The sequence below is a fragment of the Spirillospora sp. NPDC049024 genome, from assembly GCF_040649235.1.
Taxonomy (GTDB): Bacteria; Actinomycetota; Actinomycetes; order Streptosporangiales; family Streptosporangiaceae; genus Spirillospora.
Map to the genome: position 1 here is coordinate 117106 of NZ_JBEZFD010000003.1, position 55596 is coordinate 172701.

The 55596-nt window shown below is 71.7% G+C and carries 57 protein-coding genes and 1 pseudogene (2 of these 58 cut by a window edge); 29 read left to right on the plus strand and 29 right to left on the minus strand.

Going from position 1 to position 55596, the window contains the following annotated elements:
- Positions 1-1226 carry the 3' portion of a serine/threonine-protein kinase gene (locus tag AB0C21_RS06100; protein WP_500202949.1) on the plus strand. The gene continues 943 nt to the left of window position 1, outside the view, so 1226 of the gene's 2169 nt are visible here — the last part of the coding sequence; the start codon falls outside the window, past its left edge; its stop codon occupies positions 1224-1226.
- A gap of 188 nt (positions 1227-1414) precedes the next feature.
- On the plus strand, positions 1415-1849 hold the full coding sequence (locus AB0C21_RS06105; protein WP_500203313.1) for a HAMP domain-containing protein: 435 nt from the start codon (positions 1415-1417) through the stop codon (positions 1847-1849).
- On the opposite strand, the pseudogene AB0C21_RS06110 reads toward AB0C21_RS06105, so the two are convergent.
- The 5 genes and pseudogenes from AB0C21_RS06110 to AB0C21_RS06130 all read right to left on the minus strand — a co-directional run.
- Positions 1828-2025 (minus strand): annotated as a pseudogene (locus AB0C21_RS06110) (winged helix-turn-helix domain-containing protein); the annotation flags it as partial. The gene AB0C21_RS06105 and the pseudogene AB0C21_RS06110 sit on opposite strands and share 22 nt — an antisense overlap.
- 223 nt (positions 2026-2248) lie before the next feature.
- Positions 2249-3874, minus strand: a complete 1626-nt coding sequence (locus tag AB0C21_RS06115; RefSeq protein ID WP_500202950.1) for a T6SS phospholipase effector Tle1-like catalytic domain-containing protein — start codon at positions 3872-3874, stop codon at positions 2249-2251.
- 20 nt (positions 3875-3894) lie between these two features.
- A complete protein-coding gene (locus AB0C21_RS06120) occupies positions 3895-5604 on the minus strand; it encodes a thiamine pyrophosphate-binding protein (RefSeq protein ID WP_500202951.1) in 1710 nt (569 codons plus the stop codon).
- A gap of 54 nt (positions 5605-5658) precedes the next feature.
- Positions 5659-7056, minus strand: coding sequence for a hypothetical protein (locus AB0C21_RS06125; RefSeq protein ID WP_500202952.1), 1398 nt, complete (start codon positions 7054-7056; stop codon positions 5659-5661).
- Positions 7057-7069: 13 nt separating this feature from the next.
- Positions 7070-10000 (minus strand): peroxidase family protein, encoded by a 2931-nt coding sequence (locus AB0C21_RS06130; RefSeq protein ID WP_500202953.1) that lies wholly within the window; start codon positions 9998-10000, stop codon positions 7070-7072.
- A gap of 281 nt (positions 10001-10281) precedes the next feature.
- On the opposite strand from AB0C21_RS06130, the gene AB0C21_RS06135 reads away from it, so the two are divergent.
- Complete coding sequence (locus AB0C21_RS06135) at positions 10282-10914, plus strand: hypothetical protein (RefSeq protein ID WP_500202954.1); 633 nt, start codon at positions 10282-10284, stop codon at positions 10912-10914.
- A 40-nt stretch (positions 10915-10954) separates the two neighbouring features.
- Here the strand turns inward: AB0C21_RS06135 and AB0C21_RS06140 are convergent, their stop codons facing one another.
- A complete protein-coding gene (locus AB0C21_RS06140; RefSeq protein ID WP_500202955.1) occupies positions 10955-12100 on the minus strand; it encodes an FAD-dependent monooxygenase in 1146 nt (381 codons plus the stop codon).
- Between the two features lie 72 nt (positions 12101-12172).
- Between AB0C21_RS06140 and AB0C21_RS06145 the strand changes: the two genes are divergently transcribed.
- The 5 genes from AB0C21_RS06145 to AB0C21_RS06165 all read left to right on the plus strand — a co-directional run bounded on the left by AB0C21_RS06145 (position 12173) and on the right by AB0C21_RS06165 (position 17230).
- A complete protein-coding gene (locus AB0C21_RS06145; RefSeq protein WP_500202957.1) occupies positions 12173-12817 on the plus strand; it encodes a TetR/AcrR family transcriptional regulator in 645 nt (214 codons plus the stop codon).
- A gap of 168 nt (positions 12818-12985) precedes the next feature.
- Positions 12986-13933 carry an NAD-dependent epimerase/dehydratase family protein gene (locus AB0C21_RS06150; protein ID WP_500202958.1) on the plus strand — a complete coding sequence of 316 codons (948 nt, stop codon included), beginning with the start codon at positions 12986-12988 and terminating at the stop codon, positions 13931-13933.
- A gap of 23 nt (positions 13934-13956) precedes the next feature.
- Positions 13957-15192: an alpha/beta hydrolase family protein gene (locus tag AB0C21_RS06155; RefSeq protein WP_500202959.1), complete on the plus strand. Its 1236-nt coding sequence runs from the start codon at positions 13957-13959 to the stop codon at positions 15190-15192.
- Positions 15193-15266: 74 nt separating this feature from the next.
- The gene (locus AB0C21_RS06160) at positions 15267-16157 is read left to right on the plus strand and encodes an RNA polymerase sigma-70 factor (RefSeq protein ID WP_500202960.1); all 891 of its coding nucleotides are present in this window, start codon (positions 15267-15269) and stop codon (positions 16155-16157) included.
- 80 nt (positions 16158-16237) lie between these two features.
- Entirely contained in the window at positions 16238-17230 is a 993-nt protein-coding gene (locus tag AB0C21_RS06165; protein WP_500202961.1) for an aldo/keto reductase, read from the plus strand.
- Between the two features lie 14 nt (positions 17231-17244).
- Here AB0C21_RS06165 and AB0C21_RS06170 read toward each other — a convergent pair whose 3' ends face one another.
- The 3 genes from AB0C21_RS06170 to AB0C21_RS06180 form a co-directional block, all read right to left on the minus strand.
- Positions 17245-17895: an NADPH-dependent F420 reductase gene (locus AB0C21_RS06170; RefSeq protein ID WP_500202962.1), complete on the minus strand. Its 651-nt coding sequence runs from the start codon at positions 17893-17895 to the stop codon at positions 17245-17247.
- 70 nt (positions 17896-17965) lie between these two features.
- On the minus strand, positions 17966-18319 hold the full coding sequence (locus AB0C21_RS06175; RefSeq protein ID WP_500202963.1) for a winged helix-turn-helix transcriptional regulator: 354 nt from the start codon (positions 18317-18319) through the stop codon (positions 17966-17968).
- Positions 18306-18905 carry a TetR/AcrR family transcriptional regulator gene (locus AB0C21_RS06180; RefSeq protein WP_500202964.1) on the minus strand — a complete coding sequence of 200 codons (600 nt, stop codon included), beginning with the start codon at positions 18903-18905 and terminating at the stop codon, positions 18306-18308. The genes AB0C21_RS06175 and AB0C21_RS06180 overlap by 14 nt, the downstream gene beginning before the upstream one ends.
- A 99-nt stretch (positions 18906-19004) precedes the next feature.
- Between AB0C21_RS06180 and AB0C21_RS06185 the strand changes: the two genes are divergently transcribed.
- The 4 genes from AB0C21_RS06185 to AB0C21_RS06200 all read left to right on the plus strand — a co-directional run bounded on the left by AB0C21_RS06185 (position 19005) and on the right by AB0C21_RS06200 (position 22453).
- Positions 19005-19631: a DUF2867 domain-containing protein gene (locus AB0C21_RS06185; protein ID WP_500202965.1), complete on the plus strand. Its 627-nt coding sequence runs from the start codon at positions 19005-19007 to the stop codon at positions 19629-19631.
- Positions 19632-19642: 11 nt separating this feature from the next.
- Positions 19643-20353 carry an alpha/beta hydrolase family protein gene (locus AB0C21_RS06190; protein WP_500202966.1) on the plus strand — a complete coding sequence of 237 codons (711 nt, stop codon included), beginning with the start codon at positions 19643-19645 and terminating at the stop codon, positions 20351-20353.
- Positions 20354-20469: 116 nt separating this feature from the next.
- Positions 20470-21699: a hypothetical protein gene (locus AB0C21_RS06195; protein WP_500202967.1), complete on the plus strand. Its 1230-nt coding sequence runs from the start codon at positions 20470-20472 to the stop codon at positions 21697-21699.
- Between the two features lie 28 nt (positions 21700-21727).
- A complete protein-coding gene (locus AB0C21_RS06200; RefSeq protein ID WP_500202968.1) occupies positions 21728-22453 on the plus strand; it encodes an alpha-ketoglutarate-dependent dioxygenase AlkB in 726 nt (241 codons plus the stop codon).
- A 115-nt stretch (positions 22454-22568) separates the two neighbouring features.
- On the opposite strand, the gene AB0C21_RS06205 is transcribed toward AB0C21_RS06200, so the two are convergent.
- Positions 22569-23372: an alpha/beta fold hydrolase gene (locus AB0C21_RS06205; RefSeq protein ID WP_500202969.1), complete on the minus strand. Its 804-nt coding sequence runs from the start codon at positions 23370-23372 to the stop codon at positions 22569-22571.
- A 159-nt stretch (positions 23373-23531) separates the two neighbouring features.
- Between AB0C21_RS06205 and AB0C21_RS06210 the strand changes: the two genes are divergently transcribed.
- From AB0C21_RS06210 to AB0C21_RS06235, 6 genes are all read left to right on the plus strand, one after another.
- Complete coding sequence (locus tag AB0C21_RS06210; protein ID WP_500202970.1) at positions 23532-24452, plus strand: AraC family transcriptional regulator; 921 nt, start codon at positions 23532-23534, stop codon at positions 24450-24452.
- 139 nt (positions 24453-24591) lie between these two features.
- Positions 24592-25230, plus strand: a complete 639-nt coding sequence (locus tag AB0C21_RS06215; RefSeq protein ID WP_500202971.1) for a DUF4232 domain-containing protein — start codon at positions 24592-24594, stop codon at positions 25228-25230.
- A 168-nt stretch (positions 25231-25398) separates the two neighbouring features.
- A complete protein-coding gene (locus tag AB0C21_RS06220) occupies positions 25399-25971 on the plus strand; it encodes a sigma-70 family RNA polymerase sigma factor (RefSeq protein WP_500202972.1) in 573 nt (190 codons plus the stop codon).
- A complete protein-coding gene (locus tag AB0C21_RS06225; RefSeq protein ID WP_500202973.1) occupies positions 25968-26579 on the plus strand; it encodes a hypothetical protein in 612 nt (203 codons plus the stop codon). Before AB0C21_RS06220 ends, AB0C21_RS06225 begins: the two co-directional genes overlap by 4 nt.
- Before the next feature lie 134 nt (positions 26580-26713).
- Positions 26714-28291: a beta-propeller fold lactonase family protein gene (locus tag AB0C21_RS06230; RefSeq protein WP_500202974.1), complete on the plus strand. Its 1578-nt coding sequence runs from the start codon at positions 26714-26716 to the stop codon at positions 28289-28291.
- Positions 28292-28308: 17 nt separating this feature from the next.
- Positions 28309-29049: a DUF1775 domain-containing protein gene (locus AB0C21_RS06235; protein WP_500202975.1), complete on the plus strand. Its 741-nt coding sequence runs from the start codon at positions 28309-28311 to the stop codon at positions 29047-29049.
- Between the two features lie 192 nt (positions 29050-29241).
- Here AB0C21_RS06235 and AB0C21_RS06240 read toward each other — a convergent pair whose 3' ends face one another.
- The gene (locus AB0C21_RS06240; protein WP_500202976.1) at positions 29242-29673 is read right to left on the minus strand and encodes a hypothetical protein; all 432 of its coding nucleotides are present in this window, start codon (positions 29671-29673) and stop codon (positions 29242-29244) included.
- A gap of 52 nt (positions 29674-29725) precedes the next feature.
- A complete protein-coding gene (locus AB0C21_RS06245; RefSeq protein ID WP_500202977.1) occupies positions 29726-30526 on the minus strand; it encodes a hypothetical protein in 801 nt (266 codons plus the stop codon).
- Positions 30527-30723: 197 nt separating this feature from the next.
- Here AB0C21_RS06245 and AB0C21_RS06250 point away from each other — a divergent pair, with 197 nt between their 5' ends.
- The 4 genes from AB0C21_RS06250 to AB0C21_RS06265 all read left to right on the plus strand — a co-directional run bounded on the left by AB0C21_RS06250 (position 30724) and on the right by AB0C21_RS06265 (position 33412).
- Positions 30724-31134: a hypothetical protein gene (locus tag AB0C21_RS06250; RefSeq protein ID WP_500202978.1), complete on the plus strand. Its 411-nt coding sequence runs from the start codon at positions 30724-30726 to the stop codon at positions 31132-31134.
- Positions 31135-31183: 49 nt separating this feature from the next.
- The gene (locus tag AB0C21_RS06255; RefSeq protein WP_500202979.1) at positions 31184-31696 is read left to right on the plus strand and encodes a hypothetical protein; all 513 of its coding nucleotides are present in this window, start codon (positions 31184-31186) and stop codon (positions 31694-31696) included.
- Positions 31697-31859: 163 nt separating this feature from the next.
- Positions 31860-32528, plus strand: a complete 669-nt coding sequence (locus tag AB0C21_RS06260) for a DsbA family protein (RefSeq protein ID WP_500202980.1) — start codon at positions 31860-31862, stop codon at positions 32526-32528.
- Positions 32525-33412, plus strand: coding sequence for a cytochrome c biogenesis CcdA family protein (locus tag AB0C21_RS06265; RefSeq protein WP_500202981.1), 888 nt, complete (start codon positions 32525-32527; stop codon positions 33410-33412). Before AB0C21_RS06260 ends, AB0C21_RS06265 begins: the two co-directional genes overlap by 4 nt.
- Positions 33413-33508: 96 nt before the next feature.
- On the opposite strand, the gene AB0C21_RS06270 is transcribed toward AB0C21_RS06265, so the two are convergent.
- A complete protein-coding gene (locus AB0C21_RS06270) occupies positions 33509-34015 on the minus strand; it encodes a hypothetical protein (protein WP_500202982.1) in 507 nt (168 codons plus the stop codon).
- A gap of 223 nt (positions 34016-34238) precedes the next feature.
- Between AB0C21_RS06270 and AB0C21_RS06275 the strand changes: the two genes are divergently transcribed.
- The 3 genes from AB0C21_RS06275 (at position 34239) to AB0C21_RS06285 (ending at position 37253) form a co-directional block, all read left to right on the plus strand.
- Positions 34239-35624, plus strand: a complete 1386-nt coding sequence (locus AB0C21_RS06275; protein WP_500203314.1) for an MBL fold metallo-hydrolase — start codon at positions 34239-34241, stop codon at positions 35622-35624.
- Positions 35625-35706: 82 nt separating this feature from the next.
- On the plus strand, positions 35707-36912 hold the full coding sequence (locus tag AB0C21_RS06280; RefSeq protein ID WP_500202983.1) for an NAD(P)/FAD-dependent oxidoreductase: 1206 nt from the start codon (positions 35707-35709) through the stop codon (positions 36910-36912).
- Positions 36913-37016: 104 nt separating this feature from the next.
- Positions 37017-37253 (plus strand): hypothetical protein, encoded by a 237-nt coding sequence (locus AB0C21_RS06285; protein WP_500202984.1) that lies wholly within the window; start codon positions 37017-37019, stop codon positions 37251-37253.
- 13 nt (positions 37254-37266) lie between these two features.
- On the opposite strand, the gene AB0C21_RS06290 is transcribed toward AB0C21_RS06285, so the two are convergent.
- The gene (locus AB0C21_RS06290) at positions 37267-38142 is read right to left on the minus strand and encodes an SAM-dependent methyltransferase (protein WP_500202985.1); all 876 of its coding nucleotides are present in this window, start codon (positions 38140-38142) and stop codon (positions 37267-37269) included.
- Positions 38143-38409: 267 nt separating this feature from the next.
- On the opposite strand from AB0C21_RS06290, the gene AB0C21_RS06295 reads away from it, so the two are divergent.
- Positions 38410-38781: a CBS domain-containing protein gene (locus tag AB0C21_RS06295; protein ID WP_500202986.1), complete on the plus strand. Its 372-nt coding sequence runs from the start codon at positions 38410-38412 to the stop codon at positions 38779-38781.
- Between the two features lie 24 nt (positions 38782-38805).
- Here AB0C21_RS06295 and AB0C21_RS06300 read toward each other — a convergent pair whose 3' ends face one another.
- The 4 genes from AB0C21_RS06300 to AB0C21_RS06315 form a co-directional block, all read right to left on the minus strand.
- Positions 38806-39465, minus strand: coding sequence for a hypothetical protein (locus AB0C21_RS06300; protein WP_500202987.1), 660 nt, complete (start codon positions 39463-39465; stop codon positions 38806-38808).
- Between the two features lie 11 nt (positions 39466-39476).
- Positions 39477-40166 carry a hypothetical protein gene (locus tag AB0C21_RS06305; protein WP_500202988.1) on the minus strand — a complete coding sequence of 230 codons (690 nt, stop codon included), beginning with the start codon at positions 40164-40166 and terminating at the stop codon, positions 39477-39479.
- A gap of 149 nt (positions 40167-40315) precedes the next feature.
- Complete coding sequence (locus AB0C21_RS06310; protein WP_500202989.1) at positions 40316-41677, minus strand: M20/M25/M40 family metallo-hydrolase; 1362 nt, start codon at positions 41675-41677, stop codon at positions 40316-40318.
- Between the two features lie 357 nt (positions 41678-42034).
- Complete coding sequence (locus tag AB0C21_RS06315) at positions 42035-42475, minus strand: MarR family winged helix-turn-helix transcriptional regulator (RefSeq protein WP_500202990.1); 441 nt, start codon at positions 42473-42475, stop codon at positions 42035-42037.
- A gap of 59 nt (positions 42476-42534) precedes the next feature.
- On the opposite strand from AB0C21_RS06315, the gene AB0C21_RS06320 reads away from it, so the two are divergent.
- Positions 42535-42900 (plus strand): hypothetical protein, encoded by a 366-nt coding sequence (locus AB0C21_RS06320; RefSeq protein WP_500202991.1) that lies wholly within the window; start codon positions 42535-42537, stop codon positions 42898-42900.
- 167 nt (positions 42901-43067) lie between these two features.
- The gene (locus AB0C21_RS06325; protein WP_500202992.1) at positions 43068-44135 is read left to right on the plus strand and encodes a glycerophosphodiester phosphodiesterase family protein; all 1068 of its coding nucleotides are present in this window, start codon (positions 43068-43070) and stop codon (positions 44133-44135) included.
- 94 nt (positions 44136-44229) lie between these two features.
- Here the strand turns inward: AB0C21_RS06325 and AB0C21_RS06330 are convergent, their stop codons facing one another.
- The 10 genes from AB0C21_RS06330 to AB0C21_RS06375 form a co-directional block, all read right to left on the minus strand.
- A complete protein-coding gene (locus AB0C21_RS06330) occupies positions 44230-45633 on the minus strand; it encodes an NAD-dependent succinate-semialdehyde dehydrogenase (RefSeq protein WP_500202993.1) in 1404 nt (467 codons plus the stop codon).
- 8 nt (positions 45634-45641) lie between these two features.
- Positions 45642-46778: an iron-containing alcohol dehydrogenase family protein gene (locus AB0C21_RS06335; RefSeq protein WP_500202994.1), complete on the minus strand. Its 1137-nt coding sequence runs from the start codon at positions 46776-46778 to the stop codon at positions 45642-45644.
- A gap of 2 nt (positions 46779-46780) precedes the next feature.
- On the minus strand, positions 46781-47689 hold the full coding sequence (locus AB0C21_RS06340) for an NAD(P)-dependent oxidoreductase (protein ID WP_500202995.1): 909 nt from the start codon (positions 47687-47689) through the stop codon (positions 46781-46783).
- Complete coding sequence (locus tag AB0C21_RS06345) at positions 47686-49209, minus strand: aldehyde dehydrogenase family protein (protein ID WP_500202996.1); 1524 nt, start codon at positions 49207-49209, stop codon at positions 47686-47688. The genes AB0C21_RS06340 and AB0C21_RS06345 overlap by 4 nt, the downstream gene beginning before the upstream one ends.
- Positions 49210-49221: 12 nt before the next feature.
- Complete coding sequence (locus tag AB0C21_RS06350; protein ID WP_500202997.1) at positions 49222-50331, minus strand: mandelate racemase/muconate lactonizing enzyme family protein; 1110 nt, start codon at positions 50329-50331, stop codon at positions 49222-49224.
- Positions 50328-50918 (minus strand): formaldehyde-activating enzyme, encoded by a 591-nt coding sequence (fae, locus tag AB0C21_RS06355; protein ID WP_500202998.1) that lies wholly within the window; start codon positions 50916-50918, stop codon positions 50328-50330. Before fae ends, AB0C21_RS06350 begins: the two co-directional genes overlap by 4 nt.
- 5 nt (positions 50919-50923) lie before the next feature.
- Positions 50924-51871, minus strand: coding sequence for a glycine betaine ABC transporter substrate-binding protein (locus tag AB0C21_RS06360; protein WP_500202999.1), 948 nt, complete (start codon positions 51869-51871; stop codon positions 50924-50926).
- A 103-nt stretch (positions 51872-51974) separates the two neighbouring features.
- Positions 51975-52760: an ABC transporter permease gene (locus AB0C21_RS06365; protein ID WP_500203000.1), complete on the minus strand. Its 786-nt coding sequence runs from the start codon at positions 52758-52760 to the stop codon at positions 51975-51977.
- Positions 52750-53772 carry an ABC transporter ATP-binding protein gene (locus AB0C21_RS06370; protein WP_500203001.1) on the minus strand — a complete coding sequence of 341 codons (1023 nt, stop codon included), beginning with the start codon at positions 53770-53772 and terminating at the stop codon, positions 52750-52752. Before AB0C21_RS06370 ends, AB0C21_RS06365 begins: the two co-directional genes overlap by 11 nt.
- Positions 53765-54412, minus strand: a complete 648-nt coding sequence (locus tag AB0C21_RS06375) for an ABC transporter permease (RefSeq protein ID WP_500203002.1) — start codon at positions 54410-54412, stop codon at positions 53765-53767. The genes AB0C21_RS06370 and AB0C21_RS06375 overlap by 8 nt, the downstream gene beginning before the upstream one ends.
- A 135-nt stretch (positions 54413-54547) precedes the next feature.
- Here AB0C21_RS06375 and AB0C21_RS06380 point away from each other — a divergent pair, with 135 nt between their 5' ends.
- Positions 54548-55369: an IclR family transcriptional regulator gene (locus AB0C21_RS06380; RefSeq protein ID WP_235036857.1), complete on the plus strand. Its 822-nt coding sequence runs from the start codon at positions 54548-54550 to the stop codon at positions 55367-55369.
- 27 nt (positions 55370-55396) lie between these two features.
- Here the strand turns inward: AB0C21_RS06380 and AB0C21_RS06385 are convergent, their stop codons facing one another.
- On the minus strand, positions 55397-55596 hold the 3' end of the coding sequence (locus AB0C21_RS06385) for a SpoIIE family protein phosphatase (RefSeq protein ID WP_500203003.1). 1903 nt of this gene lie beyond the right edge of the window; 200 of the gene's 2103 nt are visible here — the last part of the coding sequence; its start codon lies beyond the right edge, outside the window; its stop codon occupies positions 55397-55399.

The window sequence follows — 55596 nt, forward strand, 5'->3', positions numbered from 1 at the left end:
GCGGCGCCGCCGCCGCGGGGCTCGCCGTCATCGGCGGCGGGACGGCCGCGGCGCTGGTCACGGCGAACGGCGGGGCCGGGCGGAGGCCCGGCCCGCCGAAGCCGCTCTGGCGGACGACGATCGGCGACCTCAGCGACCGGCGCTTCGCCGTCGAGGTCCTCTCCCGGACGGTCGTCCCCCACGACGAGGGACCGGTGTACCGCTGGCACTCGCTCGACACCGGGCGGCAGCTGTGGTCCAGCAGGTTCTCCGTCGCCGTCACCGGACCGAACATGATCTACGGGGTCCCGGACGAGGAGGACCGGCTGATCGCCATGGACGAGTCCCACCGGGTCAGGTGGAGCAGCGACGTGGCCGCCGGCGACGACTACCCCGATCTGCGGGGGCCGGACGACGGGAAACTCGTCATCACCGGCCGGGGCGAGACCGTCTTCGGCGTGGACGCCGCCACCGGCAGCCGGCTCTGGGCCTACGAGTGGCCCTCCGAGACCTCCCTCAGCTTCCTCTACGGCATCACGAACCACACCCTCGTCGCGATCGGCATCCCCCATGGGGCGGACAGCCTGCTCGTCGGGCTCGACACCGCGACGGGGGCGCTCCGCTGGGCCGATCCTGAGGGCGGCCTGACCTTCGTCCCCGAGGGCGGCGGGAACCTGATCTTCCGCAACCCGTCGGGCGTCAGGCTCGAGGCACTGGCCGCCGACACGGGCCGCAGTCTCTGGGCCGTCGAGCTTCCCAAGGCCGCGGCGACACCCCATGACGAGGCCCAGCTCTCACAGAACTTCACCGTGGCCGGCGGGACGGTCTACACCGGCAGCCCGACCTTGTACGCCCTGGACGCGTCCACCGGCCGGGAGCGGTGGACCTACACACCGGCCTCGCCCGGCGGGCAGGAACGAAGCCTCCTGGTCAGCGGGAAGTACGCCTACATCCTCGACAACCCGCGGCTCATCGCGCTCGACGCCCGCACGGGCCGCCGGGTCTGGTCCGTCAACACACCCGCGGCCCGCACCGCCCGGCTGGTCGCCGCCGGCGGCATGATCTGCACCGGGGTGGCGGGCGCCACGGGCGCGGGACTCTACGGCTGGGACGCCGAGACGGGGGAGCTCGTCTGGAACCACCCCGTTTCCACCTCCTCCCCGACGAGGCAATGGGCGCTCGCCACCCGCGACCGCACCCTCGTGGCAGCCCAGGACAAGACCCTCCTCGCCTTCCGCCTCCCCTGAGAGGGCCGCGGACGACGGTGAAGCCGATCGCCCAGGTCCGGCTGGAGAGCATCGCGGCGGCGAGCGCGAAGGGCCGAGCGCCGTACAGCGAAGGCATCCGGTTTGTGGCGGTCTTGAGGAATGCCATGCCGACGAAACAGGCACCGGTCGACAGGAACGCGACGATCGTCGCCCAGTGCCCCAGTTCCATGCTGCGTGTCCCCTCGCCATTGAGGTTCCGGGAGCGGGCACCGGGCCGGGGACCCGGTAACGGAGCCCCTGCCCTTGATCACGCCGCGGCGGCGGCGAGCTGGTACGTGAGCCGCCTGCTCACCCGGCCGCTGGCGCGCCTGGCAACCGCGGCGCGGGCGCTCGCCGCGGGCGACCGCTCGGCCCGCGCCGGTGCGAGCGCGCCCGGTGAGCTGGGTGAACTGGTCACGGCCTTCGACCGCATGGCCGACGAGCTGAACCGGGCCGAGCTCGGCAGGCGGCGGCTCGCCGCCGACGTCGCCCACGAGCTGCGCACACCCCTGGCGGGCGCCGTGGCGCGCGATGCGGTCGCCGCGCACGGCGGCACGGTCACCGCCTCGTCACCGGACGCGGGCGGCGCGACCTTCACCATCCGCCTGCCCGTGCGCCGGTGAGCCGCCCACACACGGTTGACCAGCTCGTACCGCGAGTGCGCCCGTCCCGGGACGGCCGCGAGCGCGGTGAGCAGGCTCCACTCGGTCGGAGTGAGGTCGAGCGCCGCGCCGTCCAGGGCGGCCTCGTGCCGCTCCTCGTCCAGCAGCAGCCGCCCGTCGCCGTAGCTCGCCGCCATCGGCGCGGCGGTGCCCCGGGCCGCGCGGTTCAGCACCGCCTGGACCCGCAGCACCACCTCGGTCGAGGTGAACGGCTTGGTCACGTAGTCGTCAACGCCCGACTCCAGGCCCCGGATGCGGGCTCGCTCCGGACGGGACGTTCGCCTCCTGCGGGCCCGGCGCCCGCACAGCGAGCACAATGATGCCGGTCACTAGCGTGCTCCGGCCGTTTCCCGGCCATGGCTATGGCGCACGCTCCGGCGCGAGCCCGGCGAGACTCACGGCGCGTTCGCCGCGGCCCGCGAGGACCATGGCCACCGTGAGACGCACACTCCCCCGGTTGTTGCCGCTGGACCCCCAGGCGTCGTTGGCGAACGTGTAGAGGTAGCCGCCCTTGCGCACCCGGCACCGCGTCCCCGCACCGATCGGTATGCGTTCATGGTCGGTGATCTCGCCCTTGACGCTCACCGCGTCGTTGGCGACGACTCCCACGAGCGACATCCACGGAAGGCTCACCTCGCGGCGTGCCCCGATCGAGTGGGCCGCCCGGTTCCCGGTCGCCGCACGGAAGAGCCGCTCGACCCCGCCGAGGAGGGTTCTCGCGAGGCGGAGGCGCTCGGTCAGCGGGTTGAAGCGGCGCAATCCGCCGGTGCCGGCGGGACTCGACACGATGCCGCCGTCCAGCCACGTGCCCTCGGCGGTGAAGTCGTATTCACCGGCCTCCAGATAGAGCCCGGTCTCGTTCCACGGCTCGCCGGCGAACACCTCGACGGTCTCCGGGCGCCCTGGGGTGAGAACTCTGGTGGGCCGGTAGGGACCCGTCGTGATGTGCGGCGTCCGCTGCCGGTCGTACACCGACCGGTGGACGTCCGGGTCACGCGTGCTCGGGTCGATCTTGGGAACCGCGCGCGGCCGCGGCTGAAGCGCGATCTCGAGCAGCGGCCGGAGTCTGAGGTCGGCCAAGGGCTGGGCGACCGCGATCATGCCGCGGTCGTCGTCGTGCAGAAGGTCGAGGGGATCGGGCCGGATCTGGTCCAGCATCGTCCTGCGGAAGCCGAGCGGGAGCTCACCGCCGCGGACCTCGTCGATCATCCACTGGAGCGCGCCGTCGCTCAGGCCCGTGCGAGGGTGGCCGCCGCCCACGTCCTTGTGGCTGCCCGGGAACCACACCTGCTTGACGTCCTGCCCGCTGGGGAACGGCTCGGCCCACAGTGTCGGGACGTAGGGGCCGCGGCGCTCGTCCATCGCCACCGCGTGCCGCGCGTGCCTGATGTACGGGTTGAGCTTCAGGTCGTGAAAGTCATGACCTCGGGACGGGTCGAGCAGGTTGAGCCAGCCGAGGTAGTCGGGGACGCCGAGCGAGCCGACGGTGTCCCACACTCCGACGAAGTGCACCGGGATCCGTTCCCGGTCGTCCGGGTCGTACTGGAAGGCCAGGCCGTGCCGCCATCGCCGGCCGGTACCGCGCCTCCGGTAGCCGTGATCGTAGATGTGCCGGATCCTCCCGCGGACCGCCGCCTCGTCCAGCGCGGTGGGGTCGATCAGCCCGCAGGCCGAGATCATGCCGGCGAGGCTGCGGGCCGTGTACGCGCCGCGGCTGAAGCCGAACAGCCAGATGCGGTCGTCCGGGCGGTATTCGCCGACCAGCCAGCGGTACGCCTCCAGCACGTTGTCCGACAGCCCCAGCCCGAACGCGCCTCCCAGCAGCCTGTTCCGCAACGTGCCCACACCCGGCTGATAGCAGGACAACTGCCGGTGGCCATCCTCGTCCGTGCGGTCGAGGGCGTTGTACAGCCGTCGCACGTTGGTGACGGAGTCCATCTCCGGCGTGTTCCATGTGCCGTCGCAGCACACGATGAGATGACGCATGCCGTCCTCCGTAAATGGCATCATCGGTCGCGGAAGCGTTTCTCGAAGAGCTCGACCATTCCGGCGATCACGCCGTCGGGCGAAGGGCTGTAATGCGGAACGGCCCACCGGGTGATGGCGGCGTCGATGACCGTGGGGCGGCCCGAGGCCAGCGCCGCGCTGAACGCGTCCTCGAACTCCTCCAGCGTCTCCACGCGGTAGCCGTCTGCGCCGCATGCCCGGGCGTACGCGGCGAAGTCCGGATTCTCGAATTCGACGAGCCCGGACTCGCCGTAGGTGGCGATCTGGAAGATCTTGATCAGCTTGAACTCCCGGTCGTCGAAGATGATCCAGATCACGGGGACGTCCTGTTCGACCGCGGTCATCAGCTCGAAGCCGGACAGCGAGTAGCAGCCGTCGCCGCAGCCGACGACGACGGTCCGGTCCGGCTGCGCCAGTTTCGCCCCGATGGCCCCGTTGACGTGCCCGGCCATCGGTCCGAACGAGCCGGCCTTGCGGAAGTTCTGGCCGTCCTCGAGCTCCACGTAGTAGCCGAGCCAGGCCAGGTGCGCGCCGGCGTCGGCGAGCAGGATCGCGCGCGGTGGCAGCATCCGGCCGATCGCCTGCGCGAGCTCCCCGGGATGGATCTTCCCGGTCAGGTGGACGATGTGCCGCGCCTCCCAGTCCCTGCCGTCGACTTCGGCGGCCGGCACCTCGCCCACCTTCTCCTCCAGGGCGTCGGTCAGGGCCGCCACCGCCGGCCGGGCGTCGGACAGGAGTTCGTGGTCGGGCCTGAACGCCTTGCGGAACTCGACGTCACTGATGTTCACGTGGATGAGCGTCTTGCCGTCGAACAGGTCCGGGCGGTAGTTGAACGTGGCGTGCTGGTTGAGGGAGTTGCCGATGCACAGCACGACGTCGGCCTCCCGGAACGCCTTCCAGGCGCTCGCGTGGCCGCTGTCGGCGAAGACGCCCACCGAGAGCGGGTGCCCCTCGGACACGATGCCCTTGCCGTCGAGCGTGGTCAGCAGCGGGATCTGGAACCGCTCGATGAGCCGCCTGACCTCCTGCCCCGCCCCGCTCCGCACGGCGCCGAACCCCACCAGCGCCACGATGCGCCTGCGGTCCGCGATCGCGTCCGCCAGGACGGTTGCGATCTCCTCCACGCGGGACGGGTCGGGAAGGACGGGCGCGACGTCGAGCCGGACGGGCCGGGTCTTCTCGACCTCCACCCCCCGTTCGGTCAGATCCTCGGGCACGTGGATGTGCACCGGACCCGGCCGCCCGGCGAACGCGGTGTTCACCGCTTCCTCGACCACGTCGCAGGTATCGGCGGCATCGGTGAGCAGGAACGACTTCTTGGTGGTGGCCGCGAACATGGCCTGCGAGTCCGGCGTCCCGTTCAGGCCGGAGGTCTCGTTGAGCGACCCCCATCCCTGCCAGTGCCGGGAGGCGTATCCCGAGACGGCGAGGACGGGGTAGGAGTCGGACAGCGCCACGGCCAGGCCGGAGAACAGGTTGAAGGCCCCGGGCCCGGCGGTGGCGAAGCAGAAGCCCAGCCTGCCGGTGTACATCGCGTACCCGCACGCCATGAAGGACGCGGCCTGCTCGTGCCGTGCGATGACCGGCCTGATCCGCTCCGAGTGCTTCAGCGCCAGCATGAGACCGGCGGCGTTCTCCCCGGCACCGCCGAAAGCGGCGCCGACGCCGATGTCCTCCAGGCATTCGACGATGGCCTCGTAGACCCGCATCGTCCCCGTCCCCCTTCCGTCAGCCGGCCGCGACCGCGGGCCGCCCGCGCCGGTTCACGCGGGCCGCCCGTCACCTGGCGTGCCGTGCCACCGCTCGGAATGCCGGGCGTGCGCGTCGGTCGTTCCGTTCCTGAAGAAGCGTTCGTAGTATTCGGCCTCGATATGGTGCGTCTGCAGCCATACGCCGGGCACGTAAACGGCATCAGCATGTGCGGGGAACCGCCCGTGCGTGTCGTATATGTACGTACAGACGTCGCGCGCGCAATCGATCACCCGCTGGTCGTACGCGCTCGCCTCGGCCAGGTACCGCTGCCCGTAGTCGCCCTTGTAGATGCGAGCGAAGAGGTCCTTGTCGGCGTAGACGCCGTCCGGTCCGAACTTCGCCGCGACGACGGCGTCGACCGCCTTCCGCATGGACGGGTAGTTGGGCGGGCAGGCGGCCTTGATGAGGTGCTCCCCGCCGACCCGCAGCCCGACCGGATGGGAGCGCGCCGAGGCGTATTTCGGCAGAGGTATGTGCCAGCGCAGGACGTCGGCCGGACGGAAGCGCGGCGTGACGAAGTCGAATCCCAGCATTCGGCCGTAGGCGCGGGAGAACTTCGGATCGCCCAGCGCGATGAGCGGGTGGAGCGTGGCGTGGATCCAGGCGCCGAGGCCCATCGCGTCCGAGACCAGCATCATGTTCTGCAGGAGCAGGTCGGCCTCGATCTGGGTGCGCATCGGCCCCAGAGCACCGAGCGTCAGTTTGATGTCGGGGTTCAGGAAACCGTTCCGCACCCATTTCCGCACGCCCGCCGGGCGGTAGAAATTGCGGTCGTCGAGGATGAGGGGCCTGGCCCCGTCCGGCTGGGTGAGCAGATACATCAGCGCGTTGATGTACTGGTGGGAGAGGTCGACGACCGGCAGGAAGACCGTGGTTCCCGGAATGTTGGACAGGAAGCGGTTGGAATCCAGATAGGCCGGGAAGTCGCGCTTGCCCTCTGCGACGTCCAGCCGGTGGTCCAGGACCTTCACCTTGGCCTCGCGCGCCCGCTCGACCAGCGCGGCGGCGTCGAACGGCCGGTCCGGGGCGGGCGGCAGCTTCCGCAGGTAGTAGGTGCCGGTGTCATTGATCATGAAGAAGTGGGTGCCCTGCGCGTTGTCGGGGCTGCCCGCCGTCCGCCCGGCCATGGTGAGGTTCGGCTTGGCCATGATCGACGTCCCGTCCCGCGGGTCCTCGAACAGGCGGTCCGGCATGGTCAGGCCGGAGCAGCCGGTGAGCGCGATCAGCACCGCCTCCTCCAGCTCCTCCAGCGGCATCGGCCGGTGCGGGGAGCGGTAGCTCATCGAACCGGCGGGGACGTCGGCGCCCCGGCTGACCCGGTGGGTCCGCCGCCTCCAGATGGTCTCCAGCACCGGCTGGGATCGGAGGGCCTCCAGGCCCCGGTGACCGGTCAGGTGATCCACGGACATGTCGCCCTCCCTTTCAGCCGTGCCGGACGCCGGGCGCGGACCCGTCCGCGGCGGCCCGCCGCCACGGCGCGAACGCGCTGGCGGTCCTGGGCAGGACGGCGGCCAGTTCGGGGCAGTGGCGCAGGATGACGCTCGTCATGCCGTTGCGTTCGATCCAGTCCATGCCGAGCGGCGTGTAGATCTCGGGCCGGAAGTCGACGGTGAGGAACCGGTCGCTCTGCAGCCGGCGGCTTGCCATGAGGATGAAGACGCGGAAGGCCGTGTCGCTGAAGCCGAAGCCCTCGGGCGGATTCTCGGCGAAGAGGCCGACCATGGTGTCGATCTCGTCGACGGTCCGGTACAGGTCCCGGAGCCGGGCCACCGTCTCCGGGTCGGTGCTCACTTCCTCGAAGCGCCGGACGCGGGGCTTGTGCAGGCCGGCCCGGAAGTCGTTGTAGCGGGGGACCCCGCGCCGGCGGGTGCGCACGAGGTCGACGACCGACAGGTCGATCACCTCGCCGTCCCGTTCGAACGCCTGCAGTGCGCGCGGGTAGTTGTACAGGGTGATGGCACCCGGGTTGGCGATGCCGAGCGAGTAGAGCGAGTCCGTCAGCCCGACGTCGCGCATGACACCCTCGGTGGCGCTGCCCTGGAGATCGGTGAAGCCCATGGTGCGGAGCGTCCGGCCGGATCCGTGCCCGGCCAGCTCGAAGTCGTCCGGGATCAGCGGATGCATCCGGTAGACGGTGACGAAGTCCTCGGTGAGCGAGTAGGGCGTGCCGTGGTGGTCCGGCAGCGTCTCGGGGATGCCGGTGAGCGCGTGCTCGTCGACCAGCCACAGCCCCAGCCGGGTCAGCCAGTTCCGCGGCGGGCCCGACCAGTTGGCCGTCAGCCCGATCTCGATCAGGTCGGTGGCGAGGATGGCCGGGGTCCACTCGATGGTGTGGATCTTGGCGATGAGGGCGGAGACGATGAGCCGCGCGGTGTGGTAGACGCTCTCCTCGTCCATGCGGGGGTATTCGCTCCGCAGGGCGTCGCACACGGTGTTGTGCTCGCGGGCGAAGAGGGTGTGCATGGCGCTGAGGCCGAGCCACCAGTTCTCCCTGAAGCCGGTGAGCGGGATGCCGTCCGCACCGCTCGGCAGATGGCCGTTCTCCAGGCGCAGGGCGGCGCCCCCGTCCGGCTCTCGGAGGGACCGCGCCATGGTCTCGTCGCCGCCGTAGACCTCCGAGCCGTCCCACCAGTGGGAGGCGGTGTTGGAGAACAGGATCGGCGGGTGCCCGCCCGCCGGTCCGCCGGGCTGGACGCCCTCGTTGTCCGCGAAGCGCATCACGTTCTCCGCCTCTCCGCCCGGGGTGTTGCGCCATGTCATGCCGGGCGGCAGCGGCACCTCGACGCTCTTCGTCCCGGTCGCGTACCGCTTGTGCGCGACCCAGTCGTGCACCTGGAACTGGATCCACGCGGCGGCGATGATGTTCAGCGACCGTGCCGGGATGAAGGACCTGCGGTGGAGCAGTTCCCTGCTGACGGCCACCGGGTTGGGCTCGTCGAAGAGATGCGGCTGGTAGACGGGGGCGAGGTTGCGGCCGAAGGGTGAGCCGACGGCGCCCATCGTCGGCGCCGACAGGTCGTTGCAGCTGCCGTCGTAGCTGCGCCTGACCCGCATTCGCTCATCGACGGGCGGGGGCACGGGGTGAGCGTCCGGAGGGGCCTCGCGGGCCTCGACGTCGATGAGGTTGCGGCGGCGCAACTCCTGCCGGACGGCTTCGAGGTTGAGGAGGCCCGCCGGCGTGGGCAGCCTGTGCCAGGGAACGCGCCTGTTGAGCACGCGGAAGCCGGCCTGGAGGAGCCCCGCGGCGACGGCGTTGCGCTTCGGGGTCGGCGTGCTGAACCGAAGCCCCCGGCGATGGGCGCTGGACGCCTCGTACACGGCCTTGCGGGCACGGTTCATGTTGCCGAGCGGCCGGAACTCGTCCGTGGTGTTCCAGGGGTCGAACGCGAGCTCGTCGACCCGGGCCGCGATGGTGCGCGCGTCCGCGGTGTCGAGGTCCTGCCTCGGGATCGTCAGCGTCCCCACCACGACGGGCGGAGCGTCTTCGTCCGCCCAGTCGGCGGCGCCGTCCTCGATGGGCGTCCGCCGGGGGTCCACGTAACGCTGCACGGCCAGTTCGAAGCTGATGTCCGCCCCGGCCAGCCGTGCCGAGATCTCGCGCGTCAGGTAGTCGGGATCGGTCTGCGACGGTGGAGGCGCCGGCGCCGCTCCCGCGGAGGGCCGGAGCCGGTAGCGCACCGGTCCGGCGTCGCCCCACAGGATCGCACCGCGGCTCCAGTACGTCTCCATCGCGAGGCTCCGCACCCTGTGCCGGACGCCCGCGGTCACGTTCCGCCGCATGCGCGTGGCGGTGGACCATCCCACCGCCACGGGCAACTTCACGAACAGCGCCACGCCCTTGCGCAGACGGGTGTCCGCGCCCGCCATCGCCTGCGCGAACGCGACGAACTCGCGCGCGTTCCGCGCGTGCGAGACCGGGTAGTTCGTCATGAGGAGGTCATGGGCCTCGTCGGGGCCCGCCTGGATCCGCAGTGCCGCACCGCGCAGGTCCGGCGCGAAGTCCGGTCGCCGCGCGCCGCCCGCGTTGGACAGCCGGACGACGACCGGGTAGGAGGCGCCGGGCCGCGCGAAGCCGGCGCACAGGTCGTCGGGAAGATCGGGACGGAACGTCAGCCTGGCGTTCTCGACACCGAGGATCGCCTTGGCGTGGAAGGCGCGCTCGATCCCCGCCGCGCCGCCGCGCTTCTTGATCTTCAACTGGACCCGCATGATGTCGCGGGCGAGCTTCTCGAAGAGCACCCGCTCGACCTCGGGGCCGCCTCCCACGTAGCGCTCGTACCCGCCCGCCGGAGGAGCCTTTCCCACAGTGCGCTCGTGCCGCTCGGTCTCGTACATCCGCCCGCCGCCGATCATCTCATCGAGCCGAATTTTCCCCTTTTCGTCAACGCCGATCCTCACATGCGGCGAAACGGATTCGAATAACACTACGGCAAGATCCTGGAAATCATCCTTTAAATACACATTTAAACTAAAGACCTCCACCGCATTACCCAAAGACCGGCATACGCCAGCAACTGCGCACGGGGTTCGACGGCGCCGGAACGCCCGCGCACACGAACCCGTCGGTCGGCGGAACTGCGGGCAGCCGCCGTACGTCCCCACTGGGAGACTCCTGATGACCTGGAGTGGAATGCATGGCAAAAGACCGGATATCTCTCGGCCTCGCACTCTTCGGGCTGGCCGGGCTCTGTGCCCTGGTGGCCTGGTTCTGGTGGCCGGATCTGTTGGGGAAACTGGCGCTGTGGTTCGGCGCGGCGTCCTTCACCTGGAAGGGCTTCCGCGCCTTGCTGGGTAAGGCCAGTCCCTCGCGGGTACCGGCCGCTGCCCAGCCGGACCCGCCTGCTCGGCCTGCGCTCGGCACTCCGGGCCCCGACGAATCCCTGCGTTCGCAGGGGCTGCCCGAGGCCCCTTCGCCTCCGTCCGCTCCCCGGGACGGCGGGATGCGGTACCCCGACGCGTCCCCGCCCTCCGCGCATGCGGATCACGCAGTCAGACAGGCGGTGCGGGGCGCCGCCGAAGACACCCTGCACAGCATGCGGCGGTTCGGGGCCGTGCTCGCCTTGGTCCTCTTGGTGCCAATGACGCTGGCCATGGCCATCGGAGGGATCGTCCTGCTCAGCAAAGGCGACGTGCCGATGGCCGGTGTCATGTGCGCGGTGGCCGGCTTCCTGGTGTGGTACTGCTGCGGACCGCTGCGGCGCTTCTGGAAGTCAGGTGAGACCGAGGTGGATGACTTGAACGCTGTTGTCGACGGTTCGGACGAGTGACGCCGGCCATTCGCCGTCGCCGCGCCGAGCGGCACTCCGTTCAACTGGTGGGACGCCAGTCCAGGACGGGGGCGAGGGAGCGGAGCATCGCGCTCGGTGGGGTCAGGCCCATGACCCGGTTGCGCAGGGCGACCGCGGGGCGGCGGCTCCATTGGGCGACGGCGCCGACGCGGCGCGAGCGTCGGGCGATCATCTGGCTGCGCGGGCGGCGTTCCCGGTCGTAGGCGTCCAGCGCGGCCTCGACCGTCGGGTGGCGGTCCAGGAGGGCCGCGAGTGTGACGGCGTCCTCGAGTGCCTGGCAGGCGCCCTGTCCGAGGTTGGGGGTCATCGCGTGGGCGGCGTCGCCGAGCAGGGCGGTCCGGCCGGAGACGAAGGTCTTCAAGGGTGGCAGTTCGTACAGATCGTTTCGCATCACGGCGTCCTCGTCGGCCCGGTCCAGCAGCGCCGGGATCGGATCGTGCCAGCCCGCGAAGCGGCGCCGCAGTTCGGCCAGCTCCCCGTCCGGGCTGCGCTCGCCCGCCGGCGTGCCGGCGACGCCGAACATGTAGATCCGCCCGTCGGGCAGCGGGGCCAGCCCCATCCGTTCGCCGCGGCCCCAGCTCTCGCCGCCCGCGCGCAGCCGTGCGCCGGGGTCGACGAGCAGCCGCCAGGCGGTGTAGCCGGCGTAGCGCGGTTCGGGGGCCTGCGGCCACAGTGAACGGCGGACGGCGCTGCGGATGCCGTCGGCTCCGACGACCAGGTCGGCGCGGGCGACGCCGGTGTCGTGCGCGACCTCGACGTGCCGCCCGGCGGCCCGTACTCCCTTGACCGTGACCCCGGTTCGCAGGGCGGCGCCGGACGCCGCTTCGTGCAGGAGCGCCAGGAGGTCGGCGCGGTGGATCATGACGAGCGGGCCGTAGCGGCGGGTCATCTCCTCGGTGTCGGTGCGCGACAGCCACTTGCCCGACGAATCGCGGATGCCCGCCTGCGTCTCGCTCATGGCCCGCGTCCTGACCTGCTCACCGACGCCGAGCGCGGCCAGGGCGCGCACGCCGTTGGACCACACCGACAACCCGGCGCCGACCTCGCGGAACTCAGGCGCCCGCTCCAGGATTTCGACGCGCCAACCCCGGCCGGTCAGGGCGACGGCCGCCGCCAGCCCGCCGATGCCGCCGCCGACGACGATCGCCGTGCGCTGCTCACCCATCGCCTACCCCTCTCTCTACACCTGTAGCGGACATCAGCTACTCTACATTTGTAGAGAGAAAAGGGAGAGACAGTGTCGGAGAACACATCGCCCCCCTCCAGGCGCGAGGAGCTCGCGGACGCGGCCATCACGACCCTGGCCGAGGCCGGCATGCGGGGCCTCACCCACCGGGCGGTCGACAAGGCGGCGGGCCTGCCCGAAGGCTCCTGCTCCTACTACTTCAGAACCCGTCAGGCGCTGCTGCAGGCGGCGGTCGAGCGGCTCGAACAGGTGGACACCGCCGAGCTCACCGCCCGGCCCGCACTGTCAGGCGCGGACGCGCCGGGGCACGAAGGGGTGGCCGAGGCGGCGGCCCACCTGGTCGAGCACTGGACCACGGCCGGACGCGAGCGGATGCTGGCCCGCTACGAACTCGCCCTGGAGGCCACCCGCAGGCCCGAGCTCCGCACCGTGCTCGTCAGGGCGGGAGCACGGTCCCGACAGCTGGCCGAAGCGATGCTCACCGCCATCGGCGCCCCCGCCCCGGCACTCCAGGCCCCGCTGCTGGTGGCCTACCTCGACGGCCTGATCTTCGACCATCTCGCCGGCGCGGGCGCCCTGGCCCTCACCCACGCCGAACTCAAAGCCGCACTCCTCGACCTCCTGCACGCCTTCACCGCGCCCGGCCCGTCCGGCTCAACCGCCGCCACCGGGCGCGCGGAACGCGGCGCAGGATGATCCGCCGGCGACCGGTGGGCGCCGGCACCGGCACGGTGGTCGCCCGCCTTGCGGCCCCCGCCTGTGATCGGGATCACTCTCTCGACTGTCACGCCGAGGCGGGCCGGCCCGTCTGTTCGCCGTGAGTACGGCAGCCCGGCGTCCGCCGGGACGGACGAGGGAGTGATCATGCGAGTTCTCATCGCGGGAGCCACCGGGGTGATCGGCAGCCGGTTGGTTCCGCTGCTGACCGCCGTGGGGCACGAGGTGCTGGGTCTGGCCCGGCCGGGAGGCGACACCGCCGCCCTGGAGGCGGCGGGTGCACGGGTGGTGGCCGCCGATGCGCTGGACCGGGACCGGATGCGGCGGGCGGTCCGGCGAGCGGCGCCGGAGGCGGTGGTGAACCTGCTCACCGCGATCCCGGCCGAGATCGATCCCAGGCACCTGGCGCGTGACTTCGGCCCCACCAACCGGCTGCGCATCGAGGGCACCCGGAACCTGATCGAGGCGGCTCCCGGAGCCCGGATCATCAGCCAGGGGCTGGCCTACGGCTACCAGCCCGGCGAGGGCCCGGCCGACGAGGACGCCCCGCTGTGGCGGACGGGCACTCCCAAGCAGTTCGTGCCGGTACTGGATGCGCTGGACGAGCTGGAACTCCAGACCACTCGGGCGGACGGGCTGGTGCTGCGGCTGGGACACCTGTACGGGCCCGGCTCCATCTACGCCGCGGACGGATCGTTCGTCCGGCAGGTGCGGGCCGGGAAGGTACCGCTGGTCGGCGGCGGGAACGCGGTGTTCTCCTTCATCCACGCCGACGACGCGGCGACCGCCGTGGCCGCCGCGCTGGACAAGCCCGAGGTCGCCGGCGTGCTGAACATCGTCGACGACCAGCCCGTGCCGTTGCGCCGATGGCTGCCCGAGCTGGCCGCCGTCCTCGGCGCCCCGGCACCGAAGAAGGCGCCCGCCGCCCTGGCCCGGCCGGCGGTCGGGACCTGGGGCGTGGCGTTCATGAACCGGCTGCGCGGCGCCGCCAACACCCGGGCCCGGCTGCGCCTGGACTGGCGTCCTCGTCATCCGTCGGTGACCGAGGGGTTCGCCGCCGAACTCGGCGGCGGTACGGCCCGGACATCCGCATGAACATCGCCCCAAGGACACATGTGATGAAGGCTCTGCTGAAAACGCTGCTCATCCCCCTGGCCGCCGTCGCATCGGCGACCGCCATCATCAACCCGGTCCACGCCGACGTGGTCTGCGACGACTGGTGCCAGGCCGCCTGGGCGCAGCAGCGCGCCAACGCCCTACCTCGAACCGCCTTCTACGACGTGCCCAGCCCGCTGCCGCAGGCACCGGCCGGAACCATCATCCGGCGACAGGTCACAACCGGCTACACCGTGCCCGCCGGGACCCGCGCCACCCGTCTGCTGTACCACTCTCGTACCTCCAGAGGCCGGGACGTCGCCGCGGCCGCCGTCGTGCTGACCCCGTCCGGCACTTCCCCGCAAGGCGGCTGGCCGGTCGTTCTGGACGCCCACGGCGCCAGCGGTATTGCCCGAGACTGCGCCCCGTCCTTGATGAGGGACCTCTACCACGGCGACCAGATGGCGCGTTTCCTGGCGCGGGGCTATGCCGTCGTCGCACCCGACTATGCCGGGCTGGGAACCGACGGTGCCCACGCACTCGGCGACAAGACCGCCGCCGCCAACGACGTCGTGTACGCACTGCGAGCCGCCCGCGCCGCCGTACCGGCACTTTCACACAGCTGGGTTCTGTGGGGGCACTCCCAGGGCGGCGCCGCCGCGCTCGCCGTCGCCGAACGCCAGATGTGGCGCCCCGTGGGGGGCTACCGCGGCGCGGTGGTGACCTCACCCGCCGCGAACCTGAGTGAGATCGCCGGACATGCCGCCGCTCAGCCGGGCCTGGGCGGCTTCATCGCCCTGATCGCCTCCGGCGCGTCCGTGAGCGATCCCATGATCCAACCCCGGCGGCTGCTCACCGCCGAGGCGCTCGATCGCCTCGAGGCCACCCGTTCCGGCTGCCTGGGCGTAGTGAGCGCCGTCTTCCGCGACTTGACCGGGCCGGAGCTCGTGCGTCCCGGCGCGTTGACCGAGCCGCGGTTCGCCCGCTTCCTGAGGGCCAACAGCACCGGCACCCGGCGCGTGGCCGGGCCGATCCTGCTGCTGCAAGGCCAAGCCGACAGCGTTGTACCCGCATGGATGACCGACGACGTCGCCGCGGCGCTCCGCCATACCGGCTCCAGGGTCGACTACCGCACCTACCCCGGGCTGGAGCACGACACCTACCCCGGTCAGACCGTCGGTATCGACGACGGCGCCATGCCCGACATCCTCACCTGGATCGCCGGCCGATTCGCCGGCGGAACGGGCGCGTCGCGGTGACCGTCGCGGCGGCTCCATCGCCGGCCCGTGAAAGCCCTCGACGGCCGAGCCGCCGACCAAGGAGGGAGTACGAGGTGGATGAGACCTTCGAAGAACACAGGCGGCTGCTGCTGGGCCTGGCGTACCGGCTGCTGGGCAGCATGTGGGATGCCGAGGACGTGGTGCAGGAGGCCTTTCTGCGCTGGCTGCGAACCGACCGTTCCCAGATCCGCGAGCCACGCTCGTACCTGGTGACGGTGGTGTCCCGCCTCGCCCTCGACCAGCTGCGTTCGGCGCGGGCGACCCGCGAGGCCTACACCGGACCATGGCTCCCCGAACCGGTGGACGGCCAGGCGTTCGGACCGCTGGAGACCGCCGAAATGCGTGACACGCTCTCCTACGCGACGCTGCACATGATGGAACGGCTGTCACCGCCCGAACGGGCGGTGTTCGTACTGCGCGAGGCCTTCGACCTGCCCTATGACCAGGTCGCCGAGATCCTCGGCAGTCCCGCCGCGACCTGCAGGCAGTGGCACCACCGCGCGGTCGCCTACCTGGCCAGGGATTCCGAACGGTTCACCGCCGAACCCTCCGATCACGCCGAACTCCTCACCCGGTTCCTGGCCGCGGCGCGGGACGGCGATCTGGCCGCCCTGACGGAGCTGCTGGCCGAGGACGCGATCGCCTACAACGACGGCGGCGGAAAGGTCCGCGCCGCTCTGCGCCCGATCACCGGACGCGACGACGTGCTGGCGTTCGTGACCGGGCTGCTGTCCCGCTATCCGCTGCAGGAGGTCCACCTGACCCAGGCCAACGGCGAACCGGCGATCTGGACCGTGATCGGCGGGCAGCGGCAGCTGGCGACCTTCGACGTCCGTGCCGGACGCATCCACGCCATCTTCGGTGTCCTCAACCCCGACAAGCTCACCCGTATTCGGACCACTGCCTGTTCATCACCGCGACCACGCCACCGTGCTCCCCGGTGATGCCGGCAACCGGTGCCCCTCGGCTCTGAACGACGCCGCAGGACGGGGACGCAACGACAGCGACCAGAGAGGTCAAGATCATGGAAGCCAGGATGTTGGGGCGCACCGGGAGGCGGGTCGGCGTGATCGGGCTCGGAGCCTGGCAGCTCGGAGCCGACTGGGGGCGGCTGGAGGAGTCCGAGGCCCTCGGCACGCTGCACTCGGCGCTGGAGTCGGGAGTGGACTTCGTCGACACCGCCGACGAGTACGGGGACGGGCGCAGCGAGCAGATCATCGGCGAGTTCCTGCGGTGGTGCGCGCGGACGGGAGCCCGGAAACCGACCGTGGCCACGAAGATGGGCCGAAGGCTGCCCCAGGAACCTGAGAACTACAACGCCGCCAACTTCCGCGCATGGACCGACCGCTCGCGCCGCAACCTCGGGGTCGAACGGCTCGACCTGGTCCAACTGCACTGCCCCCCAGATCCCGTGTACGCCTGCGACGAGGTGTTCGACGCCCTCGACGCCCTGGTCGCCGACCAGGCCATCGCGGCCTATGGAGTCAGCGTCCGCACCTGCGAGCAGGCGCTGGCCGCCATCGCCCGCCCCGGTCTGGCCACGGTCCAGATCGTCCTGAACGCCTTCCGCATGAAACCGCTGGAGCGGGTGCTGCCGGCCGCAGCCAGGGCAGGGGTCGGCGTCATCGCGCGCGTCCCGCTCGCCAGCGGGCTGCTCTCGGGGCGGTACACCGCCGCGACGGTCTTCGGCGCCGACGACCACCGCTCCTACAACCGGCACGGCGAGGTCTTCGACGCCGGTGAAACCTTCTCCGGCGTGGATTTCGCCACCGGTCTGGAAGCGGTGGAGCGCCTGCGTCCGCTGGTGCCCCAGGGGACGTCTCTGGCTCAGTTCGCGCTGCGCTGGATCATCGACCAGGAAGCGGTCAGCGTCGTCATCCCGGGTGCCCGCAACGCCCGGCAGGCGCACGGCAACGCCGCCGCGGCAGCACTGGCCCCACTGGATCAGGACACGCACAGGGCCGTACGGGAGGTCTACGACGAACTGATCCGCCCACAGATCCACCACCGATGGTGAATGCCGGCAACGATTCATTCACCGGTACGGCCCGGGGTGCTGAAGACGAAGACGGACAGCGGGTCGTAGCCGGAGAACAGCAGGCGGATGACGACGATCGCCATGGCTTCCAGGTGGCGCGCCTGCCTGATGTCGCCGGCGTCCAGCGGCTCCGCGCCGAGGTCTGCGATCAGGGCACGTGCCGTGGCCTTGCCGTCCTCGTCACCGGCGAAGGGGACGGCCAGGGGCCGGTCGTCGAAGACCGGCGGCCGCATCCGCCACACGGCGGCATGCGCCTGGTTGAAGGCCTTGACAACGTGGGCGCCCGGGGACAGCCGGGCGACGTGTTCGGCCATCGAGGCACCGCCTTCGTAGGTGACCTGCGAGAAGTCGGAGACGTCGACCGCGTTACCGCAGTCGATCACCGTCTTGCCGGCGAGTGAGCCTTCGGGGGCGCCGGCCGCGCGCAGGGTCTCCTCCACCCCGGCGAGGCGGACGGCGATCAGGACGGCGTCGCCGAACTCGGCGGCCTCGCGCAGCGTTCCGGCGCGGGCGCCGATCCGTTCGGCGAGGTCGGCGGCCTTCTCGGGCGTGCGGCCGCCGATGAGCATGTCGTGTCCGGCCGATGCCCAGCCGGCCGCCAGCGCTTCGGTCATCATCCCGGCCCCGAGCACACCGATCTTCATGACAGTCCTCCTGTGAGGTTCGAGGTTCTGTCCGAAGACGCTAGAAGGACGTGGGGAACCGGCTGGTTCCCTACGCGGAGGCGGCTGCGCGGGCCTCGAGCAGGGCGCCCGTGTTGTCCTCGGCCCACCGGGACAGCGCAGCCAGCGGTTCGAGAAGGCTGCGGCCCAGTTCGGTGAGGCGGTACTCGGTGCCGGGCGGAGCCGTCCGCAGTACGCGCCGCTCGACGAGGCCGTTTTCGCCGAGTCGACGCAGCGTCTGGGTCAGCATCTTCTTGCTGATGCCGCCGACGTTCTCACGCAGTTCGGTGTAGCGGGCCGGGCCGCGGCCCAAAGCGACCACGACGACCACCGACCAGGTATCGGCGATCAGGTCGAGCGTGGTGCGGGCCGGGCAGTCGGCGAGGAAGACGTCATAGGCGACCACTCCGGAATCGTAGGCACGGCCCGCCCACCGGTCCAGGGTCCATCAACACGAGGTCGGAGGCGCGGGCGCGGACGTCGGCCCGGGTGCGGCCGGGGTGGTCGGCGGCGAGGAACCGGCTGCCTATGGCCAGACAGAAGGCCAGGAGGCTGCGGGCCTCGATCTCGTCGGGATCCGAGCAGAAGGTGCCGATCAACTCGCGTGCCAGGGCGATGCGCTGGTTGTCGACGCGGCGCAAGCGTTCGGAGACCGCCTCGTCACGTCGCGCCCAGTCCCGGACGGCCAGGTCGATCGGCAGCAGGCGGTCGTCTGAAAGCGTCAGCCGGCCGGCGAGTCTGATCTTGGCCCGTGCATCGCCGTCCTCGTGCGCCACGCGTGCCAGGACGTCGTCGACGCTCTCACGCTCCCAGACGTCCAGCATCGCCTCCAACAGCGCGTTCCTGTCGGCGAAGTACCCGTAGAACCCGCCCTTGGTCACGCCGAGCCTCTTGGCGATGGCCTCGACGCGCACGGCGTCGGGCCCGCCGGCGGCCAGCGCCCGCAACCCTTCCTCGATCCACGCGCCCCGTGGCGTGCGAACGGTTCCCATATGTGACCCACCTCATTCGAGGATGATCTATACGCAACCGTATAAATCAACCTAGGCTCGTTTATACGCCAGCGTATACTTGGCCTCGAGGAGGAGACCATGTCGCCACGACTCCCGCACACCGAGCACACCTCACGCCCGTGGCGGATCCACGAACTCACCCCCGGTTTCCGGGTGGAGGACGTGTGGCGGTATCGCACTCCAGGCGCCGGCCCGGACGACTTCCCCGTGATGCTCGACGCGCTCGAGGCGCTCGCCGGACCCGCGAACTCCGGTCTCGCGGTGCGGGCCCTTTTCGCGGCCCGCTGGAAGCTCGGCGCCCTGCTCGGCTGGGACAAGCCCAAGCAGAGCCTGGGTACGCGGGTCCGCTCGCTGCGGGAGGCCCTCCCGCCCGACCTTCCCGCCGCCGGGGACGGCCACGCCGTCCCCGGCACTCCTTTCAAACGGCTGTACATCCTCGACGACGAGTACGCCATGGAGTTGGCGAACAAGACCGTGCATACGGTCTGCCACCTCGGATGGGTGCAGGCCGACAACGGCGACTACGAGTTGCGCATGGCCGCACTCGTCAAGCCCAACGGAACGTTCGGGCGCTTGTACATGGCCTGCATCAAGCCGTTCCGGTACCTCATCGTCTACCCCCAGATGACCCGGCAATGGGAACGCGCGTGGCGCGACCGCCACCGCCTCGTCCCGAACGCCGGCAACCGCACGGCCCGACGCTGAGGGGAACGGCGATGCCCCACGTGCGCATCACACGCGGCGGCGTCGATGTCGCCGGGCGCCGCCGCAGTTACACGCTGGTCGCGCCTCCCGACGCGATCCCCGGCGGCCCACTCGTCCTCGTCTTCCATGGCTCCGGGCAGAGCGGCGGCAAGTTCCGCGCCTTCTCCGGCGGTTCCTTCGACTCACTGGCCACCGCGGCAGGGGCCGTGGTCGCCTACCTCGACGGTTACAAGGGCCAATGGAACGACGCGTGCGCCGACAGCAGTGTCGGCGCACGCGTCGAGGACGTCGACGACGTGGCCTTCGCCACGGCCGTGGTCGGCGCGCTGGAAGTCAGTCATCGCATCGACCGCTCGAAGGTCCAGGAGGCTGCACCGATTGGCCCGGTGGATGTTCCACACCGGCGGGCGGTTCCTGTCGGCACCGCAGACCGCGGCCTACTTCGCGGCCCGCAACTCGATCGACCGGCCGCCCAGAACGCGGAAGCTGCCGCACAGTGTCCGATCCCGTACCGGATCGCGAACCACCTCGGTCACCGCCACGGACTACCGGCAAGCCGGCACGCCACCGGTCTCGCTCTACACGGTGCACGCCGGGGGCCACACGGTCCCCGGCGTGCGGCCCGCCCCACGCGTCATGGGCCGAACCTCCAGCCTGAACACCGCCGAGGCGGTCGCGGAGTTCTTCGGCCTCATACGCCGCTGAACCACTCGCGCCGGTGATCCCGACTAACATCCTCTACCGTGCGGAAGTTCACGGAATGGGCCGAACGGATCGGCAGGCATTCGGTCGACTCTGCGGACCAGCGTCTCGGTGGGCGAATGGCAGGTGCTGTTCAATGCACGCATCAGAGCTGACAGAGGCCCGCATCGAGGATGCGAGCAACATTCTGGTCGCGCCTTCGATGCTGCGGGCCAATGACTTGATCAGGGAATTCCTCGGGTCCACGATCACACCGGAGGACCTCGATTCCGGTTCGCCCGACCTCGCTCAGAAGACGGTCTACCTGTGCGGCGACGTGTCCGGGATCAGCGGCCGCCGACTGCGTGCGGCGGCCCGGGTGTTCGTCGTCCGGGAGCTGTCGCGCGGTTACCACGAGGGCGTCGACGAGCCCTGGACCGTCATCGACCTCGGCAGAGTTCCCATCCGCGTGCATGGCGCCGGCGTTTACTACCGCCGCTTCTTCGACCCCGGCGCCGATCACTTCGGGCGGATCTCCACGGAGCACGCGTTCCAGTCGCTGACGGAGTCCACCAAGCCCGGGACGGCCCACCGCAGCGGAATCTATCTGACGCCCGTCACGCGCGACGGTGACGAGCTGCATTTCCGTCTGCTCCGGTGCTCCACCAATCTCTCGGGGCCGACCGAAGGATTTCGCCCGACCGACACGCACATCGTCGAGGCTCTGAACCGGGAGGCGGCCGCCGTCTTCCGGAACCAGGCGCCGCTGAACCACGTCCTCGCTCAGATCTACCACAACACGCCCGCCACGACCGAGCGCAGGCAATCCAAGGCCAAGATCTCGGCGCATGCCGACAAGACCAAGGACATGCCCGTCAACGGCATCATGGCCTTCTGCACGTTCTATGACCGGCTCGACAAGCTGCGCCCCCTGCCGGAAGACGCCTTCGACTACGGTGTGAAGGGTGTCAGCGGACTGACCAGGCTCAACTTCCGTCTCAAGGAGCCGGCCGAAGGACGCGACGAGGCCGCGCTCCCCTCGCAGTTCAGCCTGACGCTCTATCCCGGCTCCGTGTTCCTCATGCCGCTGTCCACCAATCGCCTGTACACGCACGAAGTCCGCCCCTCAGGATTGGACGCCGAGCTGCTCCCGACCCGCCTTGGATACGTGGTGCGCTGTTCGAGCACCGAAGCCGTCCACAAGAACGGCCAGACGTTCCTCAAAGCGGACGAAGAGCTGGTGAGGCTGGAGCCGCCCACACCGGCGGGCATGGACGAGCTGCGCAGGCTTTACGCCGAGGAGAACAGGACCTCGTCCTTCATCGATTACGGCGACGAGTTCATCTTCAGCATGAACCAGGGGGACTACGTTGCCCCCCGGATCTAGGATCCCGGACGAGATCCTCTCGTACACCTTGCCGACCGAGGAGGATCTCTTCGCGGAGCTGTCCGCATCGGCTCGCCTGGAAGATGTCGGAAAAGGCCGGCGCGGCGCGACGCTCACCAAGGTGGACGAGGCGGAGGGCGTGCCTCTCGTACGCACTACCACTCGATACGGCAACCCGACACAGCGTTTCCGGGCGGTGCACGAACGGCTGGCGCAACGAATCCGAGAACGCGCGGCGCTTCCGGTCGGCTTCAACAACGCTCTCATCGAGCGCTACACGAACGCGTACAAGACCATGGGCGGCCATTCCGACCAGGCCCTCGATCTGGCCGACGGATCGTTCATCGCCGTCTTCTCCTGCTACGAACGCCCCGAAGCGGACCCGCCGAGGAAGTTGATCTTCGAATCGAAGGAGTCCGACGGCGAGAAGTTCGAGATCCCCCTCGGCCACAACAGCGTCGTCGCGTTCTCTGTCGATTCGAATCGGCGACTCAAGCACAAGATCGTGCTGGACACGCCTGCCCAGGCGACGGACAACCAATGGTTGGGCGTAACCTTTCGCACGTCGAAGACCTTCGTCCGGTTCCACGACGGACACGCGTTCCTCCCGCAGGGTGCGCGCCTCACGTTGGCCGACGACGAGCAGAGGCACGAGTTCTACCGGCTACGGCGCCGCGAGAACGATGAAACGGACTTCGTCTACCCCCCGCTGACGTACACCGTCAGCGAGAGCGACCTGATGCCGCCCGCCTGACCTCTCCATGTCCGGGTGCGCGGTGGCCCGCCGTCGGCCACCGATCGGAGGACGCCGCCCAATCCGGGTCGAGGTGAACCTCGACCCGGATTGCCTGTTCAGGCCCCGCGGTCGCTCAGGCCGCGCCCTCGGCGTGCGCGATCAGCAGTCGGGCGACCTCGTCGGGCTTCTCCAGCGCCACCGAGTGCCCCGCGGCCCGGACCGTCTCGTCCCGGCCGCCGGCCGCCTCGGCGATGTTGCGGCCGGAGATCGGCTGCGGGTAGGCGTGGTCCTCCTCGCCCGCGATCGCCAGGACCGGCACCCGGCACCCGGCGAGTTCCTCGGCGAGGCGGCCGCGGTGGACGACCTGCCACGCGCAGTCACGGATCGTCGGCTCCAGGGCGGCCATCGACGCCCGCCACCGCTCGATCAGCGGACCGCCCGCGGCAAGGCTGGCATCGCCGAACATGATGTAGAGGAGCGTGTCGATCGCCCGGGCCGCCCCGCCCTCCTCCCCGAGGCTCTCGACGAGGGGGGCGAACTCGGCGAGCTTGTACTCCTCCTCGCACGAGGAGCCGAGCGCGGCCACCGTGCGCACCAGTTCGGGATGGCGCGCGGCCAGCCGGAGCGTGACGAACCCGCCCATCGAGTTGCCCACGGCATGCACCGGGCCGACGCCGAGCGCACGGATCAGCGCGGCGGCGTCCTCGGCCAGCGCGTCCATCGACAGCTCGTCGATCGAGGCGGCGGGGGAACTGGCGCCCTGGCCGCGGTGGTCGAAGGCGATGGTGCGGTAGCCCGCACCGGTGAGCATCCGCACGAGCGGCTCGAACATCGCGCTGTCGAAGAACAGCGAGTGGCTGAGCAGGAAGACCTCGCCATCCGCGGGGCCGTTGTCGTCGTAGGCGAGCCGGGCGCCGTTGGCCTCGACGTACCGCATGTGGATCAACTCCCGTCCAGTGGGGCGGTGGGACCGTCCCCGGCCTTGTCGCCGAGGTACCGCCATGCGTTGGACGTTAGTAATGTGGCCCTGAGCTGGTCTTGCGGCTCCGCGCAACCGGCTGACGGCAGCGCGCAGGCCGCGGGCCGGGAGGTAGCGATGGGCCCGCCGGGATACGTCACAGCGGAAGCGGACACCGACGCCGTCCCGCGCGCGGGCCGCGTCGCGTTCTGGCGTGACCACGTGACGCAGAACCACGGGCGGCTGGACTTCGGTTTCCGGGACGCCGACCGGTTCGCGGGCGGCACCCGCGTGCAGCGCCAGGGGGACCTGCAACTCGTCGACTTCTGGTCGACGGCGATCGCGTACGAGCGCCTGCCCAGCGGATACGACGGCGACGGCGCCGACAGCCTGCGGATCGTGCTGCCGACGTCCGGTTCGATCAGCGTCGTCGGCTGCGAGGGCCACACCCGGATCGGGCCCGGGACCGCCGCCGCGGTCTCGATGAGGCTGGGCTTCCGGCTCGAACAGGACGGGTACGCGCGCGCCCTGATCCTGTCCTGCCCTGTCCGTCTCTGGACCGCGCCCGTCTCGGCGGGCCTGGTCCTGTGGGAGCTCGGCCACGGCGCGGGCGCGGTCTTCCGCACGATGCTGCGGGAAGCCTCCACCCAGGCGTCGACGCTGGACCGGTCGTCGTTCGCGTCCATCGTGGAGTCCGCCGTCGGGCTGCTGTCCCGCGGCGCGGCGAGCGCGGAGGACGACGTGCTCCTCCAGGCGCGCGCGGTCGCCCGCCAGTACTGCGACGACGCCGCCTTCGGCCCGGGCGAGCTGGCCGCGCGGCTGGGCTGGTCACTGCGTTCGGTCCAGTACGGGCTGCGACGCGCCTCGACCAGCCCCGCCTCCGTCATCCGGGAGGCTCGCCTCGAACGAGCGGCGAGCAGACTGCGGCACCCTGCCTGGGCGGCCCGCACGGTCAGTTCCGTCGCGCACGCTTCGGGCTTCGGGTCGCTCAGTGCCTTCAACGCGGCGTTCCGTGCGCGGTACGGCCTCACCCCGGTCGAGTACCGGGGCGAGGCCTGATCCCGTCGAACGTCGCGGTCTCCGCAGGCGCCGGCGAGGTGGGTCGAGAATCCGCCCCCGGTCAAACCCGCTGGAACCTATCCGACATTTCGGTCATCTCACTCACTGACCAGGGACGATTCACGTGGGGGACCCGAAGATGACGCACAGTACAAGCCGCCGTTCTCTCGTCGCGCTGGCAGGGGCCGGGCTGATGCTCGCGCTCTCCGCCACGGGGTGCCGCATCGACGTCAACGCGGGCGGCCCGGAACCGAGCCCGGGCGAGACCGGGAAGGCGATCCCCCGCTCCGCGTCCTCCCCCGGCGACGGCGGCGAGAAGCCCGCCTCGCCGCAGGCGGGCGGCGGCGACCCGGCAGTCTGCACGCCGCAGCAGCTGATCGCCGAGGTGCACGAGCAGCCGTCCGACTCCGAGGAGAAGGTGCTGGCGATCCTGACGCTGTCCAACAAGTCGGACCAGCGCTGCCTGCTGCCCAGGGGCTGGGCGCCGCTCGGGCAGGGCGGCGCGGGCGGCGCGTACTACGCACCCGTGGAGGGCGCGCGCGAGGCCCACCCGGACGCCGGCATGAGGATCATCGTGCGCCCTGGAGCGACGGCCTACGCCGGGCTGAAGTGGGGCACGAGCCCGGACTGCCCGTCCGCCGGCGGGTGGGCGGTCTCGTGGGCCGGCACCTGGCTCCCCGCCGAGGTGACCTGGCAGAACGGACCGCGCGACATCTGCCCCGGCACCTTCACCCAGGGCACCCTCCAGCCCAGCCCGAACAACGTCAACTACAGCTGATCCATGGCCTGACGGCCACCGGGCATGTGACCCAGGTCATATCCGCGGCCTTCAACACCTCTTCTAGGGTCCGCGTATCCCCCGTGACAAATCGGCCGGTGCGGCGAAGGGGTGTTCCTCAATGGCGGAGTGCAGCCGGCAGGCGGCATGCGGCGGGTCGGTGTAAGGGTGGCCCAGCTATGGAGGCTGGGCCGCCGGCCCGCCGCGCGGCAGGAGGCTCCTCCCTCCCTGCGCAGCGAGCAGGACGTACGGCTCGCCTATGACCGGCATGGCCAGGAACTGCTGGGTTTCGCGTGCAATGCCCTCGCCGACCGCCAGCTCGCCGAAGACGTCGTCCAGGAGACGTTCGTCAGGGCATGGCGGTCCGCCGCCTCCTTCGACCACCGCCGCGCGAGCCTGCGGACGTGGCTGTTCGCGATCGCCCGCAACGTCGTGATCGATGCCGGGCGGAACAGGGCCGCGCGCGTGCCGCTCGCCGCACCGGCGGACGCGGGCGAGCAGCAGCGCGATCCGCGTGACCCGTTCGACCAGCTGCTGACGCGCATCGAACTCGACGAGGCGCTGCGCCGCCTGTCACCCGAGCACCGCCAGGTCGTCCTGGAGGTGTACTTCCTCGGACGCACCTGCGCCGATCTCGCCGATGACCTCGGCATCCCGGCGTCCACGGTGCGCAGCCGCCTCTACTACGGAGTGCGCGCCCTGCGCGGGATCCTGGACGAGAAAGGATGGCTGGCTCCGTGAGTCCCTCCTGCCACGCGATCCGCGTCGAACTCACCGAACTCCTCCTGCTGGACCGGCCGCTGCCGGCCCCGATGGCCCGCCATCTCGCATGGTGCGCCGACTGCTCCGCCGAGGCGGCGGGGGTGCGCCGGCTGATCAGGACCTTCGAACGCGCCGAATCCGTCGTCCTCGACGTCGACGTCCCTGAGCCGCCGACGACGCCGGGGCGCGTCCGGCGGCGGGTCGCGGCCGCGGCCGCCGGGCTGGTGCTCGCCGCATGCGCGGTGCTGACGACCGTGCTCCCCGGTGACGGCCCCGACAGGCCGCCCGCCGCGGCGGTCACGCTGTCCCGGCCGGAACCGATGGTCGAGCACAGCTGGGGCACGGAGGTCCCGGTGTCCCTGTCCGGGCTCCGGCCTGGGCAGACCTACCACCTGCTGACCGGTGACGCCCAAGGCAGGCGCCAGTCGGCCGGAACCGTGCGGGCGGGCAGCGGCGACGCGCCCATGCGCACCCGCATGGTGACGGCGATGCTCCGGTCGCAGATCACCACACTGCTCGTCCAGGACGAGAGCGGACGCATGGTCGCACGGCTGCCCGTGACGTCTCCGTCGCGCACGCCCGACTGACCGGACTCCCCGGAGACCCGCGACCGAGTCAGCGGGTCTGCTCCGGCCTGCCCATCCTCTTCCGCGCACGGCGCCCCGCCGTGCGCTGCCCCGCCCTGCCATCCGGCACAGATCCCTTTCATGGAGGTTCATCCGTGTTCTCTGTCAGACACGCCATCGGTGCGGCCACGGTGCTGGCGACCGCGGGAGCCGCCGTCTTCGGCGTCACCGCCGCGGCCGGCGGATCGCCCGCCGCATCGCCGCACGGAGCCCGTCCGGTAGCGGCCGTCAAGGCGGCGGACCCGGCGCCGCTCTCGGGCCGGGACCGGGTCTACACGGCCGACCAGAGTTCGAACACGGTCACGGTCATCGACCCGGCCGCCGGCAGGACGCTGGGCACCATCCGTCTCGGCGACCAGCGGCTGGGCGCGACGCTCAGCCCGCAGTACCTGTCCAACGCGGGCGTCCACGGGCTCGGGTACTCCCCGGACCGCCGGCGCCTGGGCGTCGTCAGCGTGGCCAGCAACACCGTCGACATCATCGACACCGCCACGAACAAGGTCCTCAGCCACACCGACGCAGGCCGCGCCGCGCACGAGGGCGCCTTCACCGCCGACGGCGGCGAGTTCTGGGTCGCCGACCGCGGCCGGGACACCGTGACCATCGTCGACGCCGACCGCGGCGGCGTCGCCGGACGCGTCACCGTCGGCGCCGGCCCGTCGAAGGTGCTGATGAGCCCCGACGGCGGGCTCGCCTACGTCAACCACATCAGCGCACCCGAGATCACCATCGTCGATGTGAAGTCCCGCAAGGTGACCGGTCGCATCACGGGGCTCGCCGACGTCTTCTCCTCCGACGCCGCCATCTCCCCCGACGGCAAGGAGATCTGGGCGGCGCACAAGCGCGCCGGCAAGGTCAGCGTGATCGACGTGGCCGCGCGGAAGGTCAAGGCCGTGCTGGACACCGGCCCGGACACCAACCACCCCAACTTCGCGACCAACGCGCTCGGCTCGTTCGCCTACCTCACCGTCGGCGGCCTCGACCAGACGCTCGTCTACGAGCGCACCGCGTCGGGGGCGCCCAAGTTGATCACACGCGTGCGCAACCACGGGCACGCTCCGCACGGCTCCTGGCCCAGCGGCGACGGGACGCGGATGTACGTCGGCCTGGAGAAGTCCGACGCGGTCGACGTCATCGACACCACGACCAACAGGGTGATCAACACGATCAGGACCGGCCAGGAGCCCCAGGCCGTCCTCTACGCCCCCGGGGCCGTGCCCAGCCCGGACTCCGCCCCCGGACTCGGGCGCCAGGGACTCGGGGAGCGGGTCCGGAACGTGCCGACCGTCCTTCCCGACGGCTCGGCCGGGGACGCGATGCGGCCGGGCGGCAAGGGCCGTGTGCTGGAGGCGACCGTCCGTCCCGTCGGCGGGCTCGACATGGTCCAGTTGCAGGCCCGCGACCTCAGGCCCGCCACGACGTACCAGGCGTACGCCGTCGGGGCGTCCGGGCGCGAGACCCCGCTGGTCTCCTTCACCACCGACGAAGGCGGCAAGGCGCCGCAGGTGCTGTCCTTCTCCGCGTTCACCGGGAAGCGGATCGCGATCAAGCCCAAGGGACGGGCCTCGGCTCAGACCCTGGCGTCGTTGAAGAAGATCAGCACCGGCCACGAGCACAACGCCGAGGGCGGCCGCGACGCCGACCCGGCGTCCCTCGTGTTCTGCTGCTGCTGAGACGAAGGTGAGCGACCGTGGAACGCACACGCCCCACACCACGCCGGAACCGGCTGCCCGGCCTGGCGACCGCCACGGCCCTCGGCGCCGGGATGGTGATGCTGCTGTCCGCTCCGGCCTCCGCCCACGTACGCGTGCTGTCCGAGGGAGCCGAGGCGGGAAAGCCCGCGACGCTGCGGTTCCGCGTCCCGAGCGAGAAGGAGTTCAGCACCACGGTCCGGGTCGACATCACGCTGCCCGAAGGGGTGACCGCCGGCTCCGTCCCGGCCGACGACGGCTGGACGATCAGCCGGACGGGCGGCGGGAAAGGCGCTCCGCACGTCGTCTGGACGGCCCGGGCCGGACACGAGATCAAGCCCACCGAGACCCACACCTTCACCGTGCGCGTGAATCCGCTGCCCGACGAGGCCGTCCTGCGCTTCAACACCGCGCAGACGTACTCCGACGGGTCGGTCGTGAACTGGAACCAGCCCGCGACCGGCGGGCAGGAGCCCGACTTCCCCGTCCCTGAGCTGGTGCTAGACCCGGCGGCGGTGAGCGAACCGCCGTCATCGGGTAGCGCGCCGGAGGGCGGTTCGCACCCGGCGGTGAGCGAGGGGCCGGGTCCCTCGGCACCCCAGGTGAAGACGGCTGCGGACACGTCCGATGGGCAGCACGTCTCCCTTGCCGTCTGGGCCGTCGCGGGCACGCTCGCGGGCGTCGGCCTCATCGCCCTCGTCCGGCGCCTGAAGCGACCGTCCACCGGCCGGCACGGCTGACGACCACCGAAGATCCCCTAACGCGTTGAGCCCGGCCACCCCCCAGGTGCCCGGGCTCAACCACGCAGAGCGCCACGGCCGCAACTCTCTGATCAGCCGGTGCGCGACCGGGACCGGGCAGGCTTGCGCGACCGCTCCAACCGCCGAGACGGCCGGTCCACGATGCCCGGGCGCGGCCGGGTCCCTCGCCGTTCACAGGAGATGGACGTTCAAGCTCGCCGTACCGGCCGCTTCAGCCTTCTTGATCGAAAGATACGCGGACGCGGTCCGGTACTTCTTCTGCAGTCCCCAGAGCCGGATCTGGCCGTTGGGCCGCCGATCGGTCTCGACGATGCGCCAGCCTCGGCCTTCCAGATGTCGGGTCGCCTTCTGGGGTGAGACAGAAGCGCCGAGTCGAGTGCTCAGGTAGGGCGGATCGCCCGAATCGCACACGGACACGGTCTCAAGCGGGTCGCTGTGCAGTGGGGCCAAGTCGGCTGCGACCGCTCCACGCACGCTCCGAAGCTCTCTCAACCCGTCCTTGCACTTACCCTCCTCCCAGGCGGTGAGCCCGATGATGGCGGCCAGAGGTGCTGCCAGAACGACGCCGACTCCCACGGCCGCACCCACCATCAAGCGATCCATGGGACTCTCCCTCGACTCGCCTCGTGGGCGTTGCCCGTTCGGTCGGGCGCCGTCAGGTCAACCACTGCTCGGGCAAGGTGGGTAGCAGGGCGTGGAGCGACTCCGCGGTGCGTCCGCGGAAGGTGATCTTGGCGGCGGTCCCGGGGCGCCGCCTCGGCCACGGATCCTTCTCCGACTCCTCCTCGGTCAGGACCATGGTGTGTTCGAGGTGCACGAGGACGTCCGGAGCCAGGAACCAGCGGTCGGGCGCCATGGGGACGATCCAGTCGTGGCAGGGCACGGCAGAGGACAACGCCAGTTCCTCGAAACGCCCGGCCAGTTCGGCGATCTGCTCTTCCCGGAGCTCCGCGTGAACGATCAAGCGCTCGTCGCGCCACCAGTGCTCGCGCAGTACCAGGTCCATCAGCGCCACCGACAGACGGTCGGTGAACGGCAGCAGCCGAGAGTAGTCGCTCGGATGGGTCTGGAACGTCGGAGGGTCGTCCAAGCACAGGTCGTCGAGGAGCATGTAGCGCTCCCAGGCTCCCTGGTTCTCCGCCTGGTAAATCAACGCCCGCGTGTCCGCGTCGATGTCGAAGTTCTCAACACCTTTCAGGCGGTGCATGAGGCTGCGGTCCTGGTCGAGGAGGCCGACGTACCGCCTGCTGAAGAGCAGCAACGCCTGCCTCAACGCCGCCGGAAAGGTGATCCCCAACCGCCGCTCGGCTTCCTGGACCTCCCCCGGGGTGTAGGCGTCGCGCGTGGACAGCGGAGTCGTCCACGCGGCGCAGTACCGGGAGACGAACCGGAACGCGGCCTCCGTGCTCCGCATGCCCGCGGCGAGTTCCTCAGCAAGATCGAACCGGGTCGGCATGACGGGGATCCTAGGCACGGCGCATCCGCCGAGAGCGGCGGTCGCCGCTATTCGAGCGGAACCGCGTTGGCCGCCGTCGGCCGGATCCCGGCGAGAGGTCACCTATAGTGACCCACGAATCTTCATCGTGAGCAGGAAGGTCGTCTGGCATGCCGTCTCCGGTCCGTCCGAGATCCGCGTGGTCTCGGCCGTCCCTGGTGCTGGCGTTTCTGGTCGTCCTCCTGATGGTCGGCTGCCTCATGCAGCTCGGCAAGGGCGCCGCCGTCTTCCGGTCCGCCTCCGCCTCGCCCGTATCGGCCGAGGCCGTGGTCACCGGATACGCGGCCTCTGCGCGGGGGCTTCCCGGCGACGCGGTCTCCACCGAGCGTGCGGCGCCCGAGTCAAAGGATTCCGGGACGGAGCCGGGCGCCGGCCAGTGCGGCAAGAAGACGGTGGCCGAGGCACCCTCGCCTGCGCCCGCCGCCCAGCCCTTGCCGGTCCCGGCCGTCATGGTCCCGGCCTCGCTCGCCGAGAGCGCGGCGCCGCCGGGCGCGGCCGTCGCGGGAGCGCCGCCGGGGCCCGCGCCGTCCCCACCCGACCCCGCCGGGCTCTGCGTTCTGCGGATCTAGAGGCCCCGTTCACCCGGGCCCTCAGATCCGACCGAACGGAGTCCATCCGATGATCTCTGCTCGCCCGCCCGTGCGGGCGTCCGCCGGCATGTGCGCCAAAGCCGGTCGTGCGCTGGCCTGCTGGCCGGTCCGCCGCTGGGCAGTGGCCGCCGCCGGAGCCGCCGGGACCGCGCTCGTGGTGGGAGCGCCCACCGACGTGATCCCCAACCCGCTGTTCGGCCGGTCCGTGCCGGTGCAGTGGTGGAACTACCCCGTACTTGGCATTACCGCCCTGCTGGCCGGGCTGGTCCTGGCCACCTACATCGGCCGGCCGCCCACCGCGGATTCCGGTGCGGCCAGGCGTCTGGGGCCTCTCGGCAGCGTCCTGTCGTTCTTCGCGATCGGGTGCCCCGTGTGCAACAAGGCGGTGCTCCTGCTGCTGGGCACGTCCGGCGCCCTGACGATCTGGGCCCCGCTCCAGCCGGTCGTGGCCCTGCTGTCGATCGCGTTGCTGGCCGCGGCCGCCGTGAGGCGCCTCGCCGGCGAGATCGACTGCCCTGCCGGAACGCCCGGCCCGGCCTGATCCCTTACACGTCCATCCGCGCCGCGCGGTCGTTCCACCTGACCACGGGCCAGGCCCACGCCGGTCGTCCGGTCAGCGGCGCGCGCTCTTCGAAAGGCTCTTGTCCGCCGTGTCAGCATCACCCGCCAAAGCCCGTTCCCGACGTTCTCTCACCATCGCGGGCGTGCTGCTCGCAGCCGCTCTGCTCCTCGGCCTGGCCGCCATCGGCGGCCGGAGCGGGAAGGAAGCCGATACCGCCGGATCACCGTCGGCGTCGGCCTCACCCTCACGCTCCCGGGCCGGTGGTCCCGACCTGGCCCGGCGCAAAGACGGCGACCCCTTCGCCCTCGGCCGCACCGACGCCCCGGTCGTCATGATCGAGTACAGCGACTTCCAGTGCCCGTTCTGCGGCCGGTTCGCCCGCGAGACCGAGCCCCGGCTGATCCAGAAGTACGTCGACACCGGCGTGCTGCGGATCGAGTGGCGCAACTTCCCGATCTTCGGAGACGAGTCCAAGGCCGCGGCGCAGGCGTCCTACGCCGCGGGACGGCAGGGCCGCTTCTGGGCCTTCCACGACCGGGTGTACGCCGAGCCCCGGCGCCGCAACTCCGGCGACCTCGCCGACAAGCACCTGGTCGCCTGGGCGCGCGAAGCGGGCGTGCCCGACCTGGAACGCTTCCGCGCCGACATGAAGAGCGGCGAGGCCGAGGACGCCATGATCGCCGACCAGGTCGAGGGCTACCGGGCCGGCGCCGCCAGCACCCCCACGTTCCTGGTCAACGGCCGGCCGATCCTCGGCGCCCAGCCGTTCGAGGTGTTCGCCCAGGCCATCGAGGAGGCACGCGGCCGATGAGCATCGGTTACCCGGCCGCCTTCCTCGGCGGTGTCCTCACCCTGTTCAGCCCGTGCAGCGCACTGCTGCTCCCGGCGTTCTTCGCCTACTCCTTCACCGAACGCACCCGGCTCGTGTCCCGCACGGCGGTCTTCTACCTCGGGCTCTGCACGACGCTGGTCCCGCTCGGCGCCGCCGGAGCGATGGCGGGCCGGCTCTTCTACGGGCACCGCGACCTGCTGGTCGCCCTCGGCGGTTGGACGATCATCGCGCTCGGCGCCGCCCAGATCGCCGGCCTCGGCTTCGGCTCGGCCCGGCTCCAGGGGCTCGCCACCAGGCGCGGCCAGGCGGGTTCCGCCATGTCGGTCGGGCTGCTGGGCTCCGTCTACGGGCTGTCGGGGTTCTGCGCCGGCCCCCTGCTCGGCGGCGTCCTCACCGTCTCCGCGGTCGGCGGGAACCCGCTGTACGGAGCGTCGCTGCTGGCGCTGTACGCGCTCGGCATGGCCGTCCCGCTGTTCGTGCTGGCCCTGCTGTGGGACCGCTTCGACCTGGGACGGCGCCGCGGGCTGCGCGGCCGGCCGGTCAGGCTCGGGCCGCTGCGGGTCCATTCCACGTCGCTCGCCGGCGGGCTGTTCTTCATCGTCCTGGGAACGCTGTTCCTGGTCTTCGACGGCACCTCGGCCCTCCCCGGCTTCGTGGACCCCGACACCGAGTTCGCCATGGAGGAGTCGGTGGCCCGCATCGGCGCAGCGGTGCCCGACGGCCTGCTCCTCGGCGCCCTGGCGGCCGTGGCCGCCGCCGCGGGCGGCGCGTTCCTGTGGCGCGGCCTGCGGGGCGGCCGCCGTCCACGGACCGGCGAACGGGCCGACCCCGGCGCCCCGAGCAGGTCACCGAGCGCGCGTTGACGGCCGGCGCCGCCGTGGCGCCCGCGTTCGCGGCGGCCCTGGCCTGCTCGGTCTCCAGCGAGGAGACCCGGGCGAACGCGAGCACCGGCCCCGAGTTCAGGCCGAGGGGATTCGCAGGTTCGAGTAGTGGGGGTGGGTGAAGGGGTAGTCGCTGGTGGTCCAGTGCTGTAGGGCCTGGTGGAGCTTGGTGTAGTAGCCCGCCTCGTACGCGTCGGGGGTCACCCACCAGCTGACGTCGACGTCGTGTGCTGCCAGGTCTTCGGTCAGCGCCTGCCGGACGCCCATCGGATAGAGGTAGGCGCAGCCGATGTAGCCGCGGCCGTCGGCCTCGACGCAGAAGGCGAACGACTTGCCGTCCCGGAACTCGCACTCGTGCCAGACGAGGTCGACGTAGTTCTCGTCCTCGGTGACCGGGCCGGTCGGCCAGTCGCCGCCGCGGGTCTCGCTGATCAGGTCGAGGCTCGCGTTGACACCGCGCACGTCGGCGACCAGGTCGTCGCGGGTGAGCGCGTGAGCGGTGACGTCGTCGTACCGCAGCAGGCGGGGCGCGTCGAAACCCTCCGGCAGTGCCAGCTTCTTCGTGTATCCGCTCAGGTCGGTCATCGGCGCACGGTAGCGCAAATGGAGCCCCCGATGGCCCGCGAACTCCCGCGCCTCGGCCGGAGGCGGACCGTCGGCGCACGGATACCCCAGGGGGTATTTGCCACATCGTCCACCCGTCGCCTAGTCTCTGAGGCATACCCCCTGGGGTATCAACCGGTTCGTCGGAACCCAGCAGCTCCCGGACCCGCAACCCGCGAAAGGAACCGCAGCAATGGAGAGTCGGCTGTACATCGCCCAGCACTATCTGGAGTGCCTGTCGCAGGCCTCCTACCTGATCGGCGACATGGAGACCGGACGCGCCGTCATCGTCGATCCGCGCCGGGACATCTCCGAATACCTCGACGACGCCGCGGCCAACGGCCTGAACATCGAAGGCGTCATCAACACCCACTTCCACGCCGACTTCCTCTCCGGCCACCTGGAACTGGCCGCCCGCACCGGAGCGTGGATCGGCTACGGCGCGCGGGCCGAGGCCGAGTTCCCGATCCGGAAGCTGCACGACCACGAGCGCATCAGCCTCGGCGACGTCACCCTGGAGATCCTCGAGACCCCCGGCCACACGCCCGAGTCGATCAGCGTCCTCGTGTACGAGCGCTCCGGCGACACCGTCCCCTACGGCGTGCTGACGGGGGACGCGCTGTTCATCGGCGATGTCGGCCGCCCGGACCTGCTGGCCTCGATCGGCGTCACCGCCGACGAGCTCGGCAGGATGCTCTACGACACCGTCCAGCACAAGCTGATGGCCCTGCCGGACCAGACCCGCCTCTTCCCCGCGCACGGCGCCGGTTCGGCCTGCGGCAAGAACCTCTCGGCCGAACTGCAGTCGACCATCGGCGCGCAGCGGCTGAGCAACTACGCCTGCCGCCCCATGAGCGAGCGGGAGTTCGTCGACATCGTCACCGAGGGCCAGCCCCCGGCGCCGAAGTACTTCGTCTACGACGCGATCCTCAACCGCAAGGAGCGGGAGCTGCTCCAGGTCGACGAGCACCTGAAGGCGCTGTCCTTCACGGACGTCCTCGCGCGGCGCGACGCCGGTTCGGTGGTCGTGGACGCCCGGGACCCGCGGGAGTTCGCCGCCGGCCACCTCGCCGGCTCGATCAACATCCCCGCCGACGGCCGGTTCGCCGAGCAGGCCGGCATGCTCGTCGAGCCCGGGCAGGAGATCATCGTGATCGCGCCCGAGGGCCGCGAGGAGGAGCTGATCATCCGCCTCGCCCGGATCGGCCTGGACACGGCCGCCGGCTACCTGGCCGACGCCGAGGAGGCCTTCACGCAGGCACCCGAGCAGATCGTCCAGGCGGAACGGCTCACCTTCGCCGACCTGCGCGCGGAGCTCGACGGCGCGGCGCCGCCTCTCGTGGTCGACGTCCGCAACGCCGGCGAGCTGGCGAACGGCCGCATCGAGGGCTCGGTCAACATCCCGCTGGCCCAGCTGCCCGGGCGCATGGACGAGGTCCCCGCCGACCGGCGGATCGTCGTCAACTGCGCCGGCGGCGCACGCTCCTCGGTCGCCGCGAGCCTGCTCCGCAGGGCCGGCCGCGCCGACGTGGCCGACCTGCTCGGCGGCTACGGCGCCTGGGCCGCGGCGTACGCCCCGGCCGAAGCCTGATCCATCCCGGCGCGCCCTGCCTGGAACCGGTTCCAGGCAGGCGCCGGCAGGGCGCGCCGCACCCACCCGGAGGGAGCACCTCATGTCCACCACCCCGCACCGGCACCCCGTCCTGATCATCGGTGGCGGTACCGCCGGGATCACCGTCGCCGCCAGGCTGCGCCGCAAGGGCGTCCGCGGCATCGCGATCCTGGAGCCGTCCGACACCCACTGGTACCAGCCGCTGTGGACCCTGGTCGGCGGCGGCCGGGCGTCCACCGAGCTCACCCGCAGGCCCGAGCGGTCCGTGATCCCGCCCGGCGTGGAATGGATCCGCGACGCCGCCACCGCCGTCGACCCCGACGCCGAAACGGTCACCACCGCGAGCGGCGCCGAACTCCGCTACGAGCACCTGGTGCTGGCCCCCGGCCTGCAACTCGACTGGAGCGCCGTCCCGGGCCTCGCCGAATCGGTCGGACGCGACGGCGTGTCCAGCAACTACTCCCCCGAGTACGCCCCGAAGACCTGGGAGTTCATCCGGAACCTCACGTCCGGCACGGCCGTGTTCACCCACCCCGCCGGGCCGATCAAGTGCGGCGGCGCCCCGCAGAAGATCGCCTATCTGGCCGCCGACCACTGGCGCCGGGAGGGCACGCTGAAGGACATCCGCGTCATCCTCGCCCTCGCCGAACCGGCGATCTTCAAGGTCGAGCCCTACGCCCGCGAGCTGGAGAAGGTCGCGGCCCGCTACGGCATCGAGGTCCGCCTGCAGTCGGAGCTCCTCTCGGTCGACCCCGAGCGCCGCGAACTGACCCTCGCCGACCGCGCCGCGGGCGACACGGAGAGGATCTCCTACGACCTCCTCCACGCGACGCCACCGCAGAGCGCTCCGGACTGGCTGAAGACGAGCCCTCTCGCAGACCCGGCGAGCCCCTACGGCTACGTCGAGGCGGACGCCCACACCCTCGTCCACCCGCGTTACCCGAACGTCTACGTTCTCGGGGACGTCGCCAACCTGCCGACGTCCAAGACGGGCGCGGCCGTCCGCAAGCAGGCCCCCGTCGTCGTCGAGAACCTCATCGCCGGCATGGCGGGCCGCTCCGGCACCGGTCGTTACGACGGCTACACCTCCTGCCCCCTCGTCACGGCCCGCGACAAAATGCTGCTCGCCGAATTCGACTACGACCTCGCTCTCGCCCCTTCCTTCCCCATCATCAATCTGAAGAAGGAGCGCCGAGACATGTGGTACCTCAAGCGCTACGGCCTGCCCGCCCTCTACTGGCACGGCATGCTCAAGGGCCGCGCCTGACCAGCGGCTCAACGAGGGAAGACGGCTTTTTCGGCCCGCGAACAATAGAATGAAATCGGTGTTCGGTATCGCGTTCGGGGAGCGCGCGGCCACGAGGGGCATAAATGGAATCGGATGCCCTGCCCGTCTGGATACCGCTCGGCTGTGCGCTGCTGTCGATCGGCATATTCGTCCAGCACCGCCGGCTGTGGTCGGGAAAGCCCTCCGAAAAGCGCAAGGACTTCCTCTTCCTGAGCAGTCAGGAGGGCAGCAAGGACGGGACGGTCCTGGGACTGAGGCACCTCGCCGCGGCCTTCGCACGTTCCAGGGAGTTGAGCGACCTGCGGCCCTCCTGGAGGTGAGGCCAAGAGAGGCTCAGAGGCGCAGTGCGGTGACCGAGCCTCCGCCGGAGGCATGCGGCAGTGCTCGCCCGTAGGAGGCGGCGATCTCCTCTAGGGTGCGGAACTCGGTCCGCCAGCCGTGCCGCTCCAGCCACTCCGGCGCGTCCGGGCCGAGTCCGCGCTCGTCGTCGACGGAGCGCGCCGTCATGCCCGGCATGACGCGGTCGGCGCCCGGCACCGTCCGGATCCGTTCGGCCATGGCCTGCAGCGGGATGTGCCCGAACCCGAAGCGGCTGCCGGACACCGAGAGCTCACCGATCGTCGTAGCGATCCGCCGGGCGTCCCGCCTCGGCAGAAAGCCGAGAACGCCCGCGTCCACCCAGTGGGTGGGAAGCGTGGCCCGGAAGCCCGCCTCCAGCAGGGCTTCCGACCAGTTCTGGCGCAGGTCGGCCGCGACGACGCTGCGCTCACATGACGGCACGGCCCCGAGTGCGTCCAGGATCGGTTCCTTGAAGGCGAACATCTCCGGGAGGTCGATCTCGAACAGGTGCACCGATCGCGGCAGGCCGAGCCTGAAGGCGTAGGTGTCCAGGCCGGCACCGAGCAGGACGATCTGCCGGCGGCCGGCGGCGACCGCGTCGCGGAGCCCGTCGTCGCCCATCCGCACCCCGATGGTGCGTCCCGGATAGAAGGTCTCGACCAGTTCCTGCACGCCGGCCCAGGTGTCGGCGGCGCCGGCCGGCGCCGAGGGTGCGAGGAACTCCCGTTCGGCCGCGTCGGCGAACGCCTGCGCGTACGGGTCCTCGTACAACCGGTCGGTGCGCGCGGTCTCCCGAGCCCTGATGAGGGCGACCCCGATCGCCGTCACCCCGACGCCCGCCAACGACTCCGGCAACGTCACGGCCGCCATCCGCCGCCTCCCTCGCAGTCGGCACGGCGCTCCGTGCGCCGCTCAGAAAGACACTACCGTCTACATGAGGACGGCGATCCTCCAGGCCTCGCCACCGCCCGCACAGCGTGGCCGTTGTCGCCCGTGTTCGCGAGAGGAATCCGTACGGCGCCCCGTCCCTGGAGGGCGCGCCTGACAATCCGGCAGGTCAAGGGGACTTTTGGGGCGTTTCCGGCGGGATGGAACGGAAACGCTGCGGCGTGTGGGGCGAAGCCATGGGGAGGGAACATGCTGATCAGCAACGTGTACCGGCCGGGCGTCCTCGGCTGCCAGGCGGAGGACCGGCTGGACCAGGTGGCGCGCAAAATGGTGGAGGACGACGTCGGCGCGCTGGCCGTGCTCGACGGGGAGCGGGTCGTCGGGATCATCACCGAGCGGGACCTCGTCGGCGCGCTGGCCCTTGCGGCGGACCCGGCGTCCCGGGCCACGGCGTACGCGTCGACCAGGCTCAAGACCGCCGCGCTGGACGAGGACTCGCGGGAGGTCGCCCGCCGGATGCTGGAGGAGGGCATCCGCCACCTCCCGGTCGCCGACCGCGGACGCCTGGTCGGCATGGTGTCGATGCGGGACCTGCTCGCCCTGGAGACCTGGGCCCTGTGACGGCGTGGGCCTTCGGCTCCGGGGTCAGTGCCTCGGGGCCAGGCCTGTGTAGATCGACTTCACGTAGTCCGGGGCCTTGGCGCCCCGGCGGGGGCGGAAGTCGAACGCAGAGCCGTCGGTGAAGTCGATCCGGATGAACCACTCCGGCCGCGGGCTGCGGCCGAGCGGCACCGCCCGCAGGCCCCGGACGGCCGCGAACGGGATCTCCCAGCAGGTCGTCAGGGGCCCGGCCGGGTCCTGCGAGTCGCCGAAGGCGCCGCGGACGCGACCGCGCAGCCCGCCCGGCCTTTCGGCGGGACGCGCGAACCGCGACTCCACTGACACCGCGAGCCGCCGGTCCGTGAGCAGCAGCCACGCCTCGTCGGCGTACCCGGCCATGTGGGCGGCGACCGCGGCCGCCGCCGCGTCCGGTCCGGGCGCGTGCGCCCACCCCCACACCACCGGGTCCTCGGCCCATTCGTCGTACCAGAACCGGCCCGTCCGGACCGGGTCGGTCGGGAGGGGCCAGGACGGGTCCGGCACCTGCGAGCCGCCCGTGACGGCGGACGGGTGCGGGGCCGCGCTCACCCCCCGGACGGTCGCGCCGATGTGGCCGGCGGCGTGGTCGCCCATGACCAGCCTCTCGCCCGGCGCACACCAGTGCGCGCGGGCGATCTCGTACAGTTTCTGCTCGTTGCGCGGCACGTGGTCACCCGTCAGGAGCGTTGCGCGGCGAGGTGGGCGAGCCGTCCCGCCGCCTCGTCGTCTGGTGCGGTGATGTCGAAGCCGGAACCGTCGTGAAGCCCGATCCGCAGGACCGGGACCTTGCGGGGACGGTACCCGGAGGGCAGCTTGCGCCGGTCAAGGCCGACGTGCGCGATCTGCGCCGCCGGGATCTCGGCGAGGCCCGCGACGCGTGACAGCGGCACCGGTTCGCCCGGTGGATAGGGATGGTCGCGGGCGAGCGCGCGCCCGATCTCCGCCGCCCCGGCGGCGATCCTGCGGGCCCGCGACAGCACGCCCCCCTGCGGTTCGTTCTGCGCTCCGGACTCGGCGGCCTCGGCCTGGAGCATCGCGACGATGCCGATCCGGTACGGGGTGAGGACCCAGTAGCGGGTCTCCTGGGAGTCGGGAAGCGCCACCCGCGCGGCCAGGCCGCTGCTCGGCCCGTGGACCACCATCGCCGGCGGGTCGAGGCCGTCTTCACGGAACGCCGAATCTATGCCGGCTCCGACGGCGTTCAGCACGGCGCGTCCGGCACCGCCCGGGATGCCCCGCCAGTCGTGGCCGTCCACGTCGAACCGCAGGGCCGCGCCGTGGCAGTACAGGCACAGCAGGACGGGCTCGTCCGGACGGCACCAGTGCCGCCGCAGCGCCAGCGTCCCGCCGAGCTCCCGCCCGCTCATCGGTGCGCCTTCCCGATCACCATGGCGAGATCATAGTGAGGGAGCCGTGGCCGCCCTCCGAAACTCGTCGACGGCCCGCCCCGTTCGGCCGCATCCGGGTCGCAGCGAGGGGCGGCCTCTCACCGAAGCCGCCCCTCACGCTTTCTCCACTACTTGCGGCGGGCCACGTCGTAGAGGGCGCAGCCGATCAGTTCGAGGGACACTTGGAGCCGCTCCAGGCTGACGTTCTGGGCGATCGTGTCCTCAGGGGTGTGGTAGAGGGGCTCCAGCTGGCTGGGCGCCTCACCGCCGCGCCAGCTGAAGTTGCCCGCCGGGATCCCGCGCTCGTAGAAGGCCTCGTGGTCGCTGGAGCCCCGGGCGGTGGGGCCCTTGGTCTGGTCGGCGTAGCCGAGCCGCTGCGCGGCGGCGTTCACGGCGGCCGTGGTGGTGTTGTCCGCGCCGTCCACCGACAGCAGCCAGTACGTGCCCGCGGGCGGATGGCTGGTGGCGACCATGTCGTTCTGGAAGCAGCCGGTGATCTGCCCGACGCCCGCCTCGTCGAGCTGCTTCACGTAGTACCGGGCGCCGACCAGGCCGTTCTCCTCCGCGCCCCACAGGCAGACGCGGACCGCCTGCTGGGTGGGGAGCCGCTTCAGGACGCGCGCCAGTTCCAGGCACAGGACGGTGCCGCTGCCGTCGTCGTTGGCGCCGGGCGAGCCGGGGACGCTGTCGTAGTGCGCGCTGACGATGACGGCCTTGCCCGCGGGGTTGGGCAGCGACGCCTTCCGCTCGGCCAGGACGTTGTACGAGGTCAGCCCCGTGTGGTGGGTGATCTTGAAGGACAGCCGCCGGGCGCCCGCGCGGATCCGCTCGCCGTGGTACTCGGCCAGGCCCAGCACCGGGATCGCGACCGTCTCCTTCAGGTTCGGGACGAACGTGCCGGCCTTGCGCTCGGGATAGGTCGTCGAGCGCGCGTTGACGATGAGCGCCGCCGCGGCGCCCGCGGCGGCGGCGGCCTTGGCCTGCTCGGTCTCCATGCCGGGGACGCGGTCGAACAGCACGAGTCGGCCGCGCACGTCGCCGGTCACCTCGGTGGCCTTGCCCATGTCCGCCACCGTGCCGTCCAGGGACGCGACGGCGCCTTGCGGGGAGGCACTGCACTGCCAGTCCCGCTCGCCCCGGGAGCGGATCTCCGCCAGGTACTTGTCGGCGATCGGGAAGGGCTGGAGTTCGACCGTGTAGCCGAGGTCGCGCAGATATCCGGCGATGTAGCGGGCGGCGCGGTGCTCGGCCGGGGTGCCGGAGACGCGCCAGCCGATCTCGTCGCTGAGCACCTTCAGGTGCCGCAGCGCGCGGCGGGCGTCGACCCGGGCGACCACGGCCTTGTCGCCGGCGGTGAGGGAGGGCGAGCGGAGGGCACCGGGGCGCTGCCGGGTCGCGGCGGCGGCGGTGCCGGGGAGCAGGCCGACGGTCGCGAACCCGGTGAGGGCGGCGACCCCGGCCAGCAGATCACGGCGTTTGACCTCGGACATGGCGTCTCCTCAAGGAGGTCGAGGCCACCGCCCGCCGGCCTCGGATCTCGAGTCGGTCGCGGACGGCGGCGGGACAACGGATCATCCCCCGATTGGGGTGAACCTACGAAATCGCCACTAAAACGACAAGCCTCGGACCGTCCGCACACCAAACCGTGATCAAGATCGCAAATACCCACAGACCGATGGACCACCGTTTTCCGAGGCACCCGCCGACCGACGGAAGGCCAATAGATGACCCGATTCGCGATTTTCACCCGCATTACCAACAGGTAGATACCTCGACCCCGGCAAAGGCCAGCGCGGCGTTCGGCAAAATGCGGCCGGAACCTTCGGGCACGCCGGGCGGCGTTCGCTTCAGGCGGGTAGGCCTTCGTTTTCGGAGAGCACGTCCAGCGCTTCGTGCAGTGCGGCGCGCTGGCGCGGGGTGAGCGGGGCGGCGAGTTCCTCGTCCACCTCTTGCGCCGCCGCCGCGCACTTGGCGAGCAGTTCGCGGCCCTGGCCGGTGAGGGTGAGCACCTGCCGGCGCCGGTCGGCCGGATCGCGCCGCCGCTCGATCGCGCCCAGGTCCACCAGGTGGTCGGCCAGCGCGACGACCAGGCTCGGCGCGACCCCCATCCGGGCGGCGAGGTCCTGCTGCGAGGCCGCGACGCCCGCCTCCAGCGCCGCCATCAGCCCGGCGTGCTTGGGCTTGACGCCGTAGCCGGCGATCTTCCGGGCCAGCCGGTCGCCGACGATCGCACCGAGGGTCCCCAGCCGGAAGGCCACCGTCCCCGGCAGCGGCTTGACGTCGCGCATGCCTCGAATCATACTCACTCTTAATCATTCAGAGTATGAATCATTTGAGAGGTGAAGAGATGGGCGCCATGGAGATCACTCTCGTCACGGTCAACGCGGTCGCGGCACTGGTGTCGGGCGGGTCGAGCGCGCTCGGCGCCGCCCGCCCGGGCCTGGCGCTTCCCTCGGGCGAGGCGGTCACCGCCGGGGTCGACTTCTACGCCCGCGTCTACGCCGTCCGCGCGATCCCGCTGAGCCTCGCCGTCATCGCGGCGCTCCTCACCGACGAGGCCGCCGCGATCGTGCCGCTACTGATCGTCGCCGGCGCCGTCCAGGCCGGGGACGCGGCACTCGGCATCATGCGCCGCGTGCCCGGAATGGCCGTCGGCGGCGGCGTCCTCATGCTCGTCCACCTGCTGTCGGCCTTCTGGTACGCCACCCGCTGAGCAGCCGGACACGGGCCGGCGGCCGCCGAGGCGCATGTCGGCGGTTTCGGCGGCGGGGCCGGGTTCGGGGAACGTTCATGGCCCCATCACGCCACGTCAATCAAGGGTGCCGGCCCTCGCCCTAGCGTCGCGGGGGTTGATCGGAGCATGACCGAGCGGAGGACTGCATGTCCGTGCGCCTTGTCCTGACGAGTCTGGCCCTCGCGGCCACGGTGGCCGCGCCGGCGGCCGCCAACGCGTCGACCACCGGGAGTCCCGGCGTACTGCCACAGAAGACCCAGTTCGACCTGCAGGCCCACCGCGGCGGCATCGGCATGACGACCGAGGAGTCGCTGGAGGGCTTCGGCAAGGCCATGCGCCTGGGCGTCACCACCCTGGAGCTGGACACGCACGTCACCAAGGACAAGAAGGTCGTCGTCACCCACGACCGGCAGATCAGCGCGCAGAAGTGCCGCGACACCGCGCCGGCCACGCCGGGCGACCCGATGTACCCCTACGTCGGCAAGTACATCAAGGACCTGACCCTCGCCCAGATCAAGACCATGGACTGCGGCTACCAGCAACTGCCCGGCTTCCCCGAGCAGGAGGTCGTCCACGGTTTCCGGATGGTGGAGCTCAAGGACGTCCTGGACCTGGTGAAGCGCTACCGCGCCAAGCAGGTCAAGCTCAACATCGAGACCAAGGTCGAGGCGGGCGCGCCCGAGCAGACCGCGCCGCGCGAGCTGTTCGTCCGCCGGGTCTTCGAGGAGATCCGCGCGTCGGGGATCGAACGGCAGGTCACCATCCAGTCCTTCGACTGGGGAGCGCTGAAGGTCATGCACCGGTTCGCGCCCAGGTGGCCGCTCGTGGCGCTGACGAACTACGACTTCCTCCAGGTCGGACGCCCCGGCGCCTCCCCCTGGCTGGGCGGCCTGGACGTCGACGACTACGACGGCGACTTCGTGAAGGCGGCCGCCGCCGTCAAGGGCGTCACGGCCCTGTCGCCCAACTACGGCTTCCCGCAGAACGGCAAGGTCGGCGAGCCGGGCTTCCGCTTCTACCCCGACCGGGCGATGGTGTCGCAGGCCCACGCCCGCGGTCTGAAGGTCGTCCCGTGGACCTGCGACGACCCCGCCACCGTCGAGGCGCTCATGGACATGGGGGTCGACGGGATCATCACCAACTACCCGAACCGCGTCCGCAAGATCATGGCCGACCGCGGCATGCGGCTGCCCAAGGCCTACCAGCCGCGCTGACCGGCCCGAGGGGCGCGGCCAGTTCGTTCACGGCACGGAACGGCCATCGGATCGACACCGTCGGTGCGGTGGCCGCTTCCGTGCCGGAGCAGGTTCACGGGACGGCCAGGTACTTCACCTCCAGGTACTCGTCGATGCCCTCCAGACCGCCCTCCCGGCCGAGGCCCGACTGCTTGACGCCGCCGAACGGCGCGGCCGCGTTGGAGACCAGGCCGCGGTTGACGCCCACCATGCCCGCCTCCAGCGCCGCCCCGACGCGCATGGCGCGGCCGAGGTCGCGGGTGTAGAGGAAGGCGACCAGGCCCGCCGGGGTGGCGTTGGCCGCCGCCACCATGCTCGGCTCGTCGGGGTAGGCGGCGACCGCGGCGACCGGTCCGAAGATCTCCTGCCGCGTGATCGCGGCGTCTTCGGGGACGCCGGTGAGGAGGGTGGGCGGGTAGTACCAGCCCGGCCCCGCGTGCGGGGCGCCGCCCAGCCGGAGCTCGGCGCCGCGCCGCTTCGCGTCGCCGACCAGCCCGTCGACCCGCTCCACGGCGTCCCCGTCGATCAGGGGGCCGACCTCCCGGCCCACCTCCAGTGCGGCGAGGCGTTCGCGCAGCGCGCCGGTGAACTCCTCGGCGACGGCCTCGTGGACGAGGAAGCGGTTGGCCGCCACGCACGACTGCCCCGAGTTGCGCATCTTGGCCACCACGGCGCCCTCGACGGCCGCCGCGATGTCGGCGTCGTCGAAGACCAGGAACGGCGCGTTGCCGCCCAGTTCCATGGAGGCCCGCAGGACGCCCCCGGCGCTCTGGGCCAGCAGGTGGCGACCGACCTCCGTGGAGCCGGTGAACGACAGCTTGCGCAGCCGCCCGTCACCGAGCAGCGCACCGGTGACCTCGGCCGGCGCCATCGTGGGGACGACGTTCACCACCCCGTCGGGCACGCCGGCCTCGGCGAGCAGTTCCGCCAGGGCGAGGGCGGACAGCGGGGTGGCCTCGGCCGGTTTGAGGACCACCGTGCAGCCGGCCGCCAGGGCGGGCGCGACCTTGCGGGTCACCATGGCCAGCGGGAAGTTCCACGGCGTGATCAGGTAGCACGGCCCGACCGGGACGCGCGCGGTGACGATCCGGTAGTCCCCGGACGGCGCGGTCCGGTGCTCGCCGCCCACGCGCACCGCCTCTTCGGAGAACCAGCGCAGGAAGTCGGCGGCATAGGCCACCTCGGCGCGCGACTCGGCGAGGGGACGGCCCAGTTCCCGGGTCGCCAGCCGGGCGAGCGCCTCCGCGCGCTCGGTCACCAGTTCGTAGGCCCGGCGCAGGATCTCGGCCCGTGCCCGGGGAGCGGTGGCCGCCCAGGACGGCTGCGCGTCCGCGGCGGCGTCCAGCGCCTGGAGCGCGTCCCGCGCGGTCGCGTCGGCCACCCGGGCCGCCACCCGGCCGGTCGCCGGGTCGAGCACCTCGAACGCGGCGTCCGCCTCCCGCCACGCGCCGCCGATGAACAGGCCGTCCGGTGCCATGGCGCCGCTCATCCGGCCGCGGCCAGGATCGCGGTGATCTCGTCGGCGGACGGGAACCGCGGCGTGTTCACCGTGACCTCGTCCTCCAGCGCGTCCCTGGCCAGCAGGTCGTGGTCCTCGCCGGTGACGCCGTGCTCGGCCAGCCCGCCGGTCAGACCCACCCGGGCGCCCAGGGCGCGGACGGCTTCGATCGCGGCGTCGGCGTTCCACGCGTCGGGTCTGGCGGTGTCGCCCACGCCCATGGCGAAGGCGACCTGAGCCGTCCGCTCCAGCCGTACCGGCAGGTTGAAGCGCAGGACGTGCGGGAGCAGCGCGGTCAGCGCGACGCCATGGACGATGTCGAACCGTCCACCGAGCGGGTGCGCGATCCCGTGGCACAGGCCCAGCCCCGTGGCCGCCATGCCGACCCCCGCCATGTGGGCCGCCAGCAGCATCTGCGAGCGGGCCTCCAGGTCCTTCCCGTCGTCGTAGGCGTGCGGCAGGTGCGTCGAGACCATCCGGACGACCTGCAGCGCGATCCCGTCCGACCAGGGGTTGGCCCGCACGGAGGAGAACGATTCCAGCGCGTGGGTGAGGGCGTCCATGCCGGTGGCCGCGGTGGGGCCGGGCGGCAGCCCCACGGTGAGCTCCGGGTCGAGCACGGCGGCCTCGGGCAGCGTGCTCGCGTGTCCGACGTAGAACTTGCGGTGGGTCTCGACGTCGGTGATCACGCCGAAGGCGTTGGTCTCGGCGCCGGTGCCCGCCGTGGTCGGCACGGCGATGATCGGCAGGCCGGCGCGGCGGAACTCGCCGCGGTAGTCCAGGTCGCGTCCGCGCTGCGGGTTGACCGCGGCCAGCGCGATGCCCTTGGCGGCGTCCATGGCCGATCCGCCGCCCAGCGCCACCAGCAGCTCGGCCCGCGCGTTCTCGGCGGCGACCGCGCCCGCGCCGATGTCATCGGTGGTCGGGTTGGCGTGCACGCCGGTGAAGACCGCGACGTCCCCGTCCGGGAGCGCGTTCCGTACGGCGTCGAGCACGGGGGTGGCGGCGATGCCGGCGTCGGTCACCACGAGGACGCGGCGCGACCCGGCGAGTTCGCCGAGGGCGCGGACCTTGCCGGGCCCCAGGTGGGCCGCGGGCATCGGAGTGAGGGTGAGTTCGTTCATGGTCATGCTCCCTGGGGTGCGAGCCGCAGGGGGACCTCCATCAGGTCCTCCCAGAGCTTGACGGGCGTCATCTCGCCGGCGAGGTCGCCGTAGCTGCGGCGCGCCCGCCGGTAGACCTGCTCGACGAGGGCCGCCAGCTCGGCCGGAACCTTCACCTCGCGCGCCAGGTCGTTGGCGAGGCCGAGGTCCTTGCAGGCCAGCGCGATGGCGAACGAGTCGTCGTAGTCGCCGTCGCGCAGCACCGACAGCATGTCGCGGTCCAGGAAGTTGCTGGCGGCGGGGCTGGCGAGCAGCGCGTCGCGCAGCACGCCGACCTCGACGCCGGCGCTGGTCCCGATGGACAGCACCTCGCTGGTGGCGACGAGATGCGCGAACCACAGCAGGTTGATCATCAGCTTCACGGTGTAGCCGGCGCCGTGGCCGCCCACCCGCATGACGCGGTCGGGGTCGCCGAGGACGTCGAACACGGGCCGGACCCGCTCGTACACCTCGCGGTCGCCGCCCACGAAGATCTGGAGCGTTCCGGTGCGGGCCCCGGCCGCCATCCCGGAGACCGGGGCGTCGAGCACGTGCACTCCGCGCCCCGCGGCGGCCTTGCGGACCCGGTCGGCCACCTCGGGCACCGAGGTGGACATGTCCACCCACACAGCGCCCTCGCCGAGGGCGCCGAGCAGTCCGCCGGGGCCCAGCAGCACGGACTCGACGTGCCGGGGCGTGGGGAGCATCGTGATCACCACGTCGCGGCCCGCGCCCGCCTCGGCAGGGGCGGCGGCCCAGACGGCGCCCATCCGCTCGGCCTCGGCGGCGGCCTCGCGCCGCGCGTCGTGCACCGCCACGTCGTATCCGGCGGCCAGGAGGTTGCGGCACATGGGGCCGCCCATGTTCCCCAGGCCGATGAATCCCAGTCTCATGTGTCCCCCGCGGGCTGCTCGTCCATGTTGATCCAGGTGGTCTTGAGGGCGGAGTAGGCGTCCAGCGCATGCAGGGACTTGTCCCGCCCGCTGCCGGAGTCCTTGAACCCGCCGAACGGCGTGATCACGTCGCTCGCGTCGAAGGTGTTGACCCACACGGTCCCGGCGCGCAGGGCGCGGGCGACCCGGTGCGCCGTGGACAGGCGGCCGGTCCAGACGCTCGCGGCCAGCCCGTACCGGGTCCGGTTCGCCAGCCGGACGGCCTCCTCCGCCGAGCCGATCTCCGTGGCCGTCAGCACCGGCCCGAAGATCTCCTCCTGCGCGACGCGGCAGTCGTTGTCGACGTCGCGCAGCACGGTCGGGGCGACGAAGTAGCCCCCGGACTCCGCACGGACGCGGTCGCCGCCGGTGACGAGCCGGCCGCCCTCCTCCCGGCCGAGCGCGACGTACCCGACGACCTTGTCCAGCTGCGCCCGGTCGACCATCGCGCCCATCTGCGTGGCCGGGTCGAGCGGGTCGCCGACCCGGATCCCCTCGGCGATCCCGGTGACGCGGGCCAGCAGGTCGTCCATGATCCGGGTGTCGGCCAGCAGCCTCGACCCGGCGTTGCAGGTCTGCCCGGCGTTGTAGAAGATCCCCCAGGCGACGGCGGAGGCCGCCGCGTCCAGGTCCTCGGCGTCGGCGAGGACGATCTGCGGCGACTTGCCGCCCATCTCCAGCGCCACCTGCTTGCCGTTGGAGAGCGCCGCGTACTCCAGGAACCGGTGCCCGGTCGCCGTGGAGCCGGTGAAGGCGATCTTGTCCACCTCCGGGTGGCGGCCGAGCGCCGCCCCCGCCACCGGTCCGAGCCCGGGGACGACGTTGAGGACGCCGTCGGGCACGCCCGCCTCGGCCGCGAGCTCGGCCAGCGCCAGCGCGGTCTGGCTGGACTGCTCGGCCGGCTTGAGCACCACCGAGTTGCCCATCGCCAGCGCCGGGGCGATCTTCCAGGAGGTGATGAGCAGCGGGTAGTTCCAGGGGACGACCGCACCGACCACCCCGAGCGGCTCCCGCGTGATCAGCGCGAGGGCGTCGGCGCCGGTCGGGGCGATCTCGTCGTAGCGCTTGTCGACCGCCTCGGCGTACCACTGGACGCAGGCGGCGGCGCCCGGCACGTCCACCCGCAGGGACTCGCCGATGGGCTTGCCCACGTCGAGGGTCTCCAGCAGGGCCAGCTCCTCCAGGTTCGCGCGGATCAGTTCGGCGAACCGCAGCAGGACCTCCTTGCGGTGGCGGGGGCTCGCGCCCGCCCAGCGGCCGTCCTCGAACGCGCGCCGGGCGGCCCGCACCGCGCGGTCCACGTCCTCCTCACCCGCCGCGGCGATCCGCGCGAGCTCGCGCCCGTCCCGGGGACCCGTCTTGGTGAAGGTCGCGCCGTCGGCGGCCGGCGTGAACGCGCCGTCGATGAACAGCTCCCGCCGCAGCGGCGGGTTCGCCGCCCGCTCCTGCCAGGTCCCGTACGTGTGCTCGTGCGCTGTCACGGTCGTTCCCCCTTATCCGCGGGCCAGGCGGCGCACCGCGGTGTGGTCGATCCCGGCCCCGAGCCCGGGGGCGCCGGGGACCCTCATGCAGCCGTCGCCGTCGACGCCGACCGGTTCGGTCAGGAAGAAGTCCCGCCGCTCGGGCGTCCAGCCCGGCGGGTCATAGGGGAACTCGACGAACGGCCCGCCGCCGACACCGGCCACGACGTGCAGGTTCGCCAGGACCCCCAGCCCGTTGCTCCAGGTGTGCGGGGTGAACCAGCGGTGCCGCGCGAAGGCCAGTTCGGCGAGGGTGCGGGCGCGCAGCATCCCGACCGACAGGACGACGTCGGGCTGGTAGACGTCCAGCGCGTCGGCCTCCAGCAGGTGCAGCAGCTCCGGCATGGTGCGCACCATCTCGCCGCCGGCGACGCGGACGCCCGTCTGCGCCCGCACGGTCCGCACGCCCTCGATGTCGTACTGCGGCAGCGGCTCCTCCAGCCACTGCACGTCCAGCTCCGCCAGCTCGGCGGCCACCCGGCGCACCGACGCCAGGTCGAGCGCCGGTGCGATGTCGCCGGACATCCGCCACGACTGGTTGAGGTCCACCATGAGCGCGATCTCGTCCCCGACCGCCTCGCGGGCGGCCCTGACGGCGGCGATCCCCTCCGCCAGGCGCTCGCGGGCCACCCTGATCTTCATGGCGCGGAAGCCCGCCGCCTTGGCCGCCAGCGCGGCCTCGGCGCGTGCGGCCGGGGGGCGCAGCTCGCCGAACGAGGCGTACGCGGGCAGCCGGTCCGTGGCCCCGCCGAAGAGCGCGGCCACCGGAAGGCCGCTGACCTTGCCGATCACGTCCCAGAGCGCGGCCTCCACCGGCCAGTAGCGGCCCGCGTGGAAGTTGATCGTCTCCAGCGTCTTGACGTGGTTGACGATGGCCAGCGGGTCCCGGCCGACGAACAGGTGCTCGTGGCCTTCGAAGCCGTCCATCGTGTCGCCGGAGCCGTAGCCCACCACGCCCTCGTCGGTCTCGACGGTGACCAGGGTGGCGTCGAAATGACCGCGCGGGACGGGGTCCCAGGCCGCGTAGAACGGCGGGTCCAGCGGCAGTCGCATCCGGTCGAGCCGGATACCGGTGATCTTCACTCGTCCCCCGAGGGTGTGTAGAACGGGTTGGCGGGCGAGTGCCGGGCTTCGAGGGCCTCCTCGACGCCCGGCAGCCCGGCCGCTCCCGCGCGCAGCGCCGCCCCGGTGGCGGCGCGGTTGTTGGCGTAGACCAGGTCGGCGTCGGCGGCCTCCGGGTTGACCCAGACGGCGGCGACCAGCACCAGGTCGTCGACCGCCTCGGCGGGGACGACCTGCGCGGCCACCGCGTCCATGACCCCCGCCGCGACGCCCGCCTGGGCCGCTCCCCACGTCAACTCGGCGTGGGCGGCGGTGTCGGTGGCGGCCTTGTTCACGAACAGCGTCATGGGCTTGGCCGGCACTCCGGGCTTCAGCACGGCGACAAAGGGGACATGGCCGGCGCGGGGGGTGGCGAGGGCCGTGGCCCACGCGGTACCCGCCGGTCCGGAGCGATGCCCGAGGACGGTGTTGATGTGGGCGGCCTCCGCGCCCTCCCCGACGAAGCTCTCGCCGATCTGCACGGCCGTCGCCGGGCCGGGGGCGCGGTCGGGGGCGCGGTCGGGGGCGCGGTCGGGGGCGCGGTCGGGGGCGCGGTCGGGGGCGTCCATGCTCGTCACTTGAGGAACCCCTGCTCGTCGAGCCAGTCGTTGGCGGCCTTCTCGGGCTCCAGCCCCTCCGCGTCGACCTGGGCGTTGAGCTTGCGCATCACGTCGTCGGTGAGCTTGGCGGCGACCGGGTCGAGGTACTGCTGGATCTGCGGGTACTTGGCGGCGGTCTCCTTCCGCAGGGTCAGCGCCGCGTTGTAGACGGGGAAGAAGCGCTTGTCGTCCTGGAGGACGGTCAGGCCCATGGAGGCGATCCGGCCGTCGGTGGCGAAGACCTCGCCGAAGGTGCAGGTCTTCCCCTTCTTGGTCTCGCTGTAGATCACTCCGGTGTCGACCGACTTGACGGCCCCCTTCGGCACGTCGAGGCCGTAGGCCTTGGACATGCCGGGCCATCCGTCGTCTCGGGTGGAGAACTCGCTCTCGATGCAGAAGGTGGCGTCGGCCGGCTTCGACCGGGCCAGGGCCGCCAGGTCGGAGAGCTTGGTGACGCCGAGCGCCGCGGCCTTGTCCTTCTGGACGGCGAAGGCGTAGGTGTTGTTGAGCGGCGCGGGCTTCGTCCAGACGATCCCGTTCTTCTCCAGGTCCTCGCGGGCGACCGCCTCGTACTGGCGTCCGGAGTCGGGGATCGGTTCGGTGTGCTTGAGGTAGGTCACCCAGCCGGTGCCGGTGTACTCCCAGTACATGTCGATGTTCTTGGAGGTCAGCGCGGTACGGGTGTTGGTCGAGCCCTTGATGTTGGTCTTGTCGTTGACGGTGGCGCCGTGGGCGCGCAGCAGCGCGATGGTGATCTTGCCGAGCACGATCGACTCGGAGAAGTCCTTGGAGCCGACCGTGAAGGTCGCGCCCTTGAGCTCCTGCCCGAGGCTGCCCTGCTCGACGGTCGCGGACGAGCCGCAGCCGGCCAGCGCGGCGGCCGCCAGCGCGGCCGCGGCCGCGGGGACGGCAAGGCCCCGCATTCTGCTGATTTTGGACATCACGAACTCCCGAGGGGTGATGGGGGTGGGGTGAAGGGTGGAAGTTGCGGGCGCCGCGTCCGGGCGCGCCTCGCGGTGCGGGGTCTCAGACGCCTCCGGGACGCAGCAGGTCCTCGGCGACGCCGCCGGCCCAGTCGACCAGGAACGCGATGGCGGCGGTCAGGATGCTGCCGGTGACGAGGACGGGCGTCCGGTCCAGCTTGATGCCGTTGACGATGATGTCGCCGAGGCCGCCCGCGTTGACGAAGGTGGCCAGCGTCGCCACGCCCACGGCCATCACCAGCGAGGTGCGCAGGCCTGCCAGGATCACCGGGATCGCGAGCTTGAGCTCGACCCGCCGGAGGACCTGGGCGCGGGTCATCCCCATCCCGCGGGCGGCCTCGATCAGGGTCTGGTCGACCTGCTGGACGCCCACGATCGTGTTGCGCAGCACCGGCAGCACGGCGTAGGCCACCAGGCCGATCAGCGCGATCCGGAACCCCACCCCGAACTTGATGGTCAGCAGGACCAGCAGGCCGATCGCGGGGGTGGCCTGCCCGAGATTGGCGAGGCCGAGCACGAGCGGGCTCAGCCAGCGCGCCGCCGGGCGGGACAGGGCGATCCCCAGCGGGATCGCGATCAGCACGACCAGCAGCACCGCCATGCCGGTGAGGCGTAGATGCTCGCCGACCCGGGCGGTGATGTAGCCGGCGTTCAGCGTGCGCCGCTCGATCGAGTCCAGGGAGAGGTTCGACACCCACAGGTAGAGGACTCCGAGCACCGCCGCCAGCAGGAGCGGGGTGAGCAGGATCCGCGGCGCGGCCCTCCGCACCCCGGCGCCCCGCCGCGGGGCGCGGGCGACGGCGGCCGTGCCGGCCGACTCAGCGAGCACCGGGCACCGCCTCGTCCTCGCGTGCCGGTGCGACCGCCGCGCAGATCTCCTCGTACGACAGGACGCGGCCCGCGCAGGCCACCTGCCGCGTGCCGTTCGCGATCATGATGTCGAGCGCCTCGCGGAGGGTCGCGGTGGCACCGACCTCGGGAAGCGCTCCGGCCGGGTTCGCGGACGGGGTTCCGGCCGGCGGCGGGAGAGCGGCGCCGTTCCCGGCGAACTCGCCGACGCTGACCAGCGCGAGCCGCTTGAGCGTGGTGTCGCCGCCGATGAAGCCGGCCACGTAGTCGTCGGCGGGTTCGGCCAGGATGCGGGCCGGGGTGTCGTACTGCGCGATGCGGGAGCGCTCGCGGAACACCGCGATCCGGTCGCCGAGCTTCACGGCCTCGTCGAAGTCGTGCGTCACGAAGATGATCGTCTTGCGCAGTTCGCGCTGCAGCCGCAGGAACTCGTTCTGCAGCCGCTCGCGGGTGATCGGGTCGGTGGCGCCGAACGGCTCGTCCATGAGCATGACGGGCGGGTCGGCGGCCAGCGCCCGCGCGACCCCGACGCGCTGCTGCTGGCCGCCCGACAGCTCGCGCGGGTACCGGCGGGCGTACCGGGCGGGGTCCAGGCCGACCAGGTCCAGCAGTTCCTCCACCCGTGCCCGCACCTTGGGCTTGGACCAGCCCAGGAGTCCGGGCACCAGCGCCACGTTGTCCGCGATGGTCAGGTGCGGGAACAGGCCGATCTGCTGGATGACGTACCCGATCCGGCGGCGCAGCCGGTCCGGCGGCATCCCGAGCACGTCCTCGCCGCCGATCCGGACCGAGCCGGAGGTCGGCTCGATCAGCCGGTTGATCATCTTCATGGTGGTGGTCTTGCCGCAGCCGGACGGGCCGACGAAGGCGACCAGCTCGCCCGCCGGGACGACCATCGTGACGTTGTCGACCGCTGGATCGTCCTGCCCGGGGTACCGCTTGGTGAGCCCGTCCAGTTCGATGCTGGCGCCACCGTTGCCGCTGTCAAGCACGAAGCCCCCTCGGGGTGGTGAGTAGGCGTACGACGAGGTAGAAGAGGTCGAAGGCGAGGGCCAGGACGACCACGCCCAGGGTTCCCGCGAGCGCGGCGTTCAGCGAGTTCACCGAGCCCAGCCGGGCGAGCCCGTCGAAGATCTGGTTGCCCAGCCCGGGGCCGGCGACGTAGGCGGCGATCGCGGCGATGCCGAGGATCATCTGGGTGGACACCCGGATCCCGGCCAGGACGACCGGCCAGGCCAGCGGCAGCTGGACCCTGGCCATCACCCGGGCCGCGCTCATCCCCATCCCGCGGCCCGCCTCCACCACGGCCGGGTCGACCGAGCGCAGCCCGACGATCGTGTTGCGCACGATCGGGAGCAGCGAGTACAGCACCAGCGCCACCAGGGTCGGCTTCCAGCCCAGCCCCAGGAACGGGATGAGCAGGCCGAGCAGCGCGAACGAGGGGATCGTCAGGAAGCCGCCCGCGGTGCCGACCGACAGCGCGGCCAGCCGGGGCCGGCGGTAGGTCAGCACGCCGATCCCGACGCCGATCAGGGTGGCGACGAGGATCGACGTCGCGACGACGAGCGCGTGCTGGCCGGCCGCCCGGGCCAGCTCGTCCCCGCGGGACGACACGTATTCGCCGAACGTCATGCGCTACCTCCTGTCCTTCCGAGGGAGGTTTCGGCCGGGTTTCTCCGGCTCGCTGGCATGACCGTAGGACGGTGTTCATTTTGCTGCAATACTTGTTGCGCCAGTCGCAACAAAGATCTCGATCGGAGAACCCCCTTGGCCCTCCCCCCGCACACGACGCCCTCCCGGGACCCGGCGCCGTCCACCGGACTCCGGCGCGACCTGGAGATACTCGACCTGCTCGCCCAGCCCGAGCACGCCGCGCGCGGCCTCGGCGTCAGCCGGATCGCCCGGCTGCTGGACCGGGAGAAGAGCCAGGTCTCGCGCGCCCTCAAGGTCATGGAGGCCGAGGCCCTGGTCGACCGCGACCCCGACTCGCTGGAGTTCCGCCTCGGCTGGCGGCTGTACTCCCTCGCGGCCCGCACCACCGAGGCGCGTCTGACGCGTACGGCCGGGCCCTACCTGCGCCGCCTGGTCGCGGGCCTCAACGAGACCACCCACCTGTGCGTGCTGCGCGGCTCCGCGGTCCTGACGCTGCTGTCGGTGTCGCCGTCCCACGCCTTCCGGGGGCTGGGCTGGGAGGGCGTGACGGTACCGGTGCTCATGACCTCGGCCGGGCGCGTCCTGGTCTCCGACTGGGCGCCCGACACGCTGCGCTCCTGGGCGGCCTCCTGGCTCGACGAGCCGGGCCATGCGCAGGCCAGGCTGCGGATCCAGGCCGCCGACGACCTGCTGCGCGAGGTCGCGGCCATCCGCAGGCGCGGCTACGCGTCCGTGGACGAGGAGTTCGAGGCGGGCCTCGTCGGCGTCTCCGCCCCTGTGCGGGACTTCCGCGGCACCATCGTGGCCGCGATCAACGTGTCGGCGCCCAAGGCGCGCCTGGGCCCCCACCTCGACGAGGCCGGACGCCGCACGCTGGCGGTCGCCCGCGAGCTGTCCGCCGAGCTGGGCCACGAGCACGCCCCGGGAGTCGTCTAGCGCTACGACGGGCCGCTTCGGCGGTTCTCACTCCAGGTCGTCGAACTGGTCGAGGATGCCGCTGAAGTCGGCGCCCGTGAGGGGCTGCTCGGTCCAGATGGTCTTGCCGTGGGCGGTCTGACGGGTTCCCCAGCGCTGGGTGAGCTGCGCGACGAGCAGGAGGCCGCGTCCTCCCTCGTCGAGGAGGCGGGCGCGGCGCAGGTGCGGGGCGGTGCTGCTGCCGTCGG

Bases quoted from the DNA above. Each gene is read 5' to 3' on its own strand.
- AB0C21_RS06315 (WP_500202990.1), bottom strand. From the start codon at position 42,475: ATGCGCGACGTCAAGCCGCTGCCGGGGACGGTGGCCTTCCGGCTGGGG.
- AB0C21_RS06375 (WP_500203002.1), bottom strand. From the start codon at position 54,412: ATGACGTTCGGCGAATACGTGTCGTCCCGCGGGGACGAGCTGGCCCGG.
- AB0C21_RS06215 (WP_500202971.1), top strand. From the start codon at position 24,592: ATGACGCACAGTACAAGCCGCCGTTCTCTCGTCGCGCTGGCAGGGGCC.
- AB0C21_RS06330 (WP_500202993.1), bottom strand. From the start codon at position 45,633: ATGGCACCGGACGGCCTGTTCATCGGCGGCGCGTGGCGGGAGGCGGAC.
- AB0C21_RS06135 (WP_500202954.1), top strand. From the start codon at position 10,282: ATGGCAAAAGACCGGATATCTCTCGGCCTCGCACTCTTCGGGCTGGCC.
- AB0C21_RS06295 (WP_500202986.1), top strand. From the start codon at position 38,410: ATGCTGATCAGCAACGTGTACCGGCCGGGCGTCCTCGGCTGCCAGGCG.
- AB0C21_RS06305 (WP_500202988.1), bottom strand. From the start codon at position 40,166: ATGAGCGGGCGGGAGCTCGGCGGGACGCTGGCGCTGCGGCGGCACTGG.
- AB0C21_RS06190 (WP_500202966.1), top strand. From the start codon at position 19,643: ATGCCCCACGTGCGCATCACACGCGGCGGCGTCGATGTCGCCGGGCGC.
- AB0C21_RS06120 (WP_500202951.1), bottom strand. From the start codon at position 5,604: ATGCGGGTCTACGAGGCCATCGTCGAATGCCTGGAGGACATCGGCGTC.
- AB0C21_RS06335 (WP_500202994.1), bottom strand. From the start codon at position 46,778: ATGAACGAACTCACCCTCACTCCGATGCCCGCGGCCCACCTGGGGCCC.
- AB0C21_RS06155 (WP_500202959.1), top strand. From the start codon at position 13,957: ATGAAGGCTCTGCTGAAAACGCTGCTCATCCCCCTGGCCGCCGTCGCA.
- AB0C21_RS06310 (WP_500202989.1), bottom strand. From the start codon at position 41,677: ATGTCCGAGGTCAAACGCCGTGATCTGCTGGCCGGGGTCGCCGCCCTC.
- AB0C21_RS06140 (WP_500202955.1), bottom strand. From the start codon at position 12,100: ATGGGTGAGCAGCGCACGGCGATCGTCGTCGGCGGCGGCATCGGCGGG.
- AB0C21_RS06150 (WP_500202958.1), top strand. From the start codon at position 12,986: ATGCGAGTTCTCATCGCGGGAGCCACCGGGGTGATCGGCAGCCGGTTG.
- AB0C21_RS06270 (WP_500202982.1), bottom strand. From the start codon at position 34,015: ATGACCGACCTGAGCGGATACACGAAGAAGCTGGCACTGCCGGAGGGT.
- AB0C21_RS06180 (WP_500202964.1), bottom strand. From the start codon at position 18,905: ATGGGAACCGTTCGCACGCCACGGGGCGCGTGGATCGAGGAAGGGTTG.
- AB0C21_RS06125 (WP_500202952.1), bottom strand. From the start codon at position 7,056: ATGTCCGTGGATCACCTGACCGGTCACCGGGGCCTGGAGGCCCTCCGA.
- AB0C21_RS06195 (WP_500202967.1), top strand. From the start codon at position 20,470: ATGCACGCATCAGAGCTGACAGAGGCCCGCATCGAGGATGCGAGCAAC.
- AB0C21_RS06255 (WP_500202979.1), top strand. From the start codon at position 31,184: ATGATCTCTGCTCGCCCGCCCGTGCGGGCGTCCGCCGGCATGTGCGCC.
- AB0C21_RS06245 (WP_500202977.1), bottom strand. From the start codon at position 30,526: ATGCCGACCCGGTTCGATCTTGCTGAGGAACTCGCCGCGGGCATGCGG.
- AB0C21_RS06115 (WP_500202950.1), bottom strand. From the start codon at position 3,874: ATGCGTCATCTCATCGTGTGCTGCGACGGCACATGGAACACGCCGGAG.
- AB0C21_RS06105 (WP_500203313.1), top strand. From the start codon at position 1,415: ATGCTGCGTGTCCCCTCGCCATTGAGGTTCCGGGAGCGGGCACCGGGC.
- AB0C21_RS06285 (WP_500202984.1), top strand. From the start codon at position 37,017: ATGGAATCGGATGCCCTGCCCGTCTGGATACCGCTCGGCTGTGCGCTG.
- AB0C21_RS06360 (WP_500202999.1), bottom strand. From the start codon at position 51,871: ATGCGGGGCCTTGCCGTCCCCGCGGCCGCGGCCGCGCTGGCGGCCGCC.
- AB0C21_RS06290 (WP_500202985.1), bottom strand. From the start codon at position 38,142: ATGGCGGCCGTGACGTTGCCGGAGTCGTTGGCGGGCGTCGGGGTGACG.
- AB0C21_RS06205 (WP_500202969.1), bottom strand. From the start codon at position 23,372: ATGCGGTACGTCGAGGCCAACGGCGCCCGGCTCGCCTACGACGACAAC.
- AB0C21_RS06340 (WP_500202995.1), bottom strand. From the start codon at position 47,689: ATGAGACTGGGATTCATCGGCCTGGGGAACATGGGCGGCCCCATGTGC.
- AB0C21_RS06320 (WP_500202991.1), top strand. From the start codon at position 42,535: ATGGGCGCCATGGAGATCACTCTCGTCACGGTCAACGCGGTCGCGGCA.
- fae (WP_500202998.1), bottom strand. From the start codon at position 50,918: ATGGACGCCCCCGACCGCGCCCCCGACCGCGCCCCCGACCGCGCCCCC.
- AB0C21_RS06240 (WP_500202976.1), bottom strand. From the start codon at position 29,673: ATGGATCGCTTGATGGTGGGTGCGGCCGTGGGAGTCGGCGTCGTTCTG.
- AB0C21_RS06130 (WP_500202953.1), bottom strand. From the start codon at position 10,000: ATGATCGGCGGCGGGCGGATGTACGAGACCGAGCGGCACGAGCGCACT.
- AB0C21_RS06185 (WP_500202965.1), top strand. From the start codon at position 19,005: ATGTCGCCACGACTCCCGCACACCGAGCACACCTCACGCCCGTGGCGG.
- AB0C21_RS06280 (WP_500202983.1), top strand. From the start codon at position 35,707: ATGTCCACCACCCCGCACCGGCACCCCGTCCTGATCATCGGTGGCGGT.
- AB0C21_RS06165 (WP_500202961.1), top strand. From the start codon at position 16,238: ATGGAAGCCAGGATGTTGGGGCGCACCGGGAGGCGGGTCGGCGTGATC.
- AB0C21_RS06170 (WP_500202962.1), bottom strand. From the start codon at position 17,895: ATGAAGATCGGTGTGCTCGGGGCCGGGATGATGACCGAAGCGCTGGCG.
- AB0C21_RS06265 (WP_500202981.1), top strand. From the start codon at position 32,525: ATGAGCATCGGTTACCCGGCCGCCTTCCTCGGCGGTGTCCTCACCCTG.
- AB0C21_RS06325 (WP_500202992.1), top strand. From the start codon at position 43,068: ATGTCCGTGCGCCTTGTCCTGACGAGTCTGGCCCTCGCGGCCACGGTG.
- AB0C21_RS06210 (WP_500202970.1), top strand. From the start codon at position 23,532: ATGGGCCCGCCGGGATACGTCACAGCGGAAGCGGACACCGACGCCGTC.